General features: G+C 61.2%; 46 protein-coding genes. 15 read left to right on the forward strand and 31 right to left on the reverse strand.

The annotated features are described in order from the left end of the window. Window positions 1-246: 246 nt before the first annotated feature. The 14 genes from JX325_RS00005 (at window position 247) to JX325_RS00070 (ending at window position 16,439) form a co-directional block, all read left to right on the forward strand. Window positions 247-483: a helix-turn-helix domain-containing protein gene (locus tag JX325_RS00005; RefSeq protein ID WP_204789133.1), complete on the forward strand. Its 237-nt coding sequence runs from the start codon at window positions 247-249 to the stop codon at window positions 481-483. Between the two features lie 394 nt (window positions 484-877). Further along, window positions 878-1,960: a G5 and 3D domain-containing protein gene (locus tag JX325_RS00010; protein WP_243413828.1), complete on the forward strand. Its 1,083-nt coding sequence runs from the start codon at window positions 878-880 to the stop codon at window positions 1,958-1,960. Between the two features lie 212 nt (window positions 1,961-2,172). Continuing rightward, entirely contained in the window at window positions 2,173-2,898 is a 726-nt protein-coding gene (locus tag JX325_RS00015) for a GntR family transcriptional regulator (protein WP_204789134.1), read from the forward strand. 26 nt (window positions 2,899-2,924) lie between these two features. Then, window positions 2,925-3,413 carry a 5-(carboxyamino)imidazole ribonucleotide mutase gene (gene purE / locus JX325_RS00020; RefSeq protein WP_204789135.1) on the forward strand — a complete coding sequence of 163 codons (489 nt, stop codon included), beginning with the start codon at window positions 2,925-2,927 and terminating at the stop codon, window positions 3,411-3,413. Window positions 3,414-3,458: 45 nt separating this feature from the next. Then, on the forward strand, window positions 3,459-4,172 hold the full coding sequence (gene purC / locus JX325_RS00025; RefSeq protein ID WP_204789136.1) for a phosphoribosylaminoimidazolesuccinocarboxamide synthase: 714 nt from the start codon (window positions 3,459-3,461) through the stop codon (window positions 4,170-4,172). Next, the gene (locus JX325_RS00030; protein ID WP_204789137.1) at window positions 4,173-4,313 is read left to right on the forward strand and encodes a hypothetical protein; all 141 of its coding nucleotides are present in this window, start codon (window positions 4,173-4,175) and stop codon (window positions 4,311-4,313) included. Window positions 4,314-4,324: 11 nt separating this feature from the next. After that, window positions 4,325-5,749 (forward strand): amidophosphoribosyltransferase, encoded by a 1,425-nt coding sequence (locus tag JX325_RS00035; RefSeq protein ID WP_204789138.1) that lies wholly within the window; start codon window positions 4,325-4,327, stop codon window positions 5,747-5,749. 46 nt (window positions 5,750-5,795) lie between these two features. Next, window positions 5,796-6,848, forward strand: a complete 1,053-nt coding sequence (gene purM, locus JX325_RS00040) for a phosphoribosylformylglycinamidine cyclo-ligase (RefSeq protein WP_204789139.1) — start codon at window positions 5,796-5,798, stop codon at window positions 6,846-6,848. Further along, window positions 6,845-7,444, forward strand: coding sequence for a phosphoribosylglycinamide formyltransferase (gene purN, locus JX325_RS00045; RefSeq protein WP_204789140.1), 600 nt, complete (start codon window positions 6,845-6,847; stop codon window positions 7,442-7,444). Before purM ends, purN begins: the two co-directional genes overlap by 4 nt. A gap of 19 nt (window positions 7,445-7,463) precedes the next feature. Beyond that, window positions 7,464-8,573, forward strand: coding sequence for a DUF2185 domain-containing protein (locus tag JX325_RS00050; protein WP_204789141.1), 1,110 nt, complete (start codon window positions 7,464-7,466; stop codon window positions 8,571-8,573). A 34-nt stretch (window positions 8,574-8,607) separates the two neighbouring features. Further along, entirely contained in the window at window positions 8,608-9,786 is a 1,179-nt protein-coding gene (locus tag JX325_RS00055) for a phosphoribosylaminoimidazolecarboxamide formyltransferase (RefSeq protein ID WP_204789142.1), read from the forward strand. 11 nt (window positions 9,787-9,797) lie between these two features. Further along, a complete protein-coding gene (gene purD / locus JX325_RS00060; RefSeq protein ID WP_204789143.1) occupies window positions 9,798-11,078 on the forward strand; it encodes a phosphoribosylamine--glycine ligase in 1,281 nt (426 codons plus the stop codon). Between the two features lie 2 nt (window positions 11,079-11,080). Then, entirely contained in the window at window positions 11,081-14,797 is a 3,717-nt protein-coding gene (locus tag JX325_RS00065) for a phosphoribosylformylglycinamidine synthase (protein ID WP_204789144.1), read from the forward strand. Between the two features lie 130 nt (window positions 14,798-14,927). Continuing rightward, window positions 14,928-16,439, forward strand: coding sequence for an IMP dehydrogenase (locus JX325_RS00070; protein WP_204789145.1), 1,512 nt, complete (start codon window positions 14,928-14,930; stop codon window positions 16,437-16,439). Window positions 16,440-16,965: 526 nt separating this feature from the next. Here the strand turns inward: JX325_RS00070 and JX325_RS00075 are convergent. From JX325_RS00075 to JX325_RS00100, 6 genes are all read right to left on the reverse strand, one after another. After that, window positions 16,966-17,199 carry a helix-turn-helix transcriptional regulator gene (locus tag JX325_RS00075; protein ID WP_204789146.1) on the reverse strand — a complete coding sequence of 78 codons (234 nt, stop codon included), beginning with the start codon at window positions 17,197-17,199 and terminating at the stop codon, window positions 16,966-16,968. 151 nt (window positions 17,200-17,350) lie between these two features. Further along, entirely contained in the window at window positions 17,351-18,793 is a 1,443-nt protein-coding gene (cysS, locus tag JX325_RS00080; protein ID WP_204789147.1) for a cysteine--tRNA ligase, read from the reverse strand. 20 nt (window positions 18,794-18,813) lie between these two features. Further along, window positions 18,814-19,194, reverse strand: coding sequence for a VOC family protein (locus JX325_RS00085; protein WP_204789148.1), 381 nt, complete (start codon window positions 19,192-19,194; stop codon window positions 18,814-18,816). 24 nt (window positions 19,195-19,218) lie between these two features. Continuing rightward, complete coding sequence (gene epsC / locus JX325_RS00090; RefSeq protein ID WP_204789149.1) at window positions 19,219-19,884, reverse strand: serine O-acetyltransferase EpsC; 666 nt, start codon at window positions 19,882-19,884, stop codon at window positions 19,219-19,221. A 376-nt stretch (window positions 19,885-20,260) separates the two neighbouring features. Continuing rightward, window positions 20,261-21,340, reverse strand: a complete 1,080-nt coding sequence (locus JX325_RS00095; RefSeq protein ID WP_307819233.1) for an IS30 family transposase — start codon at window positions 21,338-21,340, stop codon at window positions 20,261-20,263. Window positions 21,341-21,504: 164 nt separating this feature from the next. Next, complete coding sequence (locus JX325_RS00100) at window positions 21,505-21,705, reverse strand: helix-turn-helix domain-containing protein (protein ID WP_204789150.1); 201 nt, start codon at window positions 21,703-21,705, stop codon at window positions 21,505-21,507. Window positions 21,706-21,842: 137 nt separating this feature from the next. On the opposite strand from JX325_RS00100, the gene JX325_RS00105 reads away from it, so the two are divergent. Then, window positions 21,843-22,727, forward strand: a complete 885-nt coding sequence (locus tag JX325_RS00105) for a hypothetical protein (protein ID WP_204789151.1) — start codon at window positions 21,843-21,845, stop codon at window positions 22,725-22,727. Window positions 22,728-23,260: 533 nt separating this feature from the next. Here the strand turns inward: JX325_RS00105 and JX325_RS17680 are convergent. The 25 genes from JX325_RS17680 to terS form a co-directional block, all read right to left on the reverse strand. Continuing rightward, window positions 23,261-24,610 carry a phage tail tip lysozyme gene (locus JX325_RS17680; RefSeq protein ID WP_243413829.1) on the reverse strand — a complete coding sequence of 450 codons (1,350 nt, stop codon included), beginning with the start codon at window positions 24,608-24,610 and terminating at the stop codon, window positions 23,261-23,263. A gap of 431 nt (window positions 24,611-25,041) precedes the next feature. Further along, window positions 25,042-25,320 carry a branched-chain amino acid ABC transporter permease gene (locus JX325_RS00120; RefSeq protein WP_204789152.1) on the reverse strand — a complete coding sequence of 93 codons (279 nt, stop codon included), beginning with the start codon at window positions 25,318-25,320 and terminating at the stop codon, window positions 25,042-25,044. Window positions 25,321-25,385: 65 nt separating this feature from the next. Then, window positions 25,386-25,559: a CD1375 family protein gene (locus JX325_RS00125; protein ID WP_160572448.1), complete on the reverse strand. Its 174-nt coding sequence runs from the start codon at window positions 25,557-25,559 to the stop codon at window positions 25,386-25,388. Further along, window positions 25,552-25,722, reverse strand: a complete 171-nt coding sequence (locus JX325_RS17685) for a CD1375 family protein (protein WP_243413830.1) — start codon at window positions 25,720-25,722, stop codon at window positions 25,552-25,554. Before JX325_RS17685 ends, JX325_RS00125 begins: the two co-directional genes overlap by 8 nt. A gap of 175 nt (window positions 25,723-25,897) precedes the next feature. Continuing rightward, on the reverse strand, window positions 25,898-27,757 hold the full coding sequence (locus tag JX325_RS17690) for a DUF6273 domain-containing protein (RefSeq protein ID WP_243413831.1): 1,860 nt from the start codon (window positions 27,755-27,757) through the stop codon (window positions 25,898-25,900). 76 nt (window positions 27,758-27,833) lie between these two features. Then, complete coding sequence (locus JX325_RS00130; RefSeq protein WP_204789153.1) at window positions 27,834-29,021, reverse strand: reverse transcriptase/maturase family protein; 1,188 nt, start codon at window positions 29,019-29,021, stop codon at window positions 27,834-27,836. A gap of 215 nt (window positions 29,022-29,236) precedes the next feature. Continuing rightward, complete coding sequence (locus JX325_RS18585) at window positions 29,237-29,395, reverse strand: DUF6273 domain-containing protein (RefSeq protein ID WP_374220570.1); 159 nt, start codon at window positions 29,393-29,395, stop codon at window positions 29,237-29,239. A 1,840-nt stretch (window positions 29,396-31,235) separates the two neighbouring features. Then, on the reverse strand, window positions 31,236-32,192 hold the full coding sequence (locus JX325_RS00135) for a phage tail protein I (protein ID WP_204789154.1): 957 nt from the start codon (window positions 32,190-32,192) through the stop codon (window positions 31,236-31,238). A gap of 103 nt (window positions 32,193-32,295) precedes the next feature. Beyond that, window positions 32,296-33,435 (reverse strand): baseplate J/gp47 family protein, encoded by a 1,140-nt coding sequence (locus JX325_RS00140; RefSeq protein ID WP_204789155.1) that lies wholly within the window; start codon window positions 33,433-33,435, stop codon window positions 32,296-32,298. After that, window positions 33,432-33,761, reverse strand: a complete 330-nt coding sequence (locus JX325_RS00145; protein WP_204789156.1) for a GPW/gp25 family protein — start codon at window positions 33,759-33,761, stop codon at window positions 33,432-33,434. Before JX325_RS00145 ends, JX325_RS00140 begins: the two co-directional genes overlap by 4 nt. A gap of 12 nt (window positions 33,762-33,773) precedes the next feature. Further along, window positions 33,774-34,394 carry a phage tail protein gene (locus JX325_RS00150; RefSeq protein WP_204789157.1) on the reverse strand — a complete coding sequence of 207 codons (621 nt, stop codon included), beginning with the start codon at window positions 34,392-34,394 and terminating at the stop codon, window positions 33,774-33,776. A 44-nt stretch (window positions 34,395-34,438) separates the two neighbouring features. Further along, complete coding sequence (locus tag JX325_RS00155; RefSeq protein ID WP_204789158.1) at window positions 34,439-34,765, reverse strand: hypothetical protein; 327 nt, start codon at window positions 34,763-34,765, stop codon at window positions 34,439-34,441. Then, a complete protein-coding gene (locus JX325_RS17695) occupies window positions 34,765-35,808 on the reverse strand; it encodes a phage late control D family protein (RefSeq protein ID WP_243413832.1) in 1,044 nt (347 codons plus the stop codon). The genes JX325_RS00155 and JX325_RS17695 overlap by 1 nt, the downstream gene beginning before the upstream one ends. Window positions 35,809-35,820: 12 nt before the next feature. Further along, the gene (locus JX325_RS17700; RefSeq protein WP_243413833.1) at window positions 35,821-36,024 is read right to left on the reverse strand and encodes a tail protein X; all 204 of its coding nucleotides are present in this window, start codon (window positions 36,022-36,024) and stop codon (window positions 35,821-35,823) included. Further along, on the reverse strand, window positions 36,021-39,617 hold the full coding sequence (locus JX325_RS17705) for a phage tail tape measure protein (protein ID WP_243413834.1): 3,597 nt from the start codon (window positions 39,615-39,617) through the stop codon (window positions 36,021-36,023). The genes JX325_RS17700 and JX325_RS17705 overlap by 4 nt, the downstream gene beginning before the upstream one ends. Window positions 39,618-39,856: 239 nt before the next feature. Further along, a complete protein-coding gene (locus JX325_RS00165; protein WP_204789159.1) occupies window positions 39,857-40,048 on the reverse strand; it encodes a hypothetical protein in 192 nt (63 codons plus the stop codon). A gap of 413 nt (window positions 40,049-40,461) precedes the next feature. Continuing rightward, complete coding sequence (locus JX325_RS00170; protein WP_204789160.1) at window positions 40,462-40,980, reverse strand: phage major tail tube protein; 519 nt, start codon at window positions 40,978-40,980, stop codon at window positions 40,462-40,464. A 13-nt stretch (window positions 40,981-40,993) separates the two neighbouring features. Beyond that, window positions 40,994-42,451: a phage tail protein gene (locus JX325_RS00175; protein ID WP_204789161.1), complete on the reverse strand. Its 1,458-nt coding sequence runs from the start codon at window positions 42,449-42,451 to the stop codon at window positions 40,994-40,996. A gap of 3,081 nt (window positions 42,452-45,532) precedes the next feature. Beyond that, window positions 45,533-46,582 carry a major capsid protein gene (locus JX325_RS00180; protein WP_204789162.1) on the reverse strand — a complete coding sequence of 350 codons (1,050 nt, stop codon included), beginning with the start codon at window positions 46,580-46,582 and terminating at the stop codon, window positions 45,533-45,535. A gap of 61 nt (window positions 46,583-46,643) precedes the next feature. Continuing rightward, window positions 46,644-46,976: a hypothetical protein gene (locus JX325_RS00185; protein WP_204789163.1), complete on the reverse strand. Its 333-nt coding sequence runs from the start codon at window positions 46,974-46,976 to the stop codon at window positions 46,644-46,646. Between the two features lie 16 nt (window positions 46,977-46,992). Then, entirely contained in the window at window positions 46,993-48,111 is a 1,119-nt protein-coding gene (locus tag JX325_RS00190) for a head maturation protease, ClpP-related (RefSeq protein WP_204789164.1), read from the reverse strand. Further along, on the reverse strand, window positions 48,101-49,735 hold the full coding sequence (locus JX325_RS00195; protein WP_204789165.1) for a phage portal protein: 1,635 nt from the start codon (window positions 49,733-49,735) through the stop codon (window positions 48,101-48,103). Before JX325_RS00195 ends, JX325_RS00190 begins: the two co-directional genes overlap by 11 nt. 11 nt (window positions 49,736-49,746) lie before the next feature. Beyond that, window positions 49,747-49,983, reverse strand: a complete 237-nt coding sequence (locus tag JX325_RS00200; RefSeq protein WP_204789166.1) for a DUF6148 family protein — start codon at window positions 49,981-49,983, stop codon at window positions 49,747-49,749. Further along, window positions 49,984-51,825 carry a phage terminase large subunit family protein gene (locus JX325_RS00205; protein ID WP_204789167.1) on the reverse strand — a complete coding sequence of 614 codons (1,842 nt, stop codon included), beginning with the start codon at window positions 51,823-51,825 and terminating at the stop codon, window positions 49,984-49,986. Window positions 51,826-52,423: 598 nt separating this feature from the next. Continuing rightward, window positions 52,424-53,170, reverse strand: a complete 747-nt coding sequence (gene terS / locus JX325_RS00210) for a phage terminase small subunit (protein ID WP_204789168.1) — start codon at window positions 53,168-53,170, stop codon at window positions 52,424-52,426. Window positions 53,171-53,727: the final 557 nt, after the last annotated feature.

A 53,727-nucleotide genomic window follows, 5' to 3' on the forward strand; every position in this document is an offset into this window, starting at 1 on the left:
CTGCACAAGCTGTTTGCACCATTGCTGCTTTCAGCACTTTACTCAAGCGGTTTTAGCCTATTGGTACAGCTTCTAAAACTCATACAGGTAGTCCTCCATCTCAATGCCGACCTTTTTCACTTTTGCCCTCCTTTCCAATTTGTGTAATCTACTATACTACTTATCAGATAGTAATTCAAGTGTATTTAGTAGTAACACCTACATTTCAGCACATGCTACTATAATTGCAAAGGGAGCGTGTGCAAAATGGAAGAATATCGGGAAGAGTACCGAATGCTGGGGCTGAGAATTGCATTTTACCGCAAGAAAGCGGGGCTTACCCAGGAACAATTTTCCAATCAGGTGGGTTGCAGTCCAGGATTCCTCAGCCGCATCGAAGCCAACAACGGCAAAAAAATCGCGGGAATTTCTCTGCCCATGCTCTTTCGTATGGCCAACGTTTTAAACGTCTCCGTCTGCGCACTTTTAGAGGACCGCATGTAAAGCACAAGCGAATCCGCCGCCGGTATCCGGCGGCATTTTTCTTTGCCGCATCCCCGCCGATCCCATTCCGCCCCTTATTCCGTTACCGTTTTGTAACCTTTTCCCGTTCCTTTCCTGAATCTTTTCCCGTCAATTCTTGTCCAATCGGGTCTAAAGTGGGGATAATCATGCTCCCAGAGCCCAAAAGGCTTGACAAAAGTGGGGATGAGGTGTATACTAAGCGCAGTTTTCCACTGGTAACAAAAGTTACAAGCCGCCTTTTCGCACGGGGCGGCCGCCCAATACTCCCCCGCGGAGACCGACACGGCGCTCCTCCGCCCCCTTCCGGGCGCGGTCCGGGGCCAAGGCTTTTTCAAAAGTCTGCCGTGAAATTACCTTATAGGAGGGTATCCAAGTGAACACCGACCAACGACCAAGCCTATTATACAGCCTGTGCAGGCGCGGCGGCATGCTGCTGTTCTGCCTGCTCGTCGCCACCGTCACCGGCCTTTCCGCCACCGGCTGGGCCGACTCCCTGTTTCTCATCACCGGGACGGAGGACGAGGCCGCCATCATCCTGGACCCCCAGCAGAAGGAGGCCCCGGACCTCTCTTCCCAAATGGTCTACGTCTCCAACGGCAGCCGGGGCTACGACATCACCTTGCAGGAGGACACCACCGTCACCGTCCGGCATGAGGGCTCCGCCGTCACCGTCCAGTCCCACAAGGAGAGCGTCTCCTCCCTGCTGGGCCGTCTCCACATCTACCCCAGCCCCCTGGAGATGATCGGCGTGAAGCTGTCGGAGAACAGCGTGGAGGTAAACGTCGCCTCCGAGCTGACCTATTACGATTACGTTACCGAAACCGCCCCCTTCTCCACCCAGCGGGTCGCCAACCCCGACATGCTGGAGGGCGAGGAGAAAGTGGTCCAGGAGGGGGCCGACGGCGTGCGCTCCTCTGTCTACGAGGTGGTCTGGTCCAACGGAGCCCAGCTCTCCCGCCAGTTTGTGGAGGAGCTGGACACCACCGCCGTGGACAAAATCGTGGAGTACGGCACCGCCAAGCCCAAGCCCAAGCCCTCCGAGACCAAACAGGACCCGGACGGCATCCTGGCGGAGCACGGCGAAACCGGCGGAGGCNTTGCCAACGTCTCCGAAAACGCCGACGGCAGCGGCACCTTGACCTTAAAGGACGGCACGGTGCTGAATTACTCCGGCGTCCGCTCCATGACCGCCACGGNCTACACCACAGGGCACGGCGGCGTGGGCACCCGCACCGCCAGCGGCACCGCCGTCCATGTGGGCTCCGTGGCCGTGGACAAGAGCGTCATCCCCCTGGGCACCCGGATGTATATCGTCGCCGGCGGAAACGTGGTTTACGGCCTGGCCGTGGCCGAGGATACCGGCGTCAAGGGCAGCAAGATAGACCTCTACTACGACACCTATGAGGAGTGCATCCAATTCGGCCGCCNCTCCTGCACCGTCTATATTCTGGAGTAACTTTTTCAGGAGGCTCCCGGCGAAANGCCGGGAGCCCTCTCTCTTTCCCNANCCTNTTTGCGAAACCATCCCAAGCCGGGGGCGGAATTTTTCTGGGAACTGTCAATTTTGTCAATTGCGGTCCGGTCCGGAAACAGATACAATAGGTATGACCTATTCCGCCGGAGGTCCGGACTCCTTCCCGGAATCTTCATGATATCGAGGTGCATGGAATGANCACTCACACATCCCATACCAAGGCCATCCGCGCCCAGCTTCTGGCCGCCATGCGTACCGGCGAGTACGCCCAGCAGGAGCGTCTGCCCCGGGAGAGCGTTCTCTGCGTGAAGCTGGGCATCAGCCGCACCCAGCTGCGGGACATTCTGGCCTCCCTGGAGCGGGAGGGCTTCATCACCCGCCGCCACGGCGTGGGCACCGTCATCAACCGCCATGTGCTGGACGTACACACCCGGATGGACATCGAGGTGGAGTTCCTGGACATGATCCGGCANAACGGCTTTANCCCGGCGGTGGCCTCCATCCGCTCCTGGGAGGAGCCGGCGGACGAAAAAACCGCCGCCCAGCTCCAGCTTCCGGAGGGGACCCCCATGCTCCGGGTCTCCCGCCTCTGCACCGCCGACGGCCGCCCCGCCATTTACTGCGAGGACGTCATTGAAAAGGCCCTCATCCGGGAGGACTACACGGAAGAGGACCTGAAGCCCCCCATCTTCCACTTCCTCCAGCGCNCCTGCGGCATTTTCCCCTACCTGGATTTGACGGACCTCCGGGCCGTTCCAGCGGNCGAGAAGCTGGCGCAGGTTCNCCAGGTTCCCCNGGGCGCGCCCCTGCTGTATATGGAAGAGGTGGACTTCGACATCGACGGCAAGCCGGTGTTCTGCTCCGCCGAATACTTCGCCGACGGCATTTTCCGCCACACGGTTTTGCGAAAGAAACTGTAATTTGCAATTTGAAGGGAGACTTCACCATGAAAAAAGTAGCCATGCTCATGGGTTCCGATTCCGACTGGCCGGTAGTCCGGTNCGCTTGCGCCCAGCTGGNNGCCTTCGGCATCCCCTACGAGGCCCATATTATGAGCGCCCACCGCAGTCCCGCCCAGGTGGCGGAGTTCGCCTCCTACGCCCGGANGAACGGCTTCGGCGTCATCATCTGCGCCGCCGGCATGGCNGCCCATCTTGCGGGGGCCGTGGCCGCCAACACCACCCTGCCCGTCATCGGCATCCCCATGAAGGGGGGCGCCCTGGACGGGCTGGACGCTTTATTAGCCACCGTGCAGATGCCCAGCGGCGTCCCCGTGGCCACGGTTGCCCTGAACGGGGCCAAGAACGCCGCCGTCCTGGCCGCCCAGATTCTGGCGGTGGAGGACAAAAACCTCGCCGCCTGGCTGGACGCCGCCCGCCGGGACATGGCCGCTCAAATCGAGGAAAAGGACGCCGCCTTACAGACGGAAATCTGACCCGTTCTCAATCAATTTCTATCTTACTTGACGGAGGAATTCAATATGCAAAAGCTGGAGCAGCTCTACGAGGGAAAGGCCAAGAAGGTCTTCAAAACCGACGACCCGAACCTGTACATCGTGGACTACAAGGACGACGCCACCGCCTTCAACGGCCTGAAAAAAGGCACCATCGCGGGCAAAGGCGTTATCAACAACCAAATGACCAACCGCTTCATGGCAAGGCTTGAAAAGGCCGGGGTCCCCACCCACTTCGTGGAGGAGCTCAGCCAGCGGGAAACCGTGGTGAAAAAGGTCTCCATCGTCCCCCTGGAGGTCATCATCCGCAACATCTCCGCCGGGTCCTTCGCCAAGCGCTACGGCGTGGAGGAGGGCATCGTCTTCGACGCGCCCACCATCGAGTTCTCCTATAAAAACGACGATTTGGGGGACCCGCTTCTGAACGAGTACCACGCCCTGGCCCTGAAGCTGGCCACGAAAGAGGAAATCGAAACCATCAAGCGCTACGCCTTCCAGGTCAACGACTTCCTCAAGGACTTCTGGGCCTCCTGCGGCGTAACCCTGGTGGACTTCAAGCTGGAATTCGGCCGTTTGGACGACGGAACCATCGTCCTGGCGGACGAGATCAGCCCCGACACCTGCCGCCTCTGGGACTCCAAGACCCATGAAAAGCTGGACAAGGACCGCTTCCGCCGGGATCTTGGCGGCGTGGAGGACGCCTACGCCGAGGTCATGCGCCGGATGGCGGAGGCGCTGTAAGTGGGTATCATCGGGGGGCCGGACGGCCCCACCGCGATTTTTGTCTCCACCACCCCCGCCGGGATCGCCGCCTTAGCGCTCCTGGCCGCGGCGGCGCTGGGGGCTGTACTTTGGATATTCCTGCGCAAGCGTAAAAAATAAGGAGGCTGCGAATGGGCGGATTTTTTGGCGCGATTTCAAAACGGGACGTGGTGCTGGACGTGTTCTTCGGCACGGACTACCACTCCCACCTGGGCACCCGCCGGGGCGGCATGGCCGTCTATGACGGGGACCGAACCGGCTTTCACCGGCAAATCCACAACATTGAGAACACCCCCTTCCGCACGAAGTTCGAAAAGGATCTGGCCGGGTTCCGGGGCTGCTCCGGCATCGGCTGCATCAGCGACACGGACCCCCAGCCCCTGCTGATGCGCTCCCACCTGGGGCTGTACGCCATCTCCACCGTGGGCATCATCCAGAACGCCGAGGCCCTGGTGGACCGCTACTTCTCCGACCACGGCCACCAGTTCATGGCCATGAGCTCCGGCAAGGTCAACGCCACGGAGCTGGTGGCCTCCCTCATCAACCAGAAGGACGACCTGGTCACCGGCATCCGTTACGCCCAGGAGCAGATCGAGGGCTCCATGACCATCCTCATCCTCACAACCGAGGGCATCTACGCCGCCCGGGACCGCCTGGGCCGCCTGCCGGTGCTCATCGGCCAGAGCGGGGAGGGCTGCTGCGTCTCCTTCGAGTCCTTCGCCTACCACAAGCTGGGCTATCAGGACGCCTACGAGCTGGGCCCCCAGGAGATTGTGAAAATTACCCCCGAAGGCTGGGAGACCCTCTCCCCCGCGGGGAAGGACATGCGCATCTGCGCCTTTCTCTGGACCTACTACGGCTATCCCAATTCCTGCTACGAGGGGATGAACGTGGAGGTCATGCGCTACCGCAACGGCGAGATCATGGCCCGGGACGAGGTCCAGCGGGGCCAGCTCCCGAAGGTGGACTACGNGGCGGGGGTCCCGGACTCCGGCGTCCCCCACGCCATCGGCTTCGCCAACCGCAGCGGCAAGCCCTTCGCCCGGCCCTTCGTGAAATACACCCCCACCTGGCCCCGGTCCTTCATGCCCGAGAGCCAGGACGTGCGGAACCAGGTGNNCAAGATGNAGCAGATCCCCGTCCCGGAGCTCATCAAGGGCAAGAAGCTCCTCTTCGTGGACGACTCCATCGTCCGGGGCACCCAGCTCCGGGAGACGGTGGAATTCCTCTATGAATCCGGCGCGGAGGAGGTTCACATGCGCTCCGCCTGTCCCCCCATCATGTACGGCTGCAAGTATCTGAACTTCTCCCGGAGCAATTCCGACATGGAGCTTCTCAGCCGGAAGACCGTCCAGGCCCTGGAGGGGGACGCGGGACAGGAGCACCTGGCGGAGTACGCCGACGCCTCCACGGAGCGGGGGCGGTGTATGCTCCAAACCATCTGCAAGGAGATGGGCTTCGACTCCCTGGGCTATCAATCCCTGGACGGTCTTTTAGAGGCCATCGGCATCGACAGGGACAAAATCTGTACGTACTGCTGGACGGGGAAGGAATGACCGCGAGGCAGTNCCTGGCCCCAAATCAAAACATGGAGGTTCAACCATGGAAAACTCCCATTCCGCCGCATACGCCGCCGCCGGGGTGGACATCACCGCCGGGTNCGANGGCGTGCGGCTGATGAAGCCCTTTGTGGAGCGCACCAAAATCCCGGGGGTTGTCTCCGGCATCGGCGGCTTCGGCGGCCTCTTCGCCCCGGATTTCTCCGGCATGACGGAGCCCGTCCTGGTCTCCGGCACCGACGGCGTGGGCTCCAAGCTGCGCCTGGCCCAGCTGCTGGACAAGCACGACACCATCGGCATCGACTGCGTGGCCATGTGCGTCAACGACATCATCTGCTGCGGGGCCCGGCCCCTCTTCTTCCTGGACTACATCGCCATCGGCAAAAACGAGGCGGAGAAAGTCGCCTCCATCGTCTCCGGCGTGGCGGANNGCTGCGTCCAATCCGGCTGCGCCCTGATTGGCGGCGAGACCGCCGANCACCCCGGTGTCATGGACCCCAACGACTATGACGTCGCGGGCTTTGCCGTGGGCATGGTAGANAAGCCCAAAATCATCGACGGAAGCCGGGTCCGGGAAGGGGACGCCCTCATCGGCCTGACCTCCTCCGGCATTCACNCCAACGGCTTTTCCCTGNTGCGGAAGGTTTTCGACATCGAGCGCGCCGACCTGAAAGCCCCCATGGGCGAGCTGGATGGCAAATCCTTGGGCGAGGTCCTGCTGGCCCCCACAAAAATCTATGTCAAGGCCGTCCAGGCCCTGCTGGACGGGGGAATCGGCCTCCGCGGAGCCAGCCACATCACCGGCGGCGGCTTCTTTGAAAACGTGCCCCGGATGCTGCCCAAGGGGCTGGGCGCGCGGATTGTGCCAAGCGCCATTCCCAGGCAGCCCATTTTCGACCTGATCCAAAAGCGGGGAGAGATCACGGACCACGACATGTACAACACNTTCAACATGGGCCTTGGCATGGTGCTGGCGGTACCCCCGGAACAGGCGGAGAAGGCTTTGGAGCTTTTGGCGGCGGCGGGAGAGCCGGACGCCGTCTGCGTTGGCTGCGTGTCGAAGGACTCCGGCGGCGTAGCGTTTGACAACGCATGAGCAAGGCGAGAATCGCCGTCCTGGTCTCCGGCGGCGGAACGAATCTGGAGGCCCTTTTAAACGCCCAGGAGGCGGGCAGAATTCCCCATGGGGAAATCGTGCTGGTTCTCTCCAGCGCCGCCGGGGCCTATGCCCTGGAGCGGGCGAAAAACCACGGCGTGCCCNGCTTCGCCGTCCCCCGGAAGGGATGCACACAGGAGGAATTTGAGGCGGGGCTCACGGAAAAGCTCACCGCGTACCGGGCGGACATGATCGTCCTGGCGGGCTTCCTCTCCATCCTCTCGCCGGAGTTTGTGGGGCGCTGGCCGGAGCGCATTTTGAATGTCCACCCCGCCCTGATCCCCTCCTTCTGNGGCAAGGGGATGTACGGCCTGCGGGTCCACGAGGCGGCCCTTCATAAGGGCGTGAAGGTCACCGGAGCCACGGTGCACCTGGTCAATGAAATTCCCGACGGAGGACGCATCCTCCTGCAAAAGGCGGTGGAGGTGCTCCCCGGCGACACGCCGGAAGTCCTCCAGCGCCGGGTGATGGAGCAAGCGGAGTGGGTGCTGCNGCCCCAGGCGGCGGAGCTTGTCGCCCAGGGCCTGGCCCGCTGACGGAAAGGAAGGTTTTACAATGGAACGCTCTCAGCTTCACGATTTCCACCCCCAGGACGGCCCCCTGGCCCGGGACATTCAGCCCCTGCTGTCCCGCTCCCGGCGGGAGCGCAGGCCCTGTGAGCGGGACGCTTTTATCGCCCTGCTTGCGGGCGTTCCCTCCCTTCGGAAGACTCCGGGCCTCCCGGAGGGTAACGGGGCGGACTGCTTCACCACCCTGCCCCTCTGCGCCACGGACGCCGGCGCCGCCCTCTGCTGGAATCACCTGAAATCCGTCTTCGGCATCACGGACAAGCAGAGCCTCCTGGCTTTCTGCGACCGGCAGTTCCACTGCCAGGACCACTACCTGGACTTTGAGGCCGTCTGGGAGGGCCGTCCCCTCTTTGACCTGGCCTCCTTAAAGCCCGACTCCGCCGGATTCTTCATCCGGATGCGGGACTTCTCCGCCCAGTTCTATCCCCTGATGGGCCATCTGGGCTATCTGGCCTGGGACATCAGCGAGCGGACGGGCCACCTCCGGGCGGCGCTGGCCTGCGGCCTTTTGACCCGGGAGGAGTTCGACGAGCTGGCCGAAGAGCAGATCGTCCAGGCCCAGGCCTTCCACAGCTGGGAGGAGTACGCCGCCAGCCTGGTCTGCGGCGCGCTGTATTGGGACTTCCGCCAGGGGACTTCCCTGCCGGACCTCCAGAAAGCCCAGCGGCTGTGGATGGATCTGGTGCGGACGCTGCTGGCCAACGACGCCGCCTGGGACAGCGGCTTCTGGTACACGCCCAGGCGGGAAAAGGAGTACCGCCTCTGGCCCTCGGAGATGAAGCTGTATCTTCCTAACTGGGAGGGGCCCAACGGCTGCTTTGTCACGGACCGCATCGCCGTAGACGGCTGTCCGGTGGGCTGGTGCTACCGGGAGGAACCGGAAACCAGCTTCCCCGACAGCGGCTGGCGCTTCTTCTCCGGCGACGAGAGCGAGGCGTATATCGCCGACATCAGCCACACGGGAATCTACGACCTGAACACCGCCTGCAACCTGGACCCGGAGATCATCCCCCTGCTGACCGCCCCCTGCCGGAGCGCCTTCGTCCGGGAGAACGGGAAATTCCGCCCGGAGCCCTTTGAGCTGACAGAGGACTGACCACCATCAATACACATACAAAGGAGCGCGGACCATGAACGAGCTGGAACTGAAATACGGCNGCAACCCCAACCAGAAGCCCTCCCNCATCTTCATGAAGGACGGCGGGGACCTGCCCCTCACCGTCCTGAACGGCAAGCCCGGCTATATCAATTTCCTGGACGCCCTGAACTCCTGGCAGCTGGCCCGGGAGCTGAAGCAGGCCGCCGGCCTTCCCTCCGCCGCCAGCTTCAAGCACGTCTCCCCCGCCGGGGCCGCCGTGGGCCTGCCCCTCAGCGAGACGGACCNGGAGCTTTNCTTCGTGGACCCCGGCGCGGACCTAAGCCCNATCGCCTGCGCCTACATCCGGGCCCGGGNNGCGGACCGGCTGTGCTCCTACGGCGACTGGGCGGCCCTTTCCGACGTGTGCGACGCCGCCACGGCCCAGTACCTCAAGGCCGAGGTCTCCGACGGCATCATCGCCCCCGGCTACACCGCCGAGGCCCTGGAGATTCTGAAATGCAAGAAAAAGGGCGGCTACAACGTGGTCCAAATCGACCCGGATTACACCCCCGCCCCCCAGGAGTACAAGGACGTTTTCGGCGTCACCTTCCAGCAGGGCCGGAACGAATATAAAATCGACGCCTCCCTGCTGAGCGGCATTGTCACGAAAAGCCACGTCCTCCCCGACGCGGTGAAGACGGATATGATGGTGGCCCTCATCACCCTGAAATACACCCAGTCCAACTCCGTCTGCTACGTGAAGGACGGACAGGCCATCGGCGTGGGCGCGGGCCAGCAGAGCCGCATCCACTGCACCCGCCTGGCGGGCGCCAAGGCGGACAACTGGTGGCTCCGCCAGCACCCCCAGGTCCTGGCCCTGCCCTTTTTGGAAAACATCCGCCGCCCGGACCGGGACAACGCCATCGACGTATACCTCTCCGACGAGTGGGAGGACCTGCTGGCGGACGGTGAATGGCAGCGGGTCTTCCAAGAGCGCCCCCAGCCCCTGACGGCGGAGGAGAAAAAGGCCTGGATCGCCAGGCAGAGCGGCGTCACCTGCGGCTCCGACGCGTTCTTCCCCTTCGGGGACAACGTGGAGCGGGCCCGGAAGAGCGGCGTGGAGTACATTGTCCAGCCCGGCGGCAGCATCCGGGANGACCANGTCATCCAGACCGCCGACAAATACGGCATGACCATGTGCTTCACCGGAATGCGCTTATTCCACCATTGAGGAGGCTTTCCATGAACTTACTCGTCGTCGGCGGCGGAGGCCGCGAACACGCGATCATAAAGAAATTAAAGGAAAATCCCCAGGCAGAAACCATCTACGCCCTCCCCGGCAACGGCGGCATCTCCGCCGACGCGGTGTGCGTCCCGGAGATCGGGGCCAAGGACGTCGAGCAAATCGTGCGCTTCGCCAAGTCCCATGCCATTGATTTCGCTGTAGTGGCCCCGGACGACCCCCTGGCCCTGGGCTGCGTGGACCGGCTCCACGAGGCGGGAATCCCCTGCTTCGGCCNCGAGGCCAAGGCCGCCCGCATTGAGGCCAGCAAGGTCTTCTCCAAGAACCTGATGAAGAAATACGGCATCCCCACCGCCCGGTACGAGGTCTTCGATGATCCCGCCAAGGCCCTGGCCTATTTGAAAACCGCCTCCTTCCCCATCGTGGTCAAGGCCGACGGCCTGGCCCTGGGCAAGGGCGTGCTGATCCCCCAGAATCTCCAGGAGGCGGAGGCCGCCGTGAAGTCCATTATGGAGGACAAGGCCTTCGGCGACTCCGGCAACGAAATTGTCATTGAGGAGTTCCTGACGGGCCCGGAGGTCAGCGTTATGGCCTTCACCGNCGGGACCGCCATCGCCCCCATGGTCTCCTCCATGGACCACAAGCGGGCCGGGGACGGCGACACGGGCCTGAACACCGGCGGCATGGGCACCGTGGCCCCAAACCCCTGCTATACGCCGGAGACGGCGGCGGAGTGTATGGAGAAGATTTTCCTCCCCACCCTGGCCGCCATGCGGGCGGAGGGCTGTCCCTTCAAGGGCTGTTTGTATTTTGGGCTGATGATGACCCCCGACGGGCCCAAGGTCATCGAATACAACTGCCGCTTCGGCGACCCGGAGACCCAGGTGGTCCTCCCCCTGCTGAAAACGGATCTGCTGACGGTCATGCAGGCCGTGGAGAACGAAACCCTGGGGGACCTGACGGTCGAGTGGCACGGCGGCGCCGCCGCCTGCGTCATTCTGGCCTCCGGCGGCTATCCCGGCAGCTATGAAAAGGGGAAGGAGCTCTCCATCCCGGAGGACCTTCCCGCAAACGTCACCGTCTACCACGCCGGAGACAAGCTGGCGGAGGACGGCAGGCTGGTGACCAGCGGCGGCCGGGTCCTGGGCGTCACCGCCGCGGAGGACACCCTGGAAGCCGCCTTGAAGGACGCCTACGCCGCCGCGGCTCGCATCGGGTTCGCGGGAAAATACCTGCGGCACGACATCGGACAGCGGGCCCTCCGGGCCCTGGAGGGCTGAACATGGTAAGACGCGTATATGTGGAAAAAAAGCCCGCCCTCCGGCTGGAGGCCCAGGGGCTTTTAACGGAGCTCCGGACCATTCTGGGCGTCTCCTCTCTCACCGGGCTGCGGTTGGTGAACCGCTACGACGTGGAAAACCTTTCGGAGGAGGTCTTCCAAAGGGCCAAGTCCATCGTCTTCTCCGAACCCCAGGTGGACCTCATTTATGAGGAGAGCTTCCCCCTGCCGGAGGGCCCCCACACCGTCCTGGCGGTGGAGGCCCTGCCGGGGCAGTTCGACCAGCGGGCGGACTCCGCCGCCCAGTGCGTCCAGCTCATGGCGGGGGTGGACCGCCCCCTGGTGTCGTATGCCAAGGTGTATCNCTTGGAAGGGGCTCTCNCCCCAGCGGATCTCAAAAAAATCAAGGGCTACGTCATCAATNCCGTGGAGAGCCGGGAGGCGTCCCTGGAAAAGCCGGAGACCCTGGCCCGCACCCATGCCGCCCCCCGCCGGGTGGAGACCCTGGCGGGCTTCACCGCCATGGACGCCGCGGCCCTTCAGGCCCTGNTGGAGAAGCTGGGCCTGGCCATGGATTTAGACGATCTGGCATTCCTCCAGGGCTATTTCCGGGACACGGAGAAGCGGGACCCCACCATCACGGAGGTCCGGGTGGTGGACACCTACTGGTCCGACCACTGCCGCCACACCACCTTCTCCACCCACTTAAGCAGCGGAGAAATCGAGGACCCGAATGTCAAGCACGCCTATTACCACTACCTGAAGCTGCGAAGCGAGGTCTACGGCGAGAAGGCCAAGGACCGTCCCGAAACCCTGATGGATATCGCCACCATCGCGGCCAAGGCCCTGAAAAAGCGGGGCCTCCTCCCCGAGCTGGACGAGAGCGAGGAGATCAACGCCTGTTCCATCCACGTCCCCGCCCTGGTGGACGGGAAAACCCAGGACTGGCTGCTGATGTTCAAAAACGAGACTCACAACCACCCCACGGAGATCGAGCCCTTCGGCGGCGCGGCCACCTGCATCGGCGGCTGCATCCGGGACCCCCTGTCCGGCCGGGCCTATGTCCATCAGGCCATGCGCCTCACCGGCTGCGGCGATCCCCGGACGCCTATTGAAAAGACCCTGCCCGGCAAGCTCCCCCAGCGGAAGCTCTGCCAGACGGCGGCGGCGGGCTATTCCTCCTACGGAAACCAAATCGGCCTGGCCACCGGGCATGTCGCCGAGGTCTACCACCCGGGCTACGTCGCCAAGCATTTGGAGGCCGGCGCGGTCGTCGGCGCGGCCCCGGCGGAAAACGTCCGGCGGGAGCGCCCCGCCCCCGGGGACGTGGTCGTCCTCCTGGGGGGCCGCACAGGCCGGGACGGCATCGGCGGGGCCACCGGCTCCTCCAAGAGCCACAACCAAAAATCCCTCCAGACCATGGCCAGCGAGGTCCAGAAGGGCAACGCCCCGGAGGAGCGGAAAATCCAGCGCCTCTTCCGGGACGGGAAGGTCACCCGCCTCATCAAGCGGTGCAACGACTTCGGCGCGGGCGGCGTATCCGTCGCCATCGGCGAGCTGGCGGACGGCCTGACCATCGACCTGGACGCGGTGCGGAAGAAATACGACGGCCTGGACGGCACGGAGCTTGCCATCTCCGAGAGCCAGGAGCGCATGGCGGTGGTGGTGTCCCCCGAGGACGCGGAAGCCTTCATCGCCGCCGCCAGGGCGGAAAACCTGGAGGCTTATCAGGTGGCCGTGGTGACGGCGGAGCCCCGCATGGTCATGCACTGGCAAGGGGAAACCATTGTCAGCCTGAGCCGGGAGTTCCTGAACTCCAACGGCGCGGTGAAGCACGCCGGCGTTTCCGTGCCGGATGTGGACAGAAAAACCCATTCCCCCTTCCAGCCGGCCGGAGCCTCAGACCTGCGAAGCATGGCCTCCAGTCTCAAGAGCGCCAGCCGCCGGGGACTGGTGGAGCGGTTTGACAGCACCATTGGCGCGGGCAGCGTCACTATGCCCTACGGCGGCAGGACCCAGCGGACCCCCGCCCAGTCCATGACCGCCCTTCTCCCGGTCCTCCCGGGCCAGGAGACGGAACAGGCCAGCGTCATGGCCTGGGCCTGCGACCCGGAGAGGCTTTCCGCCTATCCCTACCGGGGGGCCTACGACGCTGTGACTACTTCCATCGCCAAGTTGGTAGCCGCCGGCGCGGACTACAAAACCGCCTATCTGACCTTGCAGGAGTATTTCGAAAAGCTCCGCCAGGACCCGGACCGCTGGGGCAAGCCCTTCGCCGCCCTCCTGGGGGCCATGGAGGCCCAGATGGACTACGGCGCGGCGGCCATCGGCGGCAAGGACTCTATGTCCGGCTCCTTCCTGGATATGGACGTACCGCCCACGCTGATCTCCTTCGCCATCGCCCCCATTCAGGCGGGAGAGGTGATTACCCCCGAGTTCAAGGAAGCGGGCCACCCGGTGTACCTCTTCCAGCCCGACGGCAGCGCACAGGATCAGCGGGCGGCCTGGGCGGAGTTCCTCCGCGTCCACCGGAAGGGGAAGATTGCCGCCGCCTGGGCGGTGGAAAACGGAATGGCCGAGGCGGTCATGAAAATGTCCTTCGGCAACCGGATCGGGTTCAAGGNGATGAGCCAAAACAGCCCTGTATGGTATACCTCCCGCTCCGGGGCCATCATTGCGGAGCTGACCGAGGACATCGGTAACTGTCACCCAGACGGCTTTTGCGGGAAAATCGGCCATACCATCACCGAACCGGTGATTACGATTGGGACTGATTCCGCCTCAATTGACGAATTGTTATCGCTGAACGAGGCCGTCCTGGCGGACGTGTATCCTACCCGGACCCCCGTGGAGGGTAAGGCCCCGGTTCTGGACTGCCCCGCCTTCACCCGGCCCGTTCCCAAGATTGGCGCGGCGAAGCCCAAGGTCCTGATTCCCGTCTTCCCCGGCACCACCTGCGAGTACGACAGCGCCCGGGCCGCTCAGAGGGCGGGCCTGGAGACGGAGATTTTCGTCATTAACAACCAGTCCGCTAAAGACGTATCTGAGTCCGCCGCCGCCTTTGCCCGGAAGCTCCGGGAAAGCCAGATTCTCTTCCTTCCCGGCGGCTTCTCCGGCGGCGACGAGCCCGACGGCTCCGGCAAGTTCATCACGGCCTTCCTCCGGGGGCCGGAAACCTCCGAGGCGGTGATGGATCTGCTGAAAAACCGGGACGGCCTGGCTCTTGGCATCTGCAACNGCTTCCAGGCCCTCATTAAACTGGGCCTCGTCCCCTATGGCGAAATCCGGGATACGGACGAGACCTGCCCCACCCTCTCCTTCAATCGCCTGGGGCGGCACCAGTCCAAAATTGTAAACACCCGCGTGGTCTCCAACAAATCCCCCTGGCTGGCCCGGGTGAATCCCGGCGAGGTTTACGCCGTCCCCATCTCCCACGGGGAGGGCCGCTTTCTCTGCGCCCCGGAGCTTNTGAAAGCCCTGGCGGAAAACGGGCAGATCGCCACCCAGTACGCGGATTTGGAGGGCCTGCCCACCATGGACCCGGACTTCAACCCCAACGGCTCCGCCTGGGCGGTGGAGGGCGNCACCTCTCCCGACGGACGGGTTTTCGGCAAGATGGGCCACGCCGAGCGCATCGGCCCGGGTCTGTACCGGAACGTCCCCGGCGAGTATGACCTCCAGCTTTTCCAGGCCGCCAGGGATTACTTCGCCGTTCTCTGAGGAAGAAGGGCGGACACGCGGGTCCGCCCCTGTTCTCCCTCCCCTTTCTGTTCCTGCGCGCCGCCGGGGCTTGACAAACCGTCCCCCATCGTGTATACTGCGTAAAATTTATAGAAATGAGGTGTTCGCCATGGCCTACTTTTTCTCCGAGCCCTCCCATACCTTCAGCGAGTACCTGCTGGTCCCCGGATACTCCTCCGCCGAGTGCGTCCCCGCCAACGTAACCCTAAAAACCCCGGTGGTGAAGTTCAAACGCGGCGAGGAGTGCCCCCTGACCATGAACGTGCCCATGGTTTCCGCCGTCATGCAGGCGGTCTCCGGCGAGCAGATGGGCATCGGCCTTGCCAAGGAGGGCGGCATCGCCTTCATCTTCGTCTCCCAGCCCGTGGAACAGCAGGCGGAAATGGTCCGCCGGGTGAAAAACTACAAGGCGGGCTTTGTCACCAGCGATTCCAACCTGCGGGTTGGGGACACCCTGGCGGACGTGCTNGCGCTGAAAGAGCGCAGCGGCCACTCCACCATGGCCGTCACCGACGACGGCACCGGCACGGGCAGGCTTTTAGGCCTCGTCACCAGCCGGGACTACCGGGTCAGCCGCCTGGACCCCGCCACTCCCGTGACGGACTTCATGACCCCCTTTGAGAAGCTCATCTACGCCCCCGAGGGCACCAGCCTGAAGGAGGCCAACGACATCATCTGGGACCGGAAGCTCAACGCCCTGCCCATCGTCTCTCCGGACGGGCATCTGGCCAGCTTCGTCTTCCGCAAGGACTACGACTCCCACAAGGGCAACCCCCTGGAGCTGCTGGACGGCCAGAAGCGCTATGTGGTGGGCGCGGGCATCAACACCCGGGACTACGCGGAGCGGGTCCCCGCCCTGGTGGACGCCGGGGTGGACGTGCTGGTCATCGACTCCTCCGAGGGCTATTCCGAATGGCAGGCCCGGACCCTGCAATGGATTCGGGAGCGCTACGGCGACACGGTGAAGGTGGGCGCAGGCAACGTGGTGGACGGCGAGGGCTTCCGCTTCCTGGCGGACGCCGGGGCGGACTTCGTGAAAATCGGCATCGGCGGCGGCTCCATCTGCATCACCCGGGAGACCAAGGGCATCGGCCGGGGCCAGGCCACGGCGGTCATCGACGTGGCGGCGGCGCGGGATAAGTATTTTGAGGAAACCGGCGTTTACGTCCCCATCTGCGCCGACGGCGGCATCGTCCAGGACTATCATATCACCCTGGCCCTGGCCATGGGCGCGGACTTCTGCATGCTGGGCCGGTACTTCTCCCGGTTCGACGAGAGCCCCACCAGCAAAATCCTCATTGGCGGCAGCTATATGAAGGAGTACTGGGGCGAGGGCAGCGCCCGGGCCCGGAACTGGCAGCGCTACGACCTGGGCGGCGCGGCGAAGCTCTCCTTTGAAGAGGGCGTGGACTCCTACGTCCCCTACGCCGGCGCCCTGGCGGACGGCATGGCCACCACCCTGGCAAAGATCCGCTCCACCATGTGCAACTGCGGCGCGCTGACGATTCCCGAGCTCCGGGAGAAAGCCAAGCTGACCCTCGTCAGCTCCGTTTCCATTGTGGAGGGCGGGGCGCACGACGTGCTCCTCAAGGACTCCGCCGGAGCGGTGGGGAGAAATTAAAAAAGAAGGTCCGCTTCCACGGGAGGCGGGCCTTTTCCCTTATTCAGGTATGTTCATCATAGTACACCCAGGTAAAGAAATCCGTAACCAGCGAGATGAAAAACGNCGCCATCAGCCCCAGGCCCACGTAAATCAGGGTCTCCTGCCCCGTCGTCTTTCCCCAGGCAATCAGCACCAGCTCCGCCGCCAGGAACACAATCTGACTGATATAGTACGCCTGGCTTCTGGATTTCAGCTTCACCAGCCGGTTCCGTTCGTCCCATTCCTCCACCTTGTCCTCCCGGGACCACTTGGGGGACAGGCTCCGAAGGACCCCAGCCCCGCCCAGGAGCAGCAAAGGCCCCACCAGCGCGCCGTCGTGCCAGTCAAAGCCCTGCAAAGCGCCCCGCACCAGGTTCAGCGCCCCCAAAAACAGGGCGAAGAGGCCAAAGGCAAAGTTCTTCTTATGATAGATTTTCATGNCAAATCCTCTCCTTCAAGCAAGTCTTTCCAGACGCGGCCGCGCCAATGACCGGGCAGCCGCCTCTTATGGCAAATCCTCATACTTCCGGTCCTCCCATTCCCGATTTTCCCGAAGACAGCAAAGCTCCTCCACCGTCACGCCAAAGACCTCCGCCATCCGATAGGCCAGCATCAGCGACGGGCTGTACTGCTCTTTCTCAATGGAAATGATGGTCCGCGCCGAGACATGAACCCGCTCCGCCAGCTGCTGCTGGGTCATGCCCGCGGCGGTCCGCAGCTCCTTCACCTTTGTTTTCACGCCATCCCTCCCGCATGTGAAGTCCGCTTCTTGTGAAGCTAGCTTCATATTACCACAATGGTTGTTCCTCGTCAAGAGAAAACATGAAGTTTCCTTCATATTTTTTCATGAAAGGAGCCCCCGGCCGGCGCCGGGGGCTCTTCCCGCTCTCTTACACTCTCTTCCAGGCCGCTCCGCCCTTCACGTCGGTGACCTCAATGCCCTGGGCCTTGAGCTCATCCCGGATGCGGTCCGCCTCGGCAAAGTTCTTCGCCTTCTTGGCCTCATAGCGGGCCAGCACCTTGGCGTCAATCTCCGGATCTCCCTCGCCGGTGATCACGNANTCCCCGCCGCCGCTCTGGACCGCCTGGGCCGCCTTCTCCCGGAGGGCCGCCGCCTTCTCCAAAAGGCTCATGGACAGCACCTTGTCGAACTCCCCGATGACGGCCAGCTTGGTGGCGTCATTGGTCTTGGCTTTCAGAGCGTCGAAGACCGCCGTCACCGCCATGGAGGTATTCAGGTCGTTCCCCACCTGCTGGAGGAACTTCTCCCGATACTCGCCGAACACCGCCTGGTCTACGTCCCCCTCAGGCTTCAGCGCCGCGACGCGGTTCAGCAGCTTCGTATAAGCCGCCGCCGCGTTGTCCAGGTTCTCCCAGGTGAACACCAGGGTCTTCCGGTAGTGGCTCTGGAGGCAGAACCAGCGGTAGGCCAGGGGGTCANACCCCTTCTCCTCCAGCAACGAGACGGTCAAAAACTCCCCCTTGGACTTGGACATCTTCCCCGCCGGGTCGTTCAGGTGGTGGACATGAAACCACTGGGGGCACCAGGGATGGCCCAGGTAGCTCTCCGACTGGGCAATCTCGTTGGTGTGGTGGGGGAAGGCGTTGTCCACGCCGCCGCAGTGGAGGTCCAGGTACTCCCCGTTGTACTTCATGGAAATGCCGGAGCNCNNAATGTGCCAGCCGGGATAGCCCACGCCCCAGGGGGAGTCCCACTTGAGGGCCTGGTCCTCAAATTTGGACTTGGTGAACCAGAGCACAAAGTCGTTTTTGTTCCGCTTGTTGGAGTCCTCCTCCACGCCCTCCCGGACGCCCACAGCCAGATCGTCCTCGTCGTGGTCGTTGAAAATGTAGTAGCGTTCCAGCTTGGAACTGTCGAAGTACACATTTCCTCCCGCCAGATAGGCGTACCCGGTGTCCACCAGCTTGGAGATGATTTTGATATACTCGTCAATGCACCCGGTGGCGGGCCGCACCACGTCCGGGGTCTTGATGTTCAGCTTCCGGCAGTCGTCAAAGAAGGCGTCGGTGTAGAATTTGGCGATGTCCATCACCGTCTTGTTCTCCCTCTTGGCCCCCTTGAGCATTTTGTCCTCTCCGGTGTCGGCGTCGCTGGAAAGGTGCCCCACGTCCGTGATGTTCATGACCCGGTTCACGTCGTACCCGGCGAAGCGGAGATACTTCTCCAGCACGTCCTCCATGATATAGCTCCGGAGGTTCCCGATGTGGGCGAAGTGGTACACCGTCGGGCCGCAGGTATACATTTCCACCCGGCCGGGGGTGTGGGTTTTGAATTCTTCTTTCTTGTGGGTCGCGGAATTATAAAGATACATAAGAAAGNTCCTCCTTATTTTTATTCGTGCAGCTCCAAGGGCAGTCCGTCCGGGTCGCGGAAAAAGGTCATCCGCCTTTCGCTGTANGGGTCCCAGCGANCGGGCTCACAGGGGATTCNCCGGGCCTCCAAGTCCCGGACGGCCTCTTCGATATTCTCCACCCGGAAGGCCAGATGCCGCAGGCCCCGGGCCTCCGNGTAGCTGGGCCGCTCCGGCGCGCCGGGGATGGCGAAAATCTCCAGCTCTCCGTCCCCGAATTTCAAATCCAGCTTCCAGTCTCCCCGCTCCTCCCGGAAGTTCTCCCGGAGCACCGGAAAGCCCAGCTTCTCCACGTAGAATTCCCGGGCCCGTTGGTAATCCGAGACGATGATCGCCACATGGTGCATTCGTTCCAGCCGCATACGCGCGCCTCCCTTTCCCGCCCGTTAAGCGGGCTGCCTCCGGCGGGCCTTCTCCCCGTCCGCCAAGGTCCGCTCCAGCGCCTCCACCTGCCGGGCCAGCCGTTCCAGCTCCTCCCGCACCGGGTCCTGGACGCTGATCTGGTCCACGTCGTCGGCGTAATACACCGGGCNGCCGTCCACCCGGACAGTCCGGGCGGGGACNNCCACGGCGGTGGACCCCGGCGGCACCTCCCGCAGCACCACCGCCCCGGCGGCGATGCGGGCGTTGTCCCCCACCTTGAAGGGGCCCAGCACCCGGGCCCCGGAGCCCACCATCACGTTGTTCCCCAGGGTGGGGTGGCGCTTTCCCTGGTCCTTCCCGGTGCCTCCCAGGGTCACCCCCTGGTAGAGCAGGCAGTCGTCCCCAATCTCGGCGGTCTCGCCGATGACGATGCCCATCCCGTGGTCGATGACCAGCCGCCGCCCGATGGTGGCGCCGGGATGAATCTCAATGCCGGTCGTGTTCCGGGCGTGCTGGGAGATCCAGCGGGCCAGGAAATACCGGCGGCGGAGATACAGCCAGTGGGCCGCCCGGTGCCACAGCAGCGCGTGCACCCCGGGGTAGAGCAAAAAGATCTCCAGCTTGCTCCGGGCCGCGGGGTCCCGGCGCTGGTAGGCGGCCAGCAAGCCGCCCAGGCGAGTCAAATACATCCAACATCACTCCTTGCCGGGCCGGGAGGGAAGTGAAAAGCGCCTCCCGTACCGAAGTACGAGAGGCGACGAATCGCGGTTCCACTCTCATTTATCACTCAAGGGGCCCTTGANGGGGGCCGGGCGGAGGGATCTCCCCTCCCGCTCACGGACGCACTTCGCGGCTCCCTCCGCAGGCGCGCTTGCAGCCGGTGACGCGCCCTCTCTGTTCTTCGGGTAAGCCGTTACTCTTTCCGATCATCGCGGTATTCACTTGACTCTTTTAGTATATTAGCAAGACTCGCCCGCCGTGTCAAGTTTTTTCAGTCCTCACACTTCAGCTGAAAATGTCAAGGGTTAAATGCAGAAAAATCTAAAATTGTTTTTTGTGCATTATTCACAAAAGCAATTCTACCCCCTCAATACCGGCCTCCTGGGCAAGCTCCAGCAGCACCCGCCCGGCACACCTTCCCCCAAGGATGCCGCGCGGGTACTCGTTTACCCACCTCTGTACTTCCAGTGTGTCCGCCTCGGTTATCCCGGTGAAGTCCGTCCCCTTCGGCACCCGCCGCCGAATCATGCGGTTTCCGTTCTCGTTGCTCCCTCGTTCGTAGGCACTGTACGGATGACAGTAATAGATATGCGTCCGGTCCCCTTCTCCGGTCACGGTCCGCGTCATGCCCTCCCAGTCCTGGAACTCGCTGCCATTGTCCACGGTGATTGTCTGGAATATCCGCCGAAAGTTGAAGCTCCCCAGTTTCTTTTCCAGCATATCCAGCACCGCCACCACGCTTGCCATAGTCCCGTCCGGCATAAGAAACATGAGGTCCGCCCGTGATTTCCGCTCCGTCATGGTCAGGAACCGCTTCTTGCTCCCGCCCTCCTTGGCCGACAGCACGGAATCCATTTCCCAGTGAAACGGCTCTTCCCGTGTCGCCACTTCCACCGGTCTGTCCTCGATGCTGTCCCCCTTCGGCACCCTTGCGGCCTGTACCTTCTTGTACTCGGTCTTTCTCTTCCCGCCCATCGGCAGGCTCTTGTTGGTCACTCGCAGAAATACCCCGTCGTTGATATACTTATACACGGTCCACTTGGAGAGGGTCACGGAGAAGGTCAANCCGNCCTCCTTGNTTNTATGCAGGGCCGCTTCCGGGGAATATCCGTCGTCCGCGATTTTCCCCTCTATGTATTGCGCCAGCTCGTGGTCGTTCCCCAGTTTGATGTCTGGCCCCTTGGCCCGCAAATTCTCCTGATACTTCCGCTCCGCTGTCTCTGCGCAGTATACCTCCCTGTCCACNAGGNTANTGTCCCGCTGTACGGTCTGCCCCCTCTTGATTTCCCGCATTATCGTTGTATAGTCCACCCGGAGAGTGCGCGCTATCTCCGTTTTGCTCTTCTTCTCCTTTAGCATTTTTTCGATTCTAAGCCGGTCCTTCCATTGCAGATGTGAAAACATCCGTCCCTTTTCGCTGCTCATTGTGAAATACCCCCTTCTGCGTTTTTGTGGGATATTAACACAGNATAAGGCAGAAAATCAATAGCTCAACCGTTCTAAAAGCACAGTTGCCGTAGGCTAAAAAGCCTACGGCAAAATTATTTTTCCTCCGCCTCCAGCAGCCAGTCGGTCGTCACGCCNAGGGCCTAGGCAATGGCCCGCAGTTCAAAGTCCTGCACCATCCGCAACCCGTTTTCGATTCTGGAGATGCAATCCCGCTCCAGGATAACGCCGCTCACCTGCACCCGCGCCGCCAGGTCCGATTGCGTACACCTCTGCCGCGTCCGCTCCTGTCGTATTCTCTCGCCCGATACGTTCCGTTGGCCGTTGTAACTAAACGCTTTCACCCTTCCACCCCCAAATTAGTGTGGCGTATTACAGATTTTTGTTTGACATTACCACATTATAGGCGTATCATTGTGGCAATATCCCACTTGTGGTAATACCGCACATATTTTAAGGGATTGGAAGGAGACGCAGGACAATGAAAAATTTTGGGAAGTTGTTTGCGCTGGTCGGCCTTTTGGTCGCGGTCTGCTGCATGGTTGCCGGATGCGGTGGCAGGAGTAGTGAAACCGTCGTTACCCCTCCCGCCGAACAGTCCGCCCTTGTTGAATCTGCGCACGAAATCCCGGAGGAAACTCTCAATGCAATCCGCCGGGAACTGCGCGGATACTTTTACAACTTCGACGACAATTCAATCATTTCCGTTTCTGATTGCAACGGCTCGCTTGATATTGGTCTTTACTATGCTGGTATGGTTTTGCGTGTTCCTTTTCCAGATTATGTGAACGCGCTTTCCGTCCAGTCCACAGAACTTGCGGCAGAGTATGGAGAGGATATATATAAAATCAGCGTCCAGTTTACCGGCGGGCATGGCAAGTCCATAACTTGGGATAGTAGCGACGGAGTTTCCGGCGATTTGACCGACACATACGAGGATGTGTTGTCTCTTTCCGGCCAGACGGTCGATGACCTTGTGGAACGGTACGGCTGTATGAACTGGTTTTACGACCTGTCTGACGACGCAACGCAATCCAGCGCTAAAGGCAATGCCTCTTCTGCGTTTGGCGATAAGTTGGATGTATTTCAAGGCACCTGGGGGAACGATGGTCCATGGCAGATTGTTGTTTGCCTGGAAGATGTCTACTTTGTGTGCTATGACAAGGGTAATATAGTCGAGGTTAAAGAGTACCATTTCTGCTTTTATGGCACGGACCGTCTTGCTATCGCGATAGGAAAGACACCTAAATACCTATTTTCCATAGACGATTCTGGGAAATTAGTATCCGAAAAAATAACGGATTTTACTCCCATCGTAAACACCTACGAAAAAATAAGCGACGATACGAGCGTTCCCGCACAATAAAAAACCCCCGGTAGCAGGCCCGCAAAGGACCCGCCGCCGGGGGATTTCTCTNGACCGAATTGGTCTATTCGCCAGTGCTTTCCAGTTGCCCGGTGAATGCTACAGGCATTCCCAGCGCCAACGGTGCTTCATTCTTCTGCTTGCGGACCTCTGCTNCCATCCTGTTCGTCAGGTATTCCTTGATGTCCCCGTAGGCCCTTTCGATAAACTCCTGTGCCGNCGGGCNNATGGACATAAGGCNGNCGGTCAGCGCCTTTTGCGCGGCCTCCTTCTGCGCCTCGGCATCAAACTTTCCGGCGTTTTTCAGCGCGTCCACATAGGTTTGATTGGTTGCGGCCACAGCAGCGGCGATAGCCTCCGCCGCCTCCGTGATNTAGGTCTTGGCTTGGATGCTCTCAGTGTTCGCCGCCGCGTTCTCTCCCACTTTGCGGATAAGCACGACGATGTAGGCGGTCAGCACGGGGACCGCCGCCGTGATAACGGCAAAAAACAATTCCTTCAAAAATTCCTGCATGATCGTTTCCTCCTAATTTTTACTGCTTCCGCAGGTATTGACTGCTCATAAATCCGGTATAGGTCACGCCGTTGTACGTCACCTGGACATACAGCCATTTCACGCCGCCGGACAGCGTGTAATAACCGTAGTTGCGTACCTTCGTCCCGTTCGGCAGGACGGCAAGGCTGGCCTTGCCGGTTCCCGCTCCGCTGCGGATATGTAAGCCGCTGGCCGCATTCACGACGTAGGTCCCGGCCAGCGGCTTGTCCAGGGACCGGGCGGCGTCCGCCGCTTTCTTCTCCGTGACGGTCGGCTTTGCGGTCTGCGCTGGGGCGGCAGGCGCGGCGCTGGCCGTCCCGCTCCCANACTTCGGCACGCCGTAGCCACGGATGTACGGGCCATTCACAGCCAGCGTCCGCCGTTTCACAGCGTTGGAGTAGTTGCCCTCAATCACGGTAATCGTCTGGCCGCTGACCTTCTCCACGATGCCCACATGGTCCGCCGCGCCGGTGTTGTCCGTGTCGGCGTAGTTGGTTCCGTNCTGCCAATCGTAGAAGATATAGTCGCCGNGGGCGGGCACNTAGGCGTCATTTTCCTGCCAGCTCCCCAGGGCCTTAAACAGCGCGATATGCTTTTCACATCCGCACTCCGTCGGGATAATACCNGTCAGCCCGGCGGCGATTGCAACGGCGCTGGCAAACGTACTGCACCATGCGTCGGTGTATTTTACCGCATAGCCCCTGGCAAGGGGCTTGTGGCTGTTGTAAAGGTCGATAATTTTCTTGTGGCTCCCGTCGCGCTCATTGCACCCGATGTAGCTCTGCGCAATCGACACGACCTTTGCCCGCTCTTCCTGTCCTGTCATAGCGTCTCCTTTCGCAAATTTGTCATAGTATACCCGCCCGTACTGCGCCCGTTTCAGCTTCACCGCCTCCCCCTGGTTGGCGGGCCGCTCAAACTGGAGCAGTACCACGTTCGATGCGGTCTTGACANCGGTTGCCGTCACAAGCACATAATGCACGAGCTTGTAACTCTCGCGCAGTTCATGTACCAGGAAAGCAAGCTGTGTCTCCAGGTCCCCCACGGACTTCCCCGCCGCCTTGGCAAAGGCCAGCAGCGCGGCCTTGCGCGTGTGGTAGGTCCACTGTGCCAGCCCATACCCGGCGCTGTCCTTGGCAAAGTTGGTATAGGCCCCGCTGTCCACCGCCGCCGTGTAGGCGGCGTCCGTGTACCCCAGCTTCTTTTCGTAGGTGTTCTGGAGGTTGGTAGGAATCAGCCCGCTTTCCGCGTAGAGATTGCCCATCAGCCCCGCCGCGCCGCAGGCGTTCATGCCCGCCGCCGTCAGGTAGTTCCAGATTTTTTCCTCGTTGGTTTTTCCGGTCAGCATTTGTAAAGCTCCCTTCTATCCCGTGCCCGGCGGCTCCTGGTCCTCCGTCCCGCCGCCCTTCCGGCTCGTTCCGAACAGCTTCCCTTCGTTGTGTTCAAAGATGTTTTCCAAGACCTTCAAAAAGCCCGCGCCCAGGATGGTTTGAATGGCTGGTTCCGACAACTCCGACATGGTGTAGACCTGCCCCAGCCAGACGGTGGAGTAGATGGCNANACCGTAGCTNGNGCATACCCACACCAGAGCAAAAAATTGTGTCGTCACAAAGAAAAATCTTGTGGCGGAACGCAGGATGCTTGGCCGCTCATAGCCCGCCCGCAGCTCCTTCACCCGGCGGCGCAGATGTCGGATAGTCGCCGCGCTGAACACGATGCCCAAAGCAATACCCACCACCAGGGCGGAGACAGCGACAACCGCAATCTTCATGGCTGCACCTACTCTTCCTCTTCGTGGGCCGCTTGGTTCAGATGCTTTTCCAGCTTGTCCAGCGCGGCGGTCACTGGTCCNTNGCACCCTTGTTCTTTCAGCCCCTTCAAGCAGGCCAGCACGCCATAGCAGATAAGCGTCTGCNCCTTGCGGATGGCGGCAAGCTCCTTGTCCTGCTTCTTCTGCCGGTCCACAAACTTGATGCACCACACCACCACCCCGCCGATACCGCCCAGCGCGGCCAGNACCGCCGAAATGGTGATGATGGTGTTTGCGTCGATGTACATTGCTCACGCCTCCAAATTGTAGTTTGGGGCCGTCTCCGGCGTGGAGGCGGCCCCGGCTGTCCTGGTTACAGTTTCACTTCCAGGTCCTCAAGAATCTGCTCGACCTGCTCCCGCAGAATGGCGGGAACCTGCTCCAGCGTTTTCTTGCCCTTGATGATAAGGGTCGCGTACACGATAGCCATACCGTTTTTCTCCTTTCCCATCAGAATATCCAGCAGCCACAGACGGACCCTACTCATGGTCCTGCTCCGCCAGCAGTGCCTCGACCTCCGCCCGGATGCGGGCGGGAACGTCGTCAATGGTTTTCAGGCCCTTTTGGATAAGGGCGGCGTACACCAGTGCCATGCCTTGCGGTTTCCGCTCGTCAGAGCGGGGAGCAAGGCGGCTATTTTTNTCTGCCATTACTCCATGCCTCCAATCATCTGCTCGTACACGTCGCACAGCGCCAGGTTTGTGTTGTCCACCTGTTCCTCCAGCGCCGCAATTTTCGCCCGCAGTTCTTCGTTCTCGCGGGTAAGCTNCTCATTGCTCTTGCGCTTGTTCATTTCCTTGATGGAATCCTCGCGCCTCTTTACCATTACTGGAACCCTCCTTGCACAGAACTGATGTAGCCGCCTTGGCCGGACGGCCCCCGCTTCGCGCTCACGCGGAAGTTGAACGCAAAGCCCTTGGCGGCGGTTTCATTCTCAAANACATGGTTGCCGCCGTTGCGGACCTCCATGGTGCAGTCCTCCCACACCGGCGCGTCGTCGTTGCCGTTGTTGGTCACTTCCACGGTGTAGTCCGCGTCTGCCGGGATGTCCCCGGCCACGGACAGGACGCAGATGGTGATTTTGTCGTCTGCCGCCATAGGCTCGGCCAGGGTGATTGTCGCCTCTGTGACCTCCTTGGTAAAGGTCAGCTTGTGGGTCGTGGTGGCCCGCCCGTCGGTGGCGCTGGCGGTCAGGGTGTGCGCCCCGTTCAGCAGCTTAAAGAACGTGTCGCCGGTCACGGCAAAGGTGTTGTTCCCGCCCAGGTTGGCGGAGAACGTGCGCAGCGTCACGCCGTCGATGGCCTCCGTCACGGTCACGGGGTCGCCGTCCTCGTCGTTCACGCTGTAGGGGATGGAGAAGCCCGCGTCCTTGGTCCCCAGGTCGGACCCGCTGGCCGTGTCGCAGGAGACGGCGGGCGCGCGGTTGTTGTTCACCGGCTGGGCCGTCCCCGTGGTGTAGCCGCTGGTGGCGTTGTAGGCGTCGTAGGACCGGACCCGGTAATTGACGCTCTGCCAGCCCCGCGTGATGTTGTCCGTGTAGCTGGTGTCCGCGCCCTTGTAGACCTGCGCCCAGTCGCCGCCGTCCACCTGCCGCTCCAGCTCATAGCCGGTCAGGTTGTTGTCCGGGTNGCTGGCCGCGCTCCATGTCACCGTCAGGGGATTCCCGCCCAGCACCTCCGCCGGGACCTGGATGCTGGCCGGGGCGGCGGGGGCGTGGTTGTTAAACACGCTCACCTGTGCGCTGTTCCGGTAGGTGCTGTAAAGCCCCTCGCTGTCGTAAGNCTTTACNCNGTACATTNCNGTNGCNCTGNCCGCCGGTACGGTGNTGGTGGTGCTGGTGGCGCTGCCCTGGTAAACCTGGGTCCACGTTCCGCCGCCGTCGGTAGACCGCTCCACCACATAACCTTCCAGGTTATTTTCCTTGTCGGTGGCGGCGGTCCACGATACCGTGATACTCTTTCCGCCCTCTACGCTGGTGGGGATGTTGATGCTGGCGGGCGTAGTCGGGGCCGTGTTCGTCTGTACGGAGCCGTCGTCAGAGACCAAGAGAGAAGAGGGAAGTATCAAAGCGGGGCGGATGCCATACGTGCCGGAGCAGCCGTCGCCGTTCCAACTGCCATTGGAGTTCACGAGCTGCGCGAGCGCCGCACCGAGGCTGGAGTAGCAATAGGGGCAACGGAGCCACCAGTACGACGCGGAACCGTTCAGCTTCGCAACACGCTTTGTCTCCGCGTTCGTGTCATGAAGCCCCTTGAAGTAGTCCAGCTCTGCGCCCAATACCGGGATGTAGCTGTGGGCCATGCTGACTTCCGTGCCGGATAGCAGGAAGATTTTGGCGGACAGGCCGTTGGCCCCGTTGTTGACGTTCGTGCCGTAGCCGGAACCGGGGCGGTAGGGAAGTTTGACCTGCTTGATTTGCGCCTGGATGNTGGCGTCGAACAGGGCGAGGAACTGATTGTTCAGGTATGCGTGGATGGTGCTGGCGGCGTAGTCGTTGACGTTGGAGCTGTGCCACTGGCGGTTTTCGTAGATGTCCTCCATCAACAGCCATACGCCGTCACAGCTTGCGTCGTAGGCGGCGCTGGGCTTGCCTTTGTGGACCACGATGNANTTTCGCGCCGTGCCGCCGACTTTCAGCTTGACGGTAGAGCCGACGGCCTTTGCGCTCAATGCGACAGATGCCATAAAATTTCCTCCTGTTTTGTTATTTNCCATGTTTTGCGGTTGCCGCGTAAGCGGCGAGCAAAACGGTGGTTTTGAATTACCACGNCGGTATGTCGTCCGNGCGCGNTCCTTCCNTCGCTGNCCGNGCAAAAGAAACCGGCACACCCTTTTTCTTCTGGATGCACCGTTGCTGTTTCGCCCTCCTGCGGATGCGGGCCTCTTTGGTGGAGTTGATTTTCCTGTGGATTTTCGGCACTTCCCCGATGATCTCCCCCACCTGTTCGGCGTACTTCTGCCGTAATGCGNGAGTGTCGCCGTGGGCCGCGTGTGCGTCCCACCCTTGAAATTGGTCTATGATTTTCTCNTTGGTAATCTCTCCGGCGGGGTATGCCGCCCTCCAGTAGCGGATGCGTGCCTGGATTCTTTCAATCCCATCCTTGCGCAGCTTTTGGACGCAGGCCCCGGTTTCGGTCAGGTAACTATGAAAACCCAAAAGGTCGATACCGTTCCGCAGCGGGAAGATGCCCGTTTTCTCGTTCAGCTCCAGCCCCAGGCTATCTATCCATTCCCGGATTTCAGCAAGGAGCTGTTGCGCCGCTTCCTTCGTCTGGACGATGATATAAAAATCGTCCATGTATCTCCCGTAGGATTCACAGCCCTTTTCCTCTTTTATCCAGTGGTCGANCTCGTNCAGNAACAGNAGNGCGAAAAGCTNGNTTGTCTNGNAGCCCAGCGGCAGGCCGTCCGATGCGTCGATGTAGATACAGAGCAGGTCGTACAGCTCCATATCCAGGCCCCGCCGGATAAACAGCCTTTTCAGCGCCCGCTTTAGTCTCCTGTGGTCGATGGATGCGAAAAAGTGCCGGATGTCTGCTTTGACCACCCAGCCCTCCGCCGTACCGTACCGGCGGTAGTATGTGACCATCTGGAGCTTTAAGCGTGCAAGNCNGTCGTGGGTCCCCTNGCCCTTCTGGCTGGAATAGTTGTCCCGTATGAAGCCCTTGGTTATTGCGTCGTACAGGATGTTGTCGGTGGCGGCGTGTAGCACCACCTTGTCCACAAACGCCGGAGCTTGTACGTCCCGCTCCTTCGGTTCGTACACCTTGAAGATTTCAAACTTGCTTGGCCGGTAGGTTTTGGTCAGCAGGAGCCGCGACAGCTTTTCCGTGCAGGCCAGGGCGTTTGCCTCATATTGGGCGGTTCCGGCCTTTCCCCGTTTGCCCTTCCGTGNCGTCAGGTACGCCTTATACAGCGTTTCAAACTGGCACATTTNTTCGTAGGTCATGCCGTGAATCACCTAAAATCTTGGCTGGCCGGGGATAGGGGGAGGTCGGCCAGCCCATGCCTAACACCGGCCCGCTCCCCCACGGCAGCGGTCTGCGTCCCATCAAGGACGGCCCGCCTCGGTGTGATGTGTTTGTCGTCTGCCCGCGCGCAGGCGTTCGACAGGATGCGGCCCCCTTTGATGATGGTGTACTGTGTTCGCCTGTTCCCAGGCTACTAATTCTCACGGTCCATCAGAGCGGGGCGGATGCCATACGTGTTGGAGCAGTTGTTGTTGTTCCAACTGCCATTGGAGTTCACGTTCTGCGCGTTCGTCGCACCGTTGCTGGAGTTGCAATAGGGGCAACGGAGCCACCAGTTCGACGCGGAAAAAATACGGGCCGCACCCTAACACAAGGCGGATGCCTCCGCCGAGTATCTAAATTCTGTTTGGCTGAACCTTTCTTTCGGCGTTGTACTGGCTTATCGCGGTTTTCACCACGGCAACCTGCCTGGCGTCCTCTTCCGCCTGCTTCTCCGCCTCCAGCTTCTTTGCCCGTGCGCCGTCGTTCTTCTTCCACGACGCCGACATATACTTCACGTCCAGCACCTTCTTTGTCCAGACCTTGCTTTTCTCCAGAGAGATAACGCCCATGTCCAGGCAGATTTGAATGTACTCCAGCATGAGACTACAGCCATCCAGGATTTGCCCGATCAGTCGCAGGCGCTCTTCGTACTCAATGACGAACATTTTCCCGTTGGCCGCGTGGATGTCCCGGACAATGGCCTTTGCGGTTTNCCGCATATCCTCGCCGNAGCAGCGGTACGCGGCCTTGGTAAACCCCTGCTTGTCCTTTCGGTCCAGGTAGCCTATCATCTGGCCGCATACCTGCTTCACATCCCGGATGTCGTCAAGGGCGGCGATTTTCTGTAAGATTTTCCGCACGTCCCGCTGGCTCACATCGTCCGTGACTATCTTTGTCGCCTGGTTGGTGTAGGTCAGCAGCTCCCGCGCCTTATTCCCTAAGANGTATTCCTTGTCAGCCACGCCCGCACCTCCGGTCAGGGCACCGCCCATTCCGCGCTGCGTCCAGGTCCTCCGGGTCGCCCACGAAAAGGCAATGCTCCCGGTAGACGAACAGCATAGCCTCCCGCCCGCTCGGCGCTTTCCCGCACAGCGTCAGCGCATCCGGGTTGTCTGGCTCGCTACACGGCGGCTCNAGTTCGGCAAACAGGTTGCCAATCNGGCAGGACAGTTGCGCGGTCGGTACGGAAAATTCCCGCACATCGTTCATCAGAACTCCACCCGCTTCAACGTCTCGTTCCATACGCCCGTCACCACCAGACCGGACATATCGGANANGGACACCGTGAAGGGGTTGCCGTTGACCTGTGTGCGNTACATCAGCTCCAGCAGGCCCAGCCGTGCGTCCACATCGGCCAGGGTGGTTTCCGCGTTTCCCAGCGCCCCCAGCAGGTCGCGGACGGATTTTCCATCCTCCACCGGATTCCAGATATAGCCGTCCTCGTTGACCTCGACGCACTCAAATTCCGCCCCGGTTTCGGAGTTGATGTAGTGCTGGCCCTTCTGGCCCACCGTCTCCACGGTCGGGTCGCCCGCCTGGATGATGGTCCCGCTCCCGTTCAGGGCGGTTTCGATTGCCAGCATCCGCGCCGCCAGACTGTTATGTGCGCCGGGGTCCGCATTGTGGGCGGCAATGGTCCGCTCCAATACCTCCCGCAGATAGGCGGCGGTCACGATACCGGCGGCGGACACGCTGACTTCAAAGCGCCCGTTGTTGGTAATGCCGATCATGCAGTACAGCTCCAGGAGGAAACTTGCATCCATAGCCGCCGGGATGGTGACGCCCTTCTCGTCCTGCATGATGAACAGCAGCTTCATCTTGGCCCTGATTTCCTCCGGCGCGTCCTCGTCCTTCTTCACATCCAGGGCCGCGTACACGCCCACCTGGTTCAGCTCGTACTCCTCCATGACGGTTGCGTTCTGGACCTGCACCTGGACCGTCTTGCCGTCCGTGCTGTCCTCCTCGCCCAGCAGGTAAAGCTCCTGTCTCGCGTCCACAAGGCCGGTCTGCTCCGTCAGCAGCTCCTTATCCACCGTCCCGGTGCCGCCGAACGCGGCCACGATGCAGATTTTCCTGCCCGCCATCCACTCGTTGAGCATTTCCACGCCCTCGTTTGTAACGGCAGCGTCTTTCCAGTGTGCCATAGATTTTTACCTCCCTGAAATTGTTGTTGGAATATAGACAGTCATACGTTGATAACTGTGGAAAACCCCAGCCGCTCCAGCCGTCGCGGCCCTGCCGGTTGGGACCTTTACCCGCCTTGTGTCCAGCTTCACCGTCGCCCGCTCGATGCTCCCGATGCAGCCGGTGGACACCGCCCGGTCCGCCGCGCCCTGCGGCCTGGTGAGGGGCGGCACGTCCACCGCCCCATCGACCCGCTGCCGGTATCCGGCGAACGCGCCCCCGGCGGTCAGTCCGGCGACGGCCCCCGGCCTTTTCAGCGGCGGCACCCGGACAGTCGCCCGGTCTGCGCTCCTGCTCCCAGCGAACGCGCCACCGGCAACAACGGCGGTCCTCCCGCCCGGCCTGATAAGCGCCGGGACCTTGACCTCCGCCCGGCCCACGCTCCGGCTTCCGACTAACCCGCCCCCGGCAATGGTGATAACCTCGCCGCCCGGCTTTTTCAGCGGAGGCACGCGGATTTCTGCCCGGTCAATCTCCCGGCTTCCTACAAAGCCGCCTCCGGCCAGCGCCCAGGACTTTTCCGGCACCAGGAAATAACGCACGCCGTCATTATGGGACCGCAGGGATTTGTAGAAGTTCAGCCGCTCCAGTACCCGCTTTTGCCTTGTCCGGTCCCCGCTGTCGCTGGTAATGTCGATGTTCAGCCGGAAGTGATACGGCTCCCCGCCGTANTCGAACCACTCTTCCACGGTGGTCAGCGGGTAGATTGCCCGGATAGCAGTCTCCACCGCCGCCTTTGTTCCCAGTATCTTGTGTACCCGCCAGCTCCCTTTCAGGGTCCGGCGCTTCTCTTCGATGCTGTACTCCGGGTCCCACCAGTCCACCTTGAAGTCCCGCGCCAGAATATCCAGCACGGTTTCGTCCAGTCCGTCGATGTTGGAGATAATGCGCACCCGGTCAATCTCGGCCAGCCGCGCGGCCATAGCCTCGGCGTCCGCCGCCGCCCGCGCCATCATGGCCGGGTCACGGGTCAGCGCGGGCGGTACGATCAGCAGAAGGTTTTCTTTGGTAATACCCAGCCCTGAATCATTNATCCTCGTNCCCTCCGTTGATGATCTCCGGGGGACCGGCCAGTCTGGCTAATTGGGGGACCGTCTTATCGCTTCCATCCTGCAATGAGGTAAAGGCCGGTTCCTCCAGCTCCACCCGCTTGATGCCCGTTTCCATCAGCATAGAGATAAGCCGGGACGGGTTGATGTCCCTGCCCAGCTTCGCGCATTGCCAGGCCGTGTACTGCTCCACCTTCTCGCGCACCGCCGTCTCCAGCGCCTCGCCGCTGATTGCTGCGCCCTCCTGCGTGTAGAAGGTGAGGCGCACATTGTACTCCACGTCCTCCGGGTCCTCCACGGAAACAAAGTCCGTCAGCGGGCGCACATCGTCGGCGCTGCACGCCGCCAAAACCCGCTCCTTCATTTCCTCTGTGGCCGGTGTGCCGTCGTCCATCAGGACGTACAGCTTCACCACGCCCGGCGTCGGGGACGCCGCGATCACGTCCGCTATCTCGGTGCTGACCTGCTTTGCAAAGTAGATGTACCCGCCCCGCGCCCCGGCGCAGCTATAGCCGTCCATACTAAGGCGCAGCAGNTCGTNAAATTCCTCGTCCGTCGCCGCGTCCGCTCCGCCGTCCGATTNGGTCAAGTTTTCGCAGGAGAGGAAATAGGCGAACNGGTCAATGATGGAATTGATCTGGCCTTTCACATATCCGTTTCCCCGCTTCCCCCTTGTCTGGCACTGGACCTTTGTATCCTCGTATTCCTCCCCGATGTTCACATACACGTCCTCCAGCGTTTCCCATACAAGGGTCTGCCTTGCGTCCGTTACGCGGGTCCCCTTCGGTATCAGCACAGCGAACGCCTGCGGCTCGGAANTGGTGAAANGCATGGTACAGGTCGCGGCCTTGGCCTGCGGTCGCTCATGGGTATAGAACAGCTCCGCCAGCGCGTCCAGGTTTTCCCCCACCGCCCGGCTGGGGATATTCTGGTTGGCCGTGTAGTTGGTCAGCACTCGTTCCAGTGTGATTGCCTCCGCCATCCACTGGATAAAATGCCGCTCCGGGCTTGCTGGCTGTACGGTTACGCCCATGATTTCCTCATAAATGGCCGTCAGCCAGATAATGATGTCCTCCGGGTCCGTGGGGATAAACTTGTATTCCGCCCCTCGGCTCACGCTGAATCACCTGCCTTGATTTCGATTTGCACAGTAAAGGCCAGCTTCCCCGGATTGGACGGGTCAAAGAACAGGGTCATATCCTTGTATGCCGCGCGCGGCTCCCATTCCTCGATTGCTTCCTTTACCGGGATAACGGCCATGTTTTTTGCAACGTTCATCGGCTTGTCAAGAAAGCTCATGTCCAGGCCGAAACTCCGGTACATGGGAACGCTGCCCTTCGGCGTCGCCAGAATGACGGCCACATTGCGCAGGATTTCCTTTACCCGGTCCTCTTCGTTCAGTTGGATGTTCGCAAGGTCCGTCGCGGAAACAGTGTACTCCATCCTCTCGCCCCCTTATCCCGGAATCGTGAACGTCTGCCCCGGATAGATAAGGTTCGGATTTTTCCCTATCGTGTCCCGGTTTGCCTCGTAGATTTTGGTGTAGTCCGCGCCGCTCCCGTAAAACTTTTTGGCAAGCGTCCAGAGGTTGTCCCCCTTCTTGACGGTGTAGGTTGTTCCGCCGGACCCGCCGCCGGATTCGCCCCCTCCGCCTGTGTCGGTCGCCGCCGGTGCTGGCGCTGTGGCCGGGGCCGCGCCGCTGGTATTCTGGTCCTCTCCTTTCAGGTATTCCAGAAGCTCCACCGATACTTCCACGGCGTACATATCCCCGTTCTTGTCGGTGTACTCTATCTTGGTTTCGTGGTTCTTGATGTTCCAGCGGTATTTCCCGTAGGCTTTCCCGCCGATCACCAGTCCCAGCGCCTCCGCGTCCCGCTCGTAGTTCCAAATCTTGACGACCTCTTTCAGCGGGTCCACGCCCATTTCCGCCGTCAGAAGGATGTCGAACGAAAAGCGGTCCGGGTCTATTCCGGTAAACTCGGTCAGGGCGTGGGTGTTGTGCCGCTCGTGGGTGGCGTATCGTACCGACCCGCTCCATTTCAAGTTTTTAGGGGTGCGGAATACCTCACGTGACACAATAAACGAAATCCCATCCTCCGGGCTTTTCCCCAGGTATCCAATCAGCGCCACGGCTTCACACCTCCCAAAATCACCCCGTCCCCGTTGAACACAGGGAAGTACAGCACCAGCACCAGGTCGTTGACCTTTGGCATATAGGGCTTGATAATCAAATCGTGCTTGTGGCTCGCAAACGCCGGGTCCCCGGAACCGCCCGCCTCAAACTCCGTCCGCTGCGGCACATCGTAGTCTGGTATAAAATCACGGGTTATCAGCACTGGAAGCCAGTCCGATTCAATCCCCATGCTATCAAACCACACCTTTGCAATGCGCTTTCCGTTGTCCACGGCGGTTACTTTCCCCTCCCGCACGATGTCCTCAATGTTCATCAGTAGTCCAGCACCTTCCGTATCGTGATTTGCGTGGTATATCCGCCGCCGCCCACCGTATGGACCGCTCTGGTGACGATGTATTTCCCGTCCCAGCCGCCAAAGCCTTTGATCTGGACCGTGACCCCGGCCACAAGCCCCACGTCTCCCGGCAGGGTGAAGGTGGCGGTTTTCGCCAGCTTGTTGTGCAGGCGCAGATGCTTCTTTGCCAGCGCTTGCGCCTCGCCCACGCTCCCGACCTTGGCCTTGATTTCCAGGCATTGGTCCCCGGAAACGCTGCTGTCCTCCGCCGTCCCTTCGATGCACTTACCCGTGTTCGGGTCCATGTATCGGACGCGGCACTTGGAATACTTGGTGTCCGCCGAACCGGAGTGCAGTTTGTACTTGATGTACCCGCCCTTCGCTCCTTCTTCAATGGTGAGGACCGGCGCTTTCGCTTCATACTCCGCCTGGTCATACAGCACAAGTTTCCCGTCCGTGACCTTGATGGAGATTCCGGCGTCCTGGCACAGCTTCCGTAAAAATTCAATGTCGCTCTGCCTGGTCTGCTCCACCCGGTCATAGGACGGGTTTGTGCTGGCTTCGTACTGACAGCTCATGCCGCCGTTGGCCGCGATTTCCGATGCAATGCCGGACAGGTTGTAGTTTTTCCACGCCTTTGATTTCTTCGTCTGGCGCAGGTCAGAGGAAAATGCAAGGCTGGAGGCGTTGATTGTCACCTTGGCTGGCGGGCCGGAGGCGTCCACGCTGTCCAGCTCAAACGCCCCCGTTTTCAGTTTCCCGTCCTTCTTCCAGTGTTCCGGCTTGATAACCGCACTGATAGACAGCTTGCCCCCGGCGGCGGCTTCCACCGCCTCTGTCAGCCACTTTTGCAGCCACACCTTATCCCGGTCCTGTACTTCGATTTNCAAGTCGTCGGCCNGNTCGNCCGTGTCGTCCGTGTAGGTGATGCTCTGGAGATNCGNCTTGATGTCCTTTGTAATATCTGTCCCGTCGAACGTAACATCAACCGATGTCCGCCGGGCCAGCACCTTATCCGCCATACCGTCACCCCGCTATCGTTTCCACGGCGGGAGGTTTGCGTTGGGCTTTTCCTCGATTTCCGGCAGGCGCAGCGTGACCCCCGCCGGGAACAGGAGCTTCCCGACGTGTTCCAGGTTTGCGCTCACAAGCTGGTCCGTGTAGTCTGTGCTTCCCAGCTTCCGGTACGCAATCATGTCCCAGGTGTCGCCCTGGACCGTTGTGTAGGAACCGCTCACACCATGGCCCTCCTTCTCATGTCCGCGTCGGCGTCCTCCATGACCTCCAGGACGGCGCTTTTCAGCTCGCCCCGGCTGACGTAATCCTGCCAGGCGTTNACCGTCTCCGGCGACGCCCCAGCTTCGATGTGGAGGTGCAGGTCTATCTTCGGCCTGCCCGCCGCCGCCCCGCTCGTCCCTGTGACCTCCAGGGGCGGTCTTGCGGACTGTACGCCCTGGGCGGCGGTATACCGCGTGTATGCGTTGTAGTCCTCCGCNACCTCGCGGGAAACGCTNNTGGGAAGAATCTGCTCCCCGCCGTGCATCCGCATCAGCTCCGGCCCCTCTTCGCCTACCCAGGACCAGCCCGGCACGGCGTTTGCCGTTCCGCTGGCATAGCCCCGTCCACCGTTCGCATACCACGCGCTGTCGGCGTATTTCGCTGGTCCCAGCGCAAGAGAAGCGGCCCGCGCAACTCTCGCGTATGCCGCTTGTACCTGCGGAAGCATACCTTCCGCCTGGTCGATGTAGGCTTGCACCGTGGCCCGCCCGCTCTCTTTTGCTTCCTCCGACATATCCAGCTTCCCGATTTCTTCTTTCATATNCCGGATAAGCTGGTCCATCNGCTCGTTGAGGCCGGTCGTCCATTCCGCCACATCCCCGGCGGCTTCCTCCTGGCTTGCGCTGATTTCCCCCAGCGTGTCCGCCAGGTCGGTGAGCGCCTGGGTGTTTCCATCGTTTACGGCCTTGACCATGTCGGCGGCAAGGCCCGCCGCCTCCGGTGTCCCGCTCCTGACATACTCCATCAGTGCGTTGTAGTTCTCCTGCGTTACCCCCAGGTGCTCGGCGGATATTTTTTTCAGGGCTGCGATATTGGCGGCGTACCCCTTCCAGAAAGAAAGCTGTGTTTTCAGCGCTTCTTGCGCCGCCGCAACGGTGGCCTCGGCGTCCGCTTTTGCCTCGTCGAACAATCCAAACTGCCCGGAAAAGCTCTCGTAAGCGTCTGCGTATGCCTTCGTCAACGCCTGTACGNATGCCATTGTCTCGTCNAGCGCTTCCCGGNCCGCCGATTCCTGCGCTGTCAGATTGTCTTCTTCCTCCGTGTAGATGCCCAGCGTCCGCATTAGGTCTTGTACCACTTTATCCAGAAGCGACATTTCCTCTTCTGCGGCGGCGACGGCTTCCTTGTCCTTCTCAATGGCCTTTTCGTGTGCGTCCACATCGGATTGTGCGTCGAACAGCTCTTGACTGAGGTTTTCAAGGGAGTTTTGCAGGTCGTAGTATTCCTGGGAGAGAAATGCCGATGCGTCCACCAGCGTTCCAAACTCCCGGTTCTGTTCCTCCGCCTTTTCGCTGGCTTCGGCCCACAGCTCGTTCATCCGCTCGATTGCGGCGTTNTANTTCTGACTGGCCTCTTCCTGCTTGTACTTCGCCATGGTCAGCCCGATTTCATTCTCCGCCGCTTCTTGCAGGACCTCCCCGTACTGGTCATATACGGTGTTAAGATAGTCCTGATAGGCTTTTGCCTGGGCGTTTTTCTTCCATTCCTCCGTGTTGGCACGGAGCGCTGCCGTGTCAGTCTCCAGCGCGTAGGTAGACCGCNCGTACTCGTCCGTGGTGGTGCTGATGCAGTCGGACAGCTCCGGCATTGTCCGCAGAAGCAGCGCCAACGTGTTTTGATACTCCTGGCTCTGTTCCGCGTTCTCTCCCTCTGCGGCCTCCATTTCCTCCAGCTTCCCAATCAGAAAGTCAGCCGTGTTTGCCGTCGCCAGGATTTCAGCCGCCGCGTCCTCATGGGTTTTTCCCGCTTCCTCCATTTCCGCGTTCAGTTCCCGCGCGGCTACAGTCAGCTCCCGCACCGCCGGTCCGCCGTCCCGCGTGGCGTCCACAAAAGTTACTACCGCCGCAGTCGCAGCGGCGGCAGCGCCTACAACTGCTAGGAACGGTCCCGCCGGTGTTGCGAACAGCGACGCCAGATTAAGGGCTTTCCAAACTTTCATTGCGGTGTTCGCACCCACAATAGCGGTCCCCAGCGCCATAGCAGCACCCGCCCCGGCCATAAGGCCCTTTGTGAGCGACGGGTTTTCAATGATAAAATCATTCAGCCCGTTCAGCAGCTCCGTCTTTAGTTGCGTCAGCTCCCGCAGTTCCGGGTTGAATTGCTCTCCGATGGTGGATTGCAGCGCCTCCATAGCGGAGTTTGCAAGCGTGATGTCGCCGTTCAGGTTGTCCAGCTTCACCTTTGCCATCCGCTCCGCCGCGCCGTTGCAGTTGTTGATGGAGGCGTACAGGCTTTGGAAGTCCTCGTTCGTGGCGTTCAGGATTGCAAGCAGTCCGTTGTAGCCGCGCATACCGGCAATGGTCATAGCGTTGTTGACCCGTTCCGCCTCGGTCATTTGGCTGAAATACCCGCGCAGGTCCTCTACTGTTTCCATCAGGCCCTTCATGGAGCCGTCCGAATTGACGGCGGAGTAGTCCAGCTCTCCAAAGGCTTTCGCCGTCAGCGTCACGCCGTCCAGCAGGCCGTTGAAGATATTGCGCAGCGCGGTCCCGGCGCGGGACCCTTTCACGGAGTTGTTCGCCATCAGGCCCACCATCACGGCCACATCCTCAATGCTGTAACCCAGTGCGCCCGCAACGGAGGAAGAGCTTTTGAATGTCTCGCCCATGATGGAGATATTGGTGTTGGAGTTTGCCGCTGCCGCCGCCAGCACATCCGCAAAGTGCGCGGTATCCGACGCTTTCAGCCCAAAGGCGGACAGGTTGTCCGTTACAATATCGGATACTTGCGCCAGGTCCTCCCCGGCTGCTGCCGCCAGGTTGATAACGCCGTCCATGCCGTTCAGCATTTCCCGTGCGTCCCAGCCTGCCATCGCCATATACTCCATAGCGTTGGCGCTCTGCTGCGCGGTAAACTTGGTTGTTNCTCCCAGCTCCTTTGCCTCCGCCGTCAGCGCCGCCANTTCCGATGTGTTGGAGTTGGCGATTGCCTCCACAGCGGACATTGCCTGTTCAAAGTTTCCGGCCACTTCCACGCACTCCATGTAGGCGTCCGCGATTGACTTCATGGCCACGGTGATACCGGCGGCTGCAATGGCACCGCCTACGGCCTCTATGGCCTGTACGCCAGCATTGCCGAACCCTCCCGCTCCCTCTGCGGCTTTCTTCTGCTCTTCGGTCAACTCTTGGATTTTGGCGGTCAGCTCGGCGTCCTTGCNCGCGAGGTCGGATGTACTTACCCCCGCCGCGTCCAGCCGGTCCTTTGTCTCCCCCANCTTTTGCCGCAGCTTTTCAANCGCCGCCTCCGTGTTGTTAATGCGCTGTTCCAGCTTGAGCTTTTCCCGCTCCAGCGCGGTTGTGGAGCCGGTGGTTTCCCCGATTTGCTTGTTGACAAGCTNNTACTGCCGNTTCAGGTTTTCCAGCTTTTGCGACGTATTCTGTACCGCCGCCGCCTGCTTCTCATAGGCTTTCACGTCCCGCTGAATAGCCTGGAGGTTTTTGATTTCCGTGCCCAGCCGTATAAACTCCTGCTGTGCCTTTGTGAACGTGCCGGAAAATCCGCCGTTCAGTACAGCGTTCAGAATAAAGTCAAAGGAATACTGCTTTTGCGCCACTTCGTCGCCTCCCTATCATCCATTCCCCGGCAGGCCGAAAAGCTCCTTCGCCTTATTTCCCGTCAGGCTGGCTGGAATTTTTTCGGGTGCTTTCGGCTTTTTCTTCTCGTTCAATTCATTGGTGGCCTGAATCCAGCCGCCATACTGCCAAAGAGGGACGCCCAACCAATCCAGCGGCGAACCGCCGTTATGCCGCGCCAGAAGGATACATTGCTTTCGGAGCCAAAGCCCTTCGACTTTTACTCCGCACGCAGCAAAAAACCCCGCGCTTTCCTCGTAATGGCCTGAAAATCGGTCAGGGGCATTTCCTTGATTGCCCACCCGTCAATGACCCGCTTGCCCTTCTCGTCCCGCTCGGTGCAGGCCCGCGCTGCCATACCCGCCAGGAAGTCCCCGGTAAACGCCGGAGATACCAGCGTGCGGCCCTTCATCACGATTTCGCTTTCGATTTCCAGGTGGTCCCCGCCGTTCAGCGCGGTCCAGTCGAACGTCAGCGTCTCATAGGTCTTGCCCTTCCACGGGAACGGATTCTTGAACGTGTGGGTATAGCTCCCGGTTTCCTACNCCTGCCTGGCTTCCTCCGCCACCCGCTCGGCCTCCGCCGCGTCCTGGGCCACGCCCTCCATGTCCAGCTTCTTTTCCTCTGCGCTCATAGGTAAAGCTCCTTCCTGTATTTGATAAGCCGCCCCTCCAGCTCATGAAGGGGCGGCTTTATTTTCGTTTCCCCGTCCTAAAACAAAACCGCAGCCCAGCGTAGCGGGTGCGGTTTTGATAGGAGAAAGGAGCCTGCGGATATGTAGCTTTCGGCGTTAGCCGGAAGCGCAATGCAGCAGGCTTCTTTCGACTACATCATGCCCATGNCCTTTCTCACCANGGCGGCGTTGTCCACGCCNTTGATTTCGTGGACCTGGTTGAACTGGTCAATGTCAATGACCTTTGCCCCGTTCTTATACACCGTGTACTTGCACACGCTGTAGGTGCCGGAGGCGTCGGCGGCGCTGGCCGTCTGGATGGTCCCCTGGTTGATCTCCGTGGGCCGGATGGACAGCTCAAAGCGAATCGGCTCCAGCTCTTCCTTCCGGGTCACGCCGTCAAAATACTGGTCCGCCAGGTACAGGGCCACGTCGTGCCACTCGTTGGTGCCGAGCTGTACAATGGCGTCCGCCACGCTGGAGAACTCGATATTGATGGTCATGGCCTCAATCATGCTTGCCAGAGGGATAGTCACGTCGCCCATGAGCGCCGCGCCTGTGGCGGTGACGGTCTTGTACTTGATGGGGGGCATTGTCACCTTGGCAACGCCGATCAGCGCCCCGCCATTCTCGTACATGAGGTAATCAATATGGCCGTTCGGATAAATCATCTTCTATTCCTCCTTACGCCGCCAGCGCCGTCTCCATGTAGGAAACGTCGTATTCCAGAATGAAGTCGATTTCCTGCGCGGGTACGGGCGGCGCGTTGTAGATGTGCAGCGTGATAATGCCGTCCAGCAGAGAGGTCAGCGGATTTTCCTCCGCCAGCATTTCCGCCCGCGCCCCGTAGAGGTAGCCGCCGCCGGTCAGCCCGCCCAGCCAGATATTGCAGGTCTGCAAGATGCTGTCCCGCAGCGCCGGGGTCATGGGCTTGTCCAGCTTGGACCAGAACGTGCGAATAAGGGTGTTCCCGATGAAGTCAAACATACGGGACACGGGGATGAACTGGTCCTTCACGTCCGTATTGCCCGGATAGCAGGCGGTGTAGTTGCCCTTGGCGACCCACCCGGAATCCAGGAAGTTGACCGCCGTAACGACGCCCCAGCTCCCCGCNATAAGGNCCACNTGGTTCCACGTCAGGTTGACCGGCGTACCGTCCGCCAGCACGCAGGCGTCCATTTTCAGGTTTTTGTTGGACGGGGATTCGTAGGGGATTCCCCGGTTTCCGGCGTCCACCGTCGCCATCAGGCCGCAGAGCTGGGTAGACAGGTGGAAGCGGTAGTCTCCGAGCTGCACCATAGGCCAGCAAATAATCTGGTCCACNTNCACAANGNTGNTTTTGTTCTTGTAGCCGGAGAGCTGGGAGTATTCGGTCACGCCGTCCTCGCCGCAGTCCGCGTCGATAACGGCCTTGCCCTTGAACAGCCCATTGATAGCCGCCGCCTTGGTCGCCATCACAGCAGCCACGACGGTATTGTGGGACCAGCCGGGGGCGGCGACAAGGTCCGGGACCAGGCCCACCGCCGTCAGGCAGGCGTCCACCTGGGCCACGCCGTCCACCACGTCGGCCACCGTTGCGGTCTTGGGGTCCGCCGCGCTGTAGGCAACGCTCACCGTCTCCGCGTCATAGGCGCTTCCGTCCTCCAGCAGCTCCACGATGCAGACGTAGGTATCCGTGTTGTCCCGGTCGTTGAGGATGCTGTAGTCCGTGTCCCGCTCCAGCGCCCGCGTTGTAGCCGCCTCGCCTGCGCCCTCTGCCACGCTGACCTTGATGGTGTCCGCAATCGCGTCCACGGAGACGGCAACCCTGTGGTCGGCCACGGTATAGTCCGCCGCCGCCTCTTCCCGCTTCATGCTGGCCGGGTCGTTGATGTTGCAGAAAATGACCGGCTGCGCCCCGAAAAGCTGGAGGTGGGAGTACATGAACTCGCACAGCGTATAGCTCTCCCAGTCATAGGAAAAGCCCAGCTTCTCCACCGCCTCGTCCCAGCTCGTCACCAGCACGGGGACGTTGGACTTGGCAGGCTTCGCCGCAGACTGCACCGGCGCGGTCCCCACCACAAAGGGGATGCCCACCGTTGCCACCTTCGGCGTCTGGACGGACGTAGCCTTTTCAAAAACGTGTACGCCGAGTTTCGCCATTGTTACTTACCTTCCTTTCCCGCCAGCTTCAGCTTCATGTAGTTGGCGTACAGTGCGTTGCCGGGGGCCTTGACCTTCAAACGGGCCTCCGGCAGCGCGTCGCCGGAGACGATAAGGGTCTTGACCAGCGGGTACGCCTTGATAGCCTCCGCCGCCTGTTTCAGCGCGTTCGCCCGCGTCCCCCGGTAGATGGTCCCGGTCTGGATGTGCTTCTTGATGTTGGNGCCGATGTAAATGTAAAAGCCGGAGGGACACGTCCCCGCCCGGCTCTTCTTCTCGTTCCCCGTGTTGTCCGGCCCTGTCACGGGCGCGGTGGTTTCTTTCTTCGCCATGTGCGCTCAAATCCTTTCCTTTCAGATTCTTGGGTCCGTCTTTGGGTAGCTGTCTTGCAGGTGCCTTACGGCTTTGTCGTCCGGTAGCCAGCCGTGCGCCACCCGCGCCGCCTCGATTCTTGTTACCGGCGGCAGCTTCCAGGCCGTCACCATTTCCCCCAGGTAGAACGGCGCGGTTCCCCGCTCTCCCGTTTCCGGGTAGACCATTTGGTTGATACCTTCCTTTAGGTCCAGCTCAAAGACCTTGTTCAGTGTCGGGTACATCAGGAGCGCGATGCGCATTTCCTCCATGATGTTCAGCAGCGCAAGCCCGCCCTCTTCCTCGTCCGGGTGGTAGACGCAGAACACGGACCGGATAACGGCGGAGCTTTGCAGCTCTAACCTGGATTCCCGGCCCGTCCCCTTGTTGGCGTTCTTTAGCCCGTCCTCGCCCGTCACCGCCTGGTGGAGAATGAAGGGTGCCTTTTTCTCGAACGATGTCATGTCCGGCAACCGCGCCAGAAACACCGCCGCCGCCCTGCGCTTCGGCTCCCGCTCGTCCTGTTTTTGCCGCTTCACCGGCATAAGCAGGTCCTTCACCGTCTCCGTGGTAAAGTCTTTCAGCNCGTACAGCANGCCCACTTTGGTTTCGTTCTCTAAGGNCACTCTCTGCAACGTCCTCGCAAACTCCTTTCCGCTACGCCCGGCTGTTCACCGGGCATCCGCTTCAATCCGTTGCTCGTCCTCTCCCCAGCGAAACCGCTGCGCTGGGTTTCGCCGGGGACCCCTCGTGTTACCTCCATCCCGTCAGGATTCGGTACACCGCCTTGTCCAGCTCCGTTTCAAACGTCTCATAGGCCCGCTCGGTCAACCCCTGCGCCACTTGCTGGTTTCCCACCATCTGCGCCACAGAGGACCCCATAATTTCCCGGATAGCGTCGCTGCCCTTGCTGGTGCTTCCGCCGGTCCGCTCAAAGATTCCGATATGCCTGGACTTCATCTGCGCCACAAAGGCGTCCATGAACTGCGTCGGGCCGGTGTCCTGGAACTGGTGGCCCCGTGCGGCCACTCCCTGGTACTGCATGGTCCACGCGCCCTTTACCATGANCGGCTTCTTCCCCGCCGCGATGTCCTGCGTCGGAACNTTGGGGTATGCGCCGCCGAAACGGTACAGCGGTATCTTCCGCCCGGAGAAGGTGACGGTGGCCTGCACGCCGTTCTGGTAGCTGTATCGGACCCGCACGTTTTTCTCTGCGCGGATTCCCGCGTCCGTGATGTCGTACTTCTCCCGGATGGCCTGGTTGCTCTCCCGCCGCAGCCTGTCAACGGTCCGGCTCATGGAGGCTTTCATAGCCTTGTCCACGCCGCCCTGGATACCGGCCAGCAGCGCCTTTGCCCGCTCGATAGCCGCCTGCCCTGCCGCCTCGTTGACCGTGACGGTGACAGACCCGGTGATTGCGTTGGTCCTTGCTTCCGTGTTCATTCGTCCACTTCCTCCAGCTTCAACCGGAACATTCCCATTTCCGTCCCCGATTCCACCACGCGGTATTTGTGGANGAACGTGCCGCCCTCTTCGTCGTTCATGGACAGCATGGACCCCTGCTCCGGCTTCACGCCGTTCAGGTCCTTCTCCGCGACGTAAAGGATGATGGTCCGCTTATACAGACCTTGGCCGAAATCGTGCTGCATCTGCACCACGGAGGACCGCTTGCCCTCCTTCGGCCCGCTCTCTATCACGGTGATGTCCTCATATTCCACGCCGTCATAGCGGATTGTCCGCACCTCTCCGTGTTCGGTCGGATTCAGAAACGCGGCGTGAATATCCGCCGCCGCGCATTGCTTGAACGTAGGCGGGGACCCCTCCGGCTCCCCGCCTACTCCATAGTCGAACAGAACTTTCATTTCCCAAGCAGCTCCTTGACCTGCTTGTAGAGCTTCGCCTNCGCCGTCCCCGGCGTGTCAAGCCGACGGCGCATAGCGGGAAACTGTGCCGTGGAGACGATAAGCTGCCGCGCCTCCGGGTGTTCCTTGATGAAGTCCCGCAGCGCGTCGGGGATTCCCCCCTGGAAGGTGGTGTACTGCCGCGCCACGCCCCGCATGGTCGGCCCGCAGTATACACACGGATTCTGGATTCCCGCAAGGATGTCCCGCTCCGGCGTCTCTTTGGCAGGGGCGGTGCCCTCTTCCTGCTCCGCCGTCTCCTGGGTGGTGGTGGCCTCCCCGGCCTGCTCCGCTGTCTCCTGGGTGGTGGTGGCCTCCCCAGCCCGCTCCGCTGTCTCCTGGGTGGTGGTGGCCTCCCCGGCCTGCTCCGCTGTCTCCTGGGTGTTGGTGGCCTCCCCAGCCCGCTCCGCTGTCTCCTGGGTGGTGGTGGCCTCCCCGGCCTGCTCCGCTGTCTCCTGGGTGGTGGTGGCCTCCCCAGCCCGCTCCGCTGTCTCCTGGGTGGTGGTGGCCTCCCCGGCCTGCTCCGCTGTCTCCTGGGTGGTGGTGGCCTCACCAGCCCGCTCCGCCGTCTCCTGGGTGGTGGTGGCCTCCCCGGCCTGCTCCGCTGTCTCCTGGGTGGTGGTGGCCTCCCCAGCCCGCTCCGCTGTCTCCTGGGTGGTGGTGGCCTCCCCGGCCTGCTCCGCCGTCTCCTGGGTGGTGGTGGCCTCCCCGGCCTGCTCCGCTGTCTCCTGGGTGGCGGTGGCGTCCTCGGTCCGCTCCGCCGTCTTCTGGGCAGGGGCGGTGTTCTTCTTATCTGTTTTCTTACCTCTCGCCATTTCCATTCCCTCCATCAGCACACGGTAGCAACCAGCCAGCTATCCACCTTGTCGGGGATAGGCAGGGGCCGGGCGTCGAGCTGGAGGATGCGCCGCTCCGGGTTGTGGANGATGTAGGAGTGCATCAGGCGNGAGGTCTGCGCGGTCACAAGCTGCTTGCTCTCGTCATAGTAGCTGCACGCGCCGTAGGCCATGATGAAACTCGCCGCCGAGGAAATCAGGATAATCATGTTGTCGTCCACCAGCGGCTTGACGGTGGGGTTGGCCGGGTNCGTCCAGTCGTCCANATAGACGCCCGCATACTGCATGATGTCCAGATTGGGCTTGTTCAGGTGGCCGATGTAGCTGACGCCGCCCGGCAGTTCCCTGGGGGCGATGATGCCCAGNTCCACCCGCCGGTTGTCCAGCTTCTTCATCACGTCCGCGTCGTCCAGGAACTTGCGCAGGGCGGTCTTGCCCATGATGGCCGTATCCACGTTGGCAAAGCCCTCGATAAGCACCCGGCTCACCCAGTCCTCCAGGTTGTTCAGGATTGCCGCCTTGCTCCCGCCCCACTGCTCGTCGCCGGTCAGGCTGACCGTGNTGGTGAAGTCAAAGTCGATGTCCTCCTTCACACCGGGACCCTCCACATGGATAAGGCCGGTCTTGATGGCCTCTGCGCACATATATTCCTCCCGGCGCGTACAGGCGTCGTTCAGGGTCGCGTATTCCTCCATCAGCTTCCGCGCCGCCCGCTCGNCGGGCGTCATGCCGCTGTAAAGGTCCTCGCCGGGGAGCCGGGTCATCATCTGCGCGGCGGTGGTCACGATGTAGCNAGACACCAGCGGCGCGGCATAGCTCTTGGTCTGAAATCCGTCCATCTTCACGGCCTTGCCGCCCGCGTCCGGGTGGACGTAGGGCAGGATTTTCCGGTCTCCCTTCATCAGGTCCATGTCCACCCGCTCGGTGGGGAAGGTAATGACCCGGTTGAAGAACGTGTCCCNGAAGTAGGTGGGGATGGGCGGGGTCTGCCGCACCACCTCCGCCATATACCGAGGCTGGTAAATATCAATCGCGTTAGGCATAATTCATTTCCTCCTTTTGTGTGCAAAAATTTTCCCGCCCCCTTGCGGGAAGCGGGAATGTTTATTTCAGGAAAATGCCGATGTTCCGCAGCACCGTTTCCACGTCCGCCGCCGTCATGCCCTCCGGCAAAACCAGGCTGTCGGCAAAGTATTCTCCGGTGAGCCATACCGGCCCTTCCTCGTCCGCCCGGATGCTGTCCGGCACCAGGCCGTAGACACTGGCCTTGTTGTCCGCCGTCAACAGCGTCAGCTTGCCGTCGCCGTCCAGCGCCACGGGCGCGTGGGCGGGGATGTCCGCCGCCGCCACCTTCACGGCCTTGGCGACAGGTCCGATTCCCGCCTCGAAATATCCCGGCTCGGTGCTGAATTTCTTGACGCTCAAATCCATGCTCATGTCGTTTTTCCTCCCCTTACTTTTTCTGGCCCACGCTCTTGATAGTCGCCAGGAACTCGTCGCCGCTGGTCATACCGGCGGGCTGGGCGCTGGTGACGCCGTTGACGCCGCTGCTCTCCGCGTCCTTCTTCACCTGTGCCAGATAGGTCGCGCCCTGGGTCTTGGCGTTCTTGACCATTGCCTCGGCAAATTCCGCCGCGCTCATGGTCTTGGTGAACTTGGCTTCTGCCGCCAGCTTTTCGCTGCCGGGCAGGGCCATATCCTCAATGCTCTGGATGCGTGCCCGCTCGGCGTTGGTTGCAGCCTCCGTCGCCGCCGCCACCGCCGCTTGCTCGATTTGGTCAACCAGCGCGGGATAGGCTTTCCGCAGGTCGTCCACAGTCTTGATGTCTTTCGGGTCCATGTCCTGTACCTCCTGTTGTTTCTCCGGCTGTCCCGCCGGTTTTGTATTTGCAGGCCGTCCGGCGGCGGGGGCCGTCAGACTGTCTTGCACGAATTTAGGGGCCTTGTCGAACGGCAGGCCCATACTGACGCTATTAACAAAGAGGACGCCGTTGCGGTTCTCCACAACTGCGTCCTCTTCGTTATCCGTCAGCTCGTCCACAAAGCCGTTTTCTTTTGCCTGGGGGCCTGTCCACCAGCTCGTCGCGTCCATCCACCCAGCCACCTCGTCCTTCTCCCGGCACGTTTTCTTGGCGTACAGGGTGACGATGTTCTCCCGTATGGTGGTGATGGCGTCGATGTACTGTTGCAGCGTTGCCGCGTCCGCATAGCCGAACAGCCCCATCTTGACCGGGTGAATCATATAGGTGCTGTCGTTCGCCGCGATAACCTTGTCACAGTGGCAGGCAACGATTGTCGCCGCCGACGCGCATACGCCGTCGATGTAGGCCGTCACATGGGCCGCGTTCCGCTCCAACATATTGCCGATGGCCTGTGCGGCGAACACGTCACCGCCTCCGCTGTNGATGCGCACNGCAATCTCGNTCACGGCTCCCAGGCCGTCCAGNTCCTCGGCAAACTGCTTTGGGGTCACTTCATCCCCCCACCAGCTTGTGTCCGCAATGTCGCCGTATAGCAGCAGCTCCGCGCCGCCTCCCGCCATATTGCGGAATTGCCAAAACTTATTGGGCATTTCCCGTTNCNCCTTCTTGCCCGCCTGTGTCCGGCGGCGTCTNTCCCGCTCCGCTGGGCGGCGGGTTTGCGATCTTGTCTACCTCCCGTTTTCGCGCGGCCTCTATCGCCCGCTTGCGAATGTTCCGGTTGTAGTCCCCTCCTGTGAGCTGGGCCGTCTCTTCCTCCGCCGTGGAGAAACCGGCGTCCACACGCTTTATAGCGGCCTCTACCTCCTGGGACGGATTCAGCGCTGTCCGGCTCGGCCCGTTCCACTTGCAGTCGGCATATGCCTTGCGGATTGCCGGGTCGCCAAAAAATCCCGGTGCCTTGATACGTCCTCGCGCCACCGCTTCGGCAAGCCACGCCTCATAGACCGGTTGGCAGAAGTCGTCCGAAAACCAATCCCTCTGCATCCCGCAGGTTCGCCAAAACTCGTTGAGGGACCCGCGCGCGCTGCTGAAATTCTGCGTAAACTGCTTTTCCAGTACCTCCGGAGGGATTTCCAGCGCTGCGCCGATCTCCTTTACCATGGCGTTGAAAAAAGCGTCGTACCCGCTGTTCGGGTGTTCCGGCTTCGCAAACTCTACCGTTTCCCCCGGATTCAGCGCCACGATTGCGCCGTTGCCCAGTTCGATAGTCCCCTGGTCCTGCGCGTCAATGAGCTGTTCCGGCGGCAGCGCCTCGCCTATTGGCTTCCCGTTCTGCACGGTGGCGGACTGGATAAAAACCGTGAACATGGCGGATATAACCGCCGCCGTGATCTCCGCTTCGGTATACCGCCCCAACTGTTTCAGCGCCTCCAGGACCGGGGCAAGAACAGGGACGCCCCGGCGCTGGCCCGCCCGTTCCCGGTTCATCACATGGAGGACGTTCGGCCTCCCGCTGCTCCCGTAGGCTTCTACCCGCGTCCATTCCAGCGCGCCCGCCTGATTGGAGAGGCTGGACAATGGGTGCTGGTTGCATATCCAGTAGGCAATTACCATACCGTCGGCGTCCGTCTCCACGCCCTGTACGATGCTGTGTACCTTGTGACCCTTTACCTCGCAGGGTACAAGGCGGTCGTATCCGTCCGGCGAACACACCCGGTCCGCTTCAATGACGCGCACCCGCAGGCTGTACGGCTGGCCCGGCTGCTCNTTCACGGGCAGCANTGCAAAGGCGTCCCCGTTCATCAGGTAGGACAGGAAAGCAAGCTGTTGCAGCTTGTAGAAATTGTCCACACGGTCCGCGTCACATACCGGCGTATCCGCCCACAGAGCGAACTCCCGCAGGATTTGAGCTTGCAGCGCTTCCGCCTGTTCGTTGGTCAGCCGCAAATAATCAGCGTCGATCTGCGGCGACGGCATAAGCCCGCCCGCCACTACGTTTGTCCGCATGGTTTTCAGCGCGGCAGAGGCCGTCGGGATTCCCATATAGGCGTCGCGGGACCGCTGGCGCAGCACGTCAAGGTTATCCTCGATGTCCTCCTTCGGGCTTCCGCNGTGGTACATCCAGCCGCGCATACTCTTCTTGGTCAGGTTCGCGCCGTAGTTACCGTATCCGCTGTTGACAAACTCCAGCGCCGTTCTCGCGGCGGCTCGCCTCACCGCCCGNACCGGAGNGACGGCGGCAATGNNCCGGNNCAGCAAATTCATTTTTGCCATGCCTGACCTCCCTACACATCACGGATAACCGCACGGAATACCCGGTTCCTTCCGCCGTACTGTTCCTCTGCCGCTGCTACGGCAAGTTTCCCCTCCCAAAATTCGATCTCTTTCCGCACATCGTACAGGTCCGCCCGCGTCNGGCTCCGGCCTTCGATCTGGTATCTCTGCCCGGTGGCGATAGCTTCCTCCGCCGCAAGCCNGGTATTGAGCNTTCTCTTGCAAAACTCTACCGAGTAAATAGCCATTTAGATTCCTCCATTCAGTTTCCGGCGTCCCGTCCGNCGCTGGACCACGGCCCCCGGCTCCGGCTTCTGNAGCGGCGGATTGTAGATTTCCAGCGCGGCTGTCGCGTAGTTGCGCAGGTCNAGCGGCTCGTTGCGCTTGTATCCCTCGTCCCGCAGCACCCAGGAGACGGTCATTTTCCCCTTGCGGAACCGCGTGATTTTCATTTCGCTTGCCAGCCCCTTGAAGTAGGTCGCGTCGTACCCTGCCCCCTCGTCGGACGGGAAATGGCAGTAGTTCGGCCCCCGCTCGGTTACGCGCAAGCGCTGGTAGGTAAAATNCTCCCCCGNGNNNACGCNGATTGTGAACAGCGGCGTCTTGACCCGGTTATCCGTGGACGGGTTGCGGATGTACGGCACGCCCTGTCCGCCCTTGCCCTTGATGGCGAACACATAGCGGTTGAACTTGTCCACGGTGAAGCTGTAGACCTGGTTGGACCTGTATCCGCTGTCGATGCACGCGGCGGAAATATAAAGCGCCGTTCCATCCTTCTTGTGAAACGGCGTCAGCAGAAAAGCGTCCAGGTTTTCCCACACGGGATTTTCCATCGTGTCCCCGATGATTTTCTGATAGCGGATGCCCCAGCTCTCTTTGCCGACGCCCCATCCCACGACTTCCACCTCGAAACGGTCCGCCTGCACGTCCACGCCCGCCGTCAGCACCAGCACGTCGTCCGGCACCTCCGCTCCGTACAGCTCCCGCCGTGTGATAAGCGCGTCCTCGTCCACCCGGTCGCCCGGCTCTTCCCACGTCTCGCCCAGCTCCGTGTTGACCCACGTTTTCATCTTCTCCGGGTCCCCCTGGCGCAGAAGCTCGGTAGCAAGCTGGTGTTTCTCCACAACTTCATGCCAGCCGCAGAAGTTGGAGGCCAGCGTGTTCAGGTGGAACCCCCGCGCTTCCGCATTCGGATTCTTCGCCACGAAATGGCCGTGCTTGCCCTGGCGCTTCCATTCGTATTCCCCGAATACCTCCCCGCAGCGCTCGCACTCGTACAGGATTGGCTTTGTCAGGTCGTCCTTGTCGAACTTGATNGGTCCCCACTGGAGCGGCTGGAAATNGCCGCACCNNGGGCAAGGCACGGTCCACTCTTCCATTGTACTGTCCAAAAACTCNNTTTCAATCCGGCTGTGTCCCTTGATGGTCGGCGTGGAGACGATAACTGTTTTCTTGTCCCAAAAGGTCGTTTGCCGCTTCTGCGCCAGCAGCAGCGGGTCCCCCTCTGTCCCGGCGCTCTCCGGGTAGCCGTCCACCTCGTCGGCCAGCAAAACCTTGATGGGCCGCATACGCAGTCCCACGGGGCTGTTTGCTCCCACGATTGTCACATGACCGCCGGGGAAGTTTTTCTTTAGGATGGTGTTCCCGCTGTACCGGCTTTTGGTGTCCACCAGCGCGGACAGCACCGGCATATCCCGAATCATGGGCGCGAGGAAGTCCTTGGAAAGCGCCTGTGCCATATCAAGGGTAGGCTCCATCACCATCACCGGCGCGGGGTAGTAGTGCATATAGTAGCCCAACACGTTCATCAGCATGGCCGTCTTTCCTATCTGCGCGGCGCTCATAATGACCACCTTGCGGATATGGGGATTCCCGATGGCGTCCATGATTTCCCGCTGATAAGGCGCGTTGTCCGTGTTCCATCGTCCAGGCGCGGCGGCGCTCTCTGCCGACAGCACCCGGTATGTATCCGCCCACTGGGATAGCGTCAGCGCGGGCGGCGGTTTCAGGAGTGCGNCGCAGCGTGCGAACATGGCTTNCGTCTGCGGCGCAAGCTCAACAATCCACGCCCTGGCTTCTCTGGTGTTCATCGTCCCTGTCCTTCCTGCTCCCGCCGGGCGACAGCTTCCCCCGCACGCACTGGGGGAATGGGCAGAATACCCGCCGGTCGCTGATTCTGTTTGCCCATATACACCCTTCGCACAGGTCAACCGCTTTCTTCTTCATCGTTGCCCTCCGCCAGCGCAAGGAGCGTCCGGTAGTCGGACAGCTCTTCCAGCGCCTCGTCTACGGCTTTTTTCATCTCGTCGAAAATCTCCGCCTGGTTGCCCTCCATCTGTGCCAGGCGCGGGGAGAGCTTGGCGGGCAGCATCAGGAGCTTGGCGCGGATATTCAGGCACATGGTCTTGATGCCCTTTTCGATTTCCTCCGAACTGTGCAGCGTCCCCCGCCGCAAATCGTTCTCCATGTCCGCCGCTTCCCGCTTGGCGCGGGTGAGCAGCGCCCGCTCGTCGTTCAGGTCGGTTTTCCCGGTCCCCTTCCGCAGATACATGATGTACCGCGTGANGGTCGCTTTCATTTCATNNAAGCCTGGCATCCGCTCGCTGATAATGCCCTCGTCCCGCAACTGCCGGACCCGGCGCGGCGTCAGCGCCAGCCAGTCCGCCACGGCTTCACAAGTGTATAGCCTCATTGTTCATCCTCCAGTACCTTGTCCGGCGGGTCGTCCGATTCTTCCATGCTGGGCACGTCCACGCTGCCGGATGCCCGCATCCGCAAAATGTCCAGCCGTTCCCGCTCCATGGCAAGGCGTGCTGCGCTCTCGTCCAGCCCCCGCAGGCTGTCCGTGATTTTGGCGATACGTCCCTGTACCTTGTAAAGCGCCTCCTGCAAACTCTGGACCCGCTTAAAGGCGCTGTCAGAAAACCGCATGGTCGTGTCGTTCTTCCCGCGTATCTCCGTCATGGCGCTAAGATATACCGCGCCCTCTTCGGCCTTTTCGTACTCCGCGATTTTTTCCAGTATCTTATGCTCGCGGAATTTCAGTATCTTCATTTCGTGTTCCAACGCGGCCCGAACCTCCAGCGGTGTTTTCTCCACAATCTCCCGCTCCTGGTCCGTGAGCATATCAAGAAAGACGGCGCTGTACGCTCCGTCTTTTTCTGCGTTCTTATTTCCCGTTGGTGCTCCCGAATGGGACCCCGCTGCATTTTTCTTTCCTTTACTATTCTTGTTCCCCGGCTGTCCGCCCCTCTTCCTCTTCGGTTGGGGCGGCACAGCTTCGTCCCATTTATACTTACTCTTCCAGTTCCGCAAGGTCTGACGCTTCACGCCCAGCCGGTCGGCCAACTCTGCCAGATTGACTTCCTCGCCACGGCTCCGGCGCTCTATGTATTCAGCCCTGGCGGTATCACGCTCCGCGCTCCGCCTCGCCACAGCGCCGCACCCCCTCTAATGGTAACGGCCCGCGCCGCCTACATATATACCCCGCGTGGAAACGTAGGGCTTCGGCGGACACGGGCACGAAAACAGAAAAGCCCGCNNCNTTTCCGCCGCAGGCCAAAAATTCNTACTATCAATCTATCACGAAAATCGGGACACGGTGTGCCACTTCCTGAAAATTCATAATTTGTTCACAACTCGGCCTCAATTTTTATCCCCCATTTTTTCAGGCCCCCCTTATTTTTTCAGGTCAGCGCGGGGGAAGCCGAAAAAAATTCTTCATACCTAAAAAAATCCTGCGCTCACGGACCCGCAGGCGGCGAGGGGTGTCCAGGGAGTACCTACGGCCTCGCGCGCGGTCTTGATTCGCGCTTGTGCGCGTATGTGTTGAATCTTGCGCGGGCGCGGTTTTGTGGTCCGGCGTGTCCGGTCTGGCCCGGTCCCCGTCCGCCGGTCCGGTCCCGGCCTGGCCCGGCTGGCTGATTGGGGGGAAGGGGGGCGTATATATCCAGCTATCAGGAGACTATACCGCGCGCATAAAACCCCTCCGG

This window comes from Oscillibacter sp. CU971 (genome assembly GCF_905219725.1).
Taxonomy (GTDB): domain Bacteria; phylum Bacillota; class Clostridia; order Oscillospirales; family Oscillospiraceae; genus Oscillibacter.

Bases quoted from the DNA above. Each gene is read 5' to 3' on its own strand.
- JX325_RS00005 (WP_204789133.1), top strand. From the start codon at position 247: ATGGAAGAATATCGGGAAGAGTACCGAATGCTGGGGCTGAGAATTGCA.
- purC (WP_204789136.1), top strand. From the start codon at position 3,459: ATGCAAAAGCTGGAGCAGCTCTACGAGGGAAAGGCCAAGAAGGTCTTC.
- JX325_RS00050 (WP_204789141.1), top strand. From the start codon at position 7,464: ATGGAACGCTCTCAGCTTCACGATTTCCACCCCCAGGACGGCCCCCTG.
- JX325_RS00105 (WP_204789151.1), top strand. From the start codon at position 21,843: ATGAAAAATTTTGGGAAGTTGTTTGCGCTGGTCGGCCTTTTGGTCGCG.
- JX325_RS00125 (WP_160572448.1), bottom strand. From the start codon at position 25,559: ATGAGTAGGGTCCGTCTGTGGCTGCTGGATATTCTGATGGGAAAGGAG.
- JX325_RS00145 (WP_204789156.1), bottom strand. From the start codon at position 33,761: ATGGAGTACACTGTTTCCGCGACGGACCTTGCGAACATCCAACTGAAC.
- JX325_RS00155 (WP_204789158.1), bottom strand. From the start codon at position 34,765: ATGAACATTGAGGACATCGTGCGGGAGGGGAAAGTAACCGCCGTGGAC.
- JX325_RS00165 (WP_204789159.1), bottom strand. From the start codon at position 40,048: ATGAAGGGCCGCACGCTGGTATCTCCGGCGTTTACCGGGGACTTCCTG.
- JX325_RS00185 (WP_204789163.1), bottom strand. From the start codon at position 46,976: ATGAGCATGGATTTGAGCGTCAAGAAATTCAGCACCGAGCCGGGATAT.